Origin of the sequence: Dactylosporangium sp. NPDC006015 (assembly GCF_040614215.1) — a bacterium.
GTDB classification, from domain to species: Bacteria; Actinomycetota; Actinomycetes; order Mycobacteriales; family Micromonosporaceae; genus Dactylosporangium; species Dactylosporangium maewongense.
Genome location: NZ_JBEXUD010000048.1, coordinates 55,396 through 96,682, shown reverse-complemented (window position 1 = coordinate 96,682; position 41,287 = coordinate 55,396). Strand labels below are relative to the sequence as shown.

The 41,287-nt window shown below is 71.3% G+C and carries 41 protein-coding genes (1 of these 41 cut by a window edge); 30 read left to right on the top strand and 11 right to left on the bottom strand.

All coding sequences use genetic code 11. The features are described from left to right. The first annotated feature begins 90 nt into the window (after positions 1–90). The 7 genes from ABZ321_RS47935 to ABZ321_RS47905 all read left to right on the top strand — a co-directional run bounded on the left by ABZ321_RS47935 (position 91) and on the right by ABZ321_RS47905 (position 6,257). Positions 91–618, top strand: coding sequence for a hypothetical protein (locus ABZ321_RS47935; protein ID WP_354903070.1), 528 nt, complete (start codon positions 91–93; stop codon positions 616–618). 226 nt (positions 619–844) lie between these two features. Then, positions 845–1,342 carry a hypothetical protein gene (locus tag ABZ321_RS47930; protein ID WP_354903068.1) on the top strand — a complete coding sequence of 166 codons (498 nt, stop codon included), beginning with the start codon at positions 845–847 and terminating at the stop codon, positions 1,340–1,342. A gap of 121 nt (positions 1,343–1,463) precedes the next feature. Continuing rightward, complete coding sequence (locus tag ABZ321_RS47925; protein ID WP_354903066.1) at positions 1,464–2,507, top strand: membrane dipeptidase; 1,044 nt, start codon at positions 1,464–1,466, stop codon at positions 2,505–2,507. A gap of 31 nt (positions 2,508–2,538) precedes the next feature. Next, on the top strand, positions 2,539–4,152 hold the full coding sequence (locus tag ABZ321_RS47920) for an ABC transporter substrate-binding protein (protein ID WP_354903064.1): 1,614 nt from the start codon (positions 2,539–2,541) through the stop codon (positions 4,150–4,152). Between the two features lie 64 nt (positions 4,153–4,216). Further along, a complete protein-coding gene (locus ABZ321_RS47915; protein ID WP_354903062.1) occupies positions 4,217–5,083 on the top strand; it encodes a hypothetical protein in 867 nt (288 codons plus the stop codon). A 5-nt stretch (positions 5,084–5,088) separates the two neighbouring features. Then, a complete protein-coding gene (locus ABZ321_RS47910; protein ID WP_190253310.1) occupies positions 5,089–5,292 on the top strand; it encodes a tautomerase family protein in 204 nt (67 codons plus the stop codon). Beyond that, positions 5,289–6,257: a D-2-hydroxyacid dehydrogenase gene (locus ABZ321_RS47905; protein WP_354903060.1), complete on the top strand. Its 969-nt coding sequence runs from the start codon at positions 5,289–5,291 to the stop codon at positions 6,255–6,257. The genes ABZ321_RS47910 and ABZ321_RS47905 overlap by 4 nt, the downstream gene beginning before the upstream one ends. Before the next feature lie 117 nt (positions 6,258–6,374). On the opposite strand, the gene ABZ321_RS47900 is transcribed toward ABZ321_RS47905, so the two are convergent. Genes ABZ321_RS47900 through ABZ321_RS47885 form a run of 4 tightly spaced genes read right to left on the bottom strand, consistent with a single transcriptional unit; the run spans position 6,375 to position 10,972 of the window. Next, complete coding sequence (locus ABZ321_RS47900; protein ID WP_354903058.1) at positions 6,375–8,552, bottom strand: thiamine pyrophosphate-dependent enzyme; 2,178 nt, start codon at positions 8,550–8,552, stop codon at positions 6,375–6,377. Positions 8,553–8,568: 16 nt separating this feature from the next. Next, entirely contained in the window at positions 8,569–9,483 is a 915-nt protein-coding gene (locus ABZ321_RS47895) for an ABC transporter permease (protein ID WP_344512982.1), read from the bottom strand. Continuing rightward, the gene (nikB, locus tag ABZ321_RS47890; protein WP_344512984.1) at positions 9,473–10,420 is read right to left on the bottom strand and encodes a nickel ABC transporter permease; all 948 of its coding nucleotides are present in this window, start codon (positions 10,418–10,420) and stop codon (positions 9,473–9,475) included. The genes ABZ321_RS47895 and nikB overlap by 11 nt, the downstream gene beginning before the upstream one ends. 18 nt (positions 10,421–10,438) lie before the next feature. Beyond that, positions 10,439–10,972: an Lrp/AsnC family transcriptional regulator gene (locus tag ABZ321_RS47885; protein ID WP_344512985.1), complete on the bottom strand. Its 534-nt coding sequence runs from the start codon at positions 10,970–10,972 to the stop codon at positions 10,439–10,441. Between the two features lie 123 nt (positions 10,973–11,095). Here ABZ321_RS47885 and ABZ321_RS47880 point away from each other — a divergent pair, with 123 nt between their 5' ends. From ABZ321_RS47880 to ABZ321_RS47860, 5 genes are read left to right on the top strand one after another with little or no spacing between them, the layout of a single operon-like run. Continuing rightward, entirely contained in the window at positions 11,096–12,139 is a 1,044-nt protein-coding gene (locus ABZ321_RS47880; RefSeq protein ID WP_354903056.1) for an ABC transporter ATP-binding protein, read from the top strand. Then, positions 12,136–13,131: an oligopeptide/dipeptide ABC transporter ATP-binding protein gene (locus ABZ321_RS47875; RefSeq protein ID WP_344512988.1), complete on the top strand. Its 996-nt coding sequence runs from the start codon at positions 12,136–12,138 to the stop codon at positions 13,129–13,131. The genes ABZ321_RS47880 and ABZ321_RS47875 overlap by 4 nt, the downstream gene beginning before the upstream one ends. Before the next feature lie 2 nt (positions 13,132–13,133). Further along, positions 13,134–14,552: an aldehyde dehydrogenase family protein gene (locus ABZ321_RS47870; RefSeq protein WP_354903054.1), complete on the top strand. Its 1,419-nt coding sequence runs from the start codon at positions 13,134–13,136 to the stop codon at positions 14,550–14,552. Between the two features lie 6 nt (positions 14,553–14,558). After that, positions 14,559–15,497: a hydroxyacid dehydrogenase gene (locus tag ABZ321_RS47865; protein ID WP_354903052.1), complete on the top strand. Its 939-nt coding sequence runs from the start codon at positions 14,559–14,561 to the stop codon at positions 15,495–15,497. Then, positions 15,494–16,681, top strand: coding sequence for an acyl-CoA dehydrogenase family protein (locus ABZ321_RS47860; protein WP_354903050.1), 1,188 nt, complete (start codon positions 15,494–15,496; stop codon positions 16,679–16,681). The genes ABZ321_RS47865 and ABZ321_RS47860 overlap by 4 nt, the downstream gene beginning before the upstream one ends. Positions 16,682–16,720: 39 nt before the next feature. Here ABZ321_RS47860 and ABZ321_RS47855 read toward each other — a convergent pair whose 3' ends face one another. Then, positions 16,721–17,389, bottom strand: a complete 669-nt coding sequence (locus tag ABZ321_RS47855) for a uridine kinase (protein WP_354903049.1) — start codon at positions 17,387–17,389, stop codon at positions 16,721–16,723. 200 nt (positions 17,390–17,589) lie between these two features. Here ABZ321_RS47855 and ABZ321_RS47850 point away from each other — a divergent pair, with 200 nt between their 5' ends. The 4 genes from ABZ321_RS47850 to ABZ321_RS47835 are packed head-to-tail and all read left to right on the top strand — an operon-like array spanning position 17,590 to position 20,253. Then, entirely contained in the window at positions 17,590–18,171 is a 582-nt protein-coding gene (locus tag ABZ321_RS47850; RefSeq protein ID WP_354903047.1) for a helix-turn-helix domain-containing protein, read from the top strand. After that, positions 18,171–18,542 (top strand): hypothetical protein, encoded by a 372-nt coding sequence (locus ABZ321_RS47845; protein WP_344512999.1) that lies wholly within the window; start codon positions 18,171–18,173, stop codon positions 18,540–18,542. The genes ABZ321_RS47850 and ABZ321_RS47845 overlap by 1 nt, the downstream gene beginning before the upstream one ends. Next, on the top strand, positions 18,539–19,459 hold the full coding sequence (locus ABZ321_RS47840) for an ATP-binding cassette domain-containing protein (protein ID WP_354903046.1): 921 nt from the start codon (positions 18,539–18,541) through the stop codon (positions 19,457–19,459). The genes ABZ321_RS47845 and ABZ321_RS47840 overlap by 4 nt, the downstream gene beginning before the upstream one ends. Continuing rightward, positions 19,456–20,253 carry an ABC transporter permease gene (locus tag ABZ321_RS47835; protein ID WP_344513003.1) on the top strand — a complete coding sequence of 266 codons (798 nt, stop codon included), beginning with the start codon at positions 19,456–19,458 and terminating at the stop codon, positions 20,251–20,253. Before ABZ321_RS47840 ends, ABZ321_RS47835 begins: the two co-directional genes overlap by 4 nt. Before the next feature lie 125 nt (positions 20,254–20,378). Here ABZ321_RS47835 and ABZ321_RS47830 read toward each other — a convergent pair whose 3' ends face one another. Then, positions 20,379–20,771 (bottom strand): DUF5713 family protein, encoded by a 393-nt coding sequence (locus tag ABZ321_RS47830; RefSeq protein WP_344513005.1) that lies wholly within the window; start codon positions 20,769–20,771, stop codon positions 20,379–20,381. A 105-nt stretch (positions 20,772–20,876) separates the two neighbouring features. On the opposite strand from ABZ321_RS47830, the gene ABZ321_RS47825 reads away from it, so the two are divergent. Both ABZ321_RS47825 and ABZ321_RS47820 read left to right on the top strand, forming a co-directional pair. Then, positions 20,877–21,503, top strand: a complete 627-nt coding sequence (locus ABZ321_RS47825) for a class I SAM-dependent methyltransferase (RefSeq protein WP_354903043.1) — start codon at positions 20,877–20,879, stop codon at positions 21,501–21,503. Between the two features lie 7 nt (positions 21,504–21,510). Further along, on the top strand, positions 21,511–21,933 hold the full coding sequence (locus ABZ321_RS47820; RefSeq protein ID WP_354903042.1) for an NUDIX domain-containing protein: 423 nt from the start codon (positions 21,511–21,513) through the stop codon (positions 21,931–21,933). On the opposite strand, the gene ABZ321_RS47815 is transcribed toward ABZ321_RS47820, so the two are convergent. Together ABZ321_RS47815 and ABZ321_RS47810 are read right to left on the bottom strand one after the other, a co-directional pair. Further along, positions 21,887–22,387 carry a GNAT family N-acetyltransferase gene (locus tag ABZ321_RS47815; RefSeq protein WP_344513010.1) on the bottom strand — a complete coding sequence of 167 codons (501 nt, stop codon included), beginning with the start codon at positions 22,385–22,387 and terminating at the stop codon, positions 21,887–21,889. The two genes, ABZ321_RS47820 and ABZ321_RS47815, sit on opposite strands and share 47 nt — an antisense overlap. Positions 22,388–22,518: 131 nt before the next feature. Next, positions 22,519–22,821: a hypothetical protein gene (locus tag ABZ321_RS47810; RefSeq protein ID WP_354903040.1), complete on the bottom strand. Its 303-nt coding sequence runs from the start codon at positions 22,819–22,821 to the stop codon at positions 22,519–22,521. A gap of 230 nt (positions 22,822–23,051) precedes the next feature. On the opposite strand from ABZ321_RS47810, the gene ABZ321_RS47805 reads away from it, so the two are divergent. Further along, positions 23,052–25,103, top strand: a complete 2,052-nt coding sequence (locus ABZ321_RS47805) for a cellulase family glycosylhydrolase (protein ID WP_354903071.1) — start codon at positions 23,052–23,054, stop codon at positions 25,101–25,103. Positions 25,104–25,153: 50 nt separating this feature from the next. Here the strand turns inward: ABZ321_RS47805 and ABZ321_RS47800 are convergent, their stop codons facing one another. Together ABZ321_RS47800 and ABZ321_RS47795 are read right to left on the bottom strand one after the other, a co-directional pair. Continuing rightward, positions 25,154–26,329, bottom strand: a complete 1,176-nt coding sequence (locus tag ABZ321_RS47800) for a flavin reductase (RefSeq protein ID WP_354903038.1) — start codon at positions 26,327–26,329, stop codon at positions 25,154–25,156. 20 nt (positions 26,330–26,349) lie between these two features. Then, entirely contained in the window at positions 26,350–27,078 is a 729-nt protein-coding gene (locus ABZ321_RS47795; protein ID WP_344513018.1) for a TetR/AcrR family transcriptional regulator, read from the bottom strand. A gap of 335 nt (positions 27,079–27,413) precedes the next feature. On the opposite strand from ABZ321_RS47795, the gene ABZ321_RS47790 reads away from it, so the two are divergent. The 11 genes from ABZ321_RS47790 to ABZ321_RS47740 all read left to right on the top strand — a co-directional run bounded on the left by ABZ321_RS47790 (position 27,414) and on the right by ABZ321_RS47740 (position 41,029). Continuing rightward, positions 27,414–28,565, top strand: coding sequence for an LLM class flavin-dependent oxidoreductase (locus ABZ321_RS47790; RefSeq protein WP_344513020.1), 1,152 nt, complete (start codon positions 27,414–27,416; stop codon positions 28,563–28,565). Positions 28,566–28,629: 64 nt separating this feature from the next. Further along, positions 28,630–29,838: an ABC transporter substrate-binding protein gene (locus tag ABZ321_RS47785; RefSeq protein ID WP_354903036.1), complete on the top strand. Its 1,209-nt coding sequence runs from the start codon at positions 28,630–28,632 to the stop codon at positions 29,836–29,838. A gap of 30 nt (positions 29,839–29,868) precedes the next feature. Continuing rightward, complete coding sequence (locus ABZ321_RS47780; RefSeq protein ID WP_344513024.1) at positions 29,869–30,576, top strand: ATP-binding cassette domain-containing protein; 708 nt, start codon at positions 29,869–29,871, stop codon at positions 30,574–30,576. A 2-nt stretch (positions 30,577–30,578) separates the two neighbouring features. After that, positions 30,579–33,284, top strand: coding sequence for a branched-chain amino acid ABC transporter permease/ATP-binding protein (locus tag ABZ321_RS47775; protein ID WP_344513026.1), 2,706 nt, complete (start codon positions 30,579–30,581; stop codon positions 33,282–33,284). Between the two features lie 47 nt (positions 33,285–33,331). Beyond that, positions 33,332–34,549 (top strand): acyl-CoA dehydrogenase family protein, encoded by a 1,218-nt coding sequence (locus ABZ321_RS47770; RefSeq protein WP_344513028.1) that lies wholly within the window; start codon positions 33,332–33,334, stop codon positions 34,547–34,549. Positions 34,550–34,551: 2 nt separating this feature from the next. Continuing rightward, positions 34,552–35,718, top strand: coding sequence for an acyl-CoA dehydrogenase family protein (locus tag ABZ321_RS47765; RefSeq protein WP_344513143.1), 1,167 nt, complete (start codon positions 34,552–34,554; stop codon positions 35,716–35,718). Further along, entirely contained in the window at positions 35,715–35,990 is a 276-nt protein-coding gene (locus tag ABZ321_RS47760; RefSeq protein ID WP_354903034.1) for a hypothetical protein, read from the top strand. Before ABZ321_RS47765 ends, ABZ321_RS47760 begins: the two co-directional genes overlap by 4 nt. Before the next feature lie 12 nt (positions 35,991–36,002). Next, positions 36,003–37,538, top strand: a complete 1,536-nt coding sequence (locus ABZ321_RS47755; RefSeq protein WP_354903032.1) for an AMP-binding protein — start codon at positions 36,003–36,005, stop codon at positions 37,536–37,538. A gap of 34 nt (positions 37,539–37,572) precedes the next feature. Then, entirely contained in the window at positions 37,573–39,039 is a 1,467-nt protein-coding gene (locus ABZ321_RS47750) for a 4-hydroxyphenylacetate 3-hydroxylase N-terminal domain-containing protein (protein WP_354903030.1), read from the top strand. After that, on the top strand, positions 39,036–39,911 hold the full coding sequence (locus ABZ321_RS47745; RefSeq protein WP_354903028.1) for an enoyl-CoA hydratase-related protein: 876 nt from the start codon (positions 39,036–39,038) through the stop codon (positions 39,909–39,911). Before ABZ321_RS47750 ends, ABZ321_RS47745 begins: the two co-directional genes overlap by 4 nt. Then, positions 39,908–41,029: a hypothetical protein gene (locus ABZ321_RS47740; protein WP_354903027.1), complete on the top strand. Its 1,122-nt coding sequence runs from the start codon at positions 39,908–39,910 to the stop codon at positions 41,027–41,029. The genes ABZ321_RS47745 and ABZ321_RS47740 overlap by 4 nt, the downstream gene beginning before the upstream one ends. A gap of 3 nt (positions 41,030–41,032) precedes the next feature. On the opposite strand, the gene ABZ321_RS47735 is transcribed toward ABZ321_RS47740, so the two are convergent. Continuing rightward, positions 41,033–41,287, bottom strand: the 3' end of a protein-coding gene (locus ABZ321_RS47735) for a GntR family transcriptional regulator (protein WP_354903025.1). The gene runs 402 nt beyond the window's last position; the window shows 255 of its 657 coding nt (coding positions 403–657); its start codon lies off the right edge, out of view — the gene reads right to left on this strand; its stop codon occupies positions 41,033–41,035.

The window sequence follows — 41,287 nt, the reverse complement described above, 5'->3', positions numbered from 1 at the left end:
TTGGCGGCGGATCGGCTTTCCCTGCCCTGCTCCGCAGGAGTTCCGTTTCCTCCCCGGCCTGAAGGCCGGAGTATCCACGGAAGGAATCCGATGACCGACCGCACCGAAGCCACCGAGAAGCTGCTGCGGCGACTGCGTTCCGATGCCGGGGTACCCCCGGCGTCGCGGGACGTGGAGCCGCCCGAGCTGGCCGTGTGGCGGCGGATGCGCGACGACCCGTTCCTCGCGGAGGTCTTCACCGTCACCGAGGACCCGCCCGTCATCCACAGCTACCTCGCCGGCGGCCACCCAGGCGTGGCCAGGTTCCTGTCCGACATCATCTGGCTGGGCGAGTCCGACGTCCGCCTACCGATCGGCTATTGGAGCGCAGGCGCGGACACCTTCGCCGGCGCGCCGGTCATCTACGTCGACGACGAGGCGAGCGTCGAACTGATCGGCACCAGCCTGGTCGACTTCCTCGGCACCTGGGTCGGCGAGCTCGGCGCCGAGGAGTTGCTCGACTTCTGCCGCCGTGCCGGCCTGCGGCCGCCGATGCCGGAGGCCGAATGCGAAGCGGCTCTCAAGGACTACCCGGACCCGCAGCAGGTGTTCGACTTCTTCCTGCACACGTCTTCCTGAACGCCCTCCGCCGTTGCGGGGGTGACTGCGACGGTCGTGTGCTGCCCGAGTTGCGGCCCGGACTGCTTTGCCGTCGAGGCGCGCATCCGCCGTGAGGGTGACACGGTCCGCTGGGAGTGGGGCCGGCGAGGCGCGCGTTGGGAGGGCGAGCGGCGCACGACGCTGTCCGATGCCGGGGCTTATGACGCCGAGGTGGCCCGCATCGGCGCCGATCACAGCTGGGAGAGTGCGGCGCACCGGGCCGGGGCGGCTCATTCTCGCAGGCCTCACCCTGCCGCCAGGGGTCGAGGGCGTCAAGGTCTACACGACCGACGCCGGCGAGCTCGAGATCCAGCTCGAGGAGCCGGGCGAGTACCAGATCTGGGTGCACGCCCCCTGGGACACGGAGCGCCCCGGCGAGAGCGCCGCCGCGGCGCGGGCGATGCTCGCCGGACCCGCCGCCGACTGGCCCGCGCCGCCAAGATCACTGACACCTGACGCTCGATCTCGGGCCGGCCGTGCTCGGCCTGGGCGCGTGACGCGCCGGCGCGGGCTCCGTGTCGCCGCGGCGTTCACCGAACGCGCCACCGCCGTCCGCAGACCCGTCACACACGCTGAACTGCTGGTCACCTGGCCTGTGCACCTCTTCGCCGGGCAGGTGCGCTTCGGCTGGCGCCGGGCTTCCACGAGGCACGGTGGTCCCGATTTGGGCGTTATCAGCACCGGCATCCGAGACGCAACATAGTGATGACCGCCAAAGTGACGAAATTCGTCGCCTGGACGCTCGTTTATGACGAGTTCGTAAGATCTATGGACAGGAAACTGGCGTTGCTCGTAGAGTCGGGCATCTTCCGCTGATCCTGGAGATGACGTTGAACATTGCCGCCCAGGAAAGTCCCGCTCTTTCCGCGACCGAACTGCACGCCGCGGCCACCGTCGTGGAAGGCAGCACGGTCATCGAGCTGTCCGAAGCCCACCTCGACCGCATCCGCCGTGGCGGTGTCACCGCCGTCAACCACACCGTGACCAGGCCCTACGCGGACACCGTCACCGCGCTGCGGGAGGTCAACCAGTGCCGCCGCTGGATCGACGCGCACGCCGACCGGGCGCTGCTCGCCACGAGCGTCGCCGACATCGAGCGGGCCAAGGCCGAGGGCAAGGAGGCGGTGATCCTCGGGCCGCAGGACACCGAGATGATCGGGGTCGACCTCGACCTGCTCGGCACGTTCTACGACCTTGGCGTGCGCATCCTCCAGCTGACCTACCAGCGGCAGAACCTGCTCGGCGCCGGCTGCGGGGAGAGCGTCGACCCCGGCCTGACGCACAAGGGCCGCATCTTCGTCGAGGCGATGAACGAGATCGGCATCGTCGTCGACGTTTCGCACTGCGGGCAGCGCACCGGGCTCGACGCCATGGAGGTGTCCAGCACTCCCGTCGTCGTCACCCACTCGTTCTGCGACGCGATCTCGCCCCACATCCGGGCGAAGGACGACGCCTTCCTGCGCACCCTCGGCCAGCAGGGCGGCGTCATCGGCATCACCACCCTCTCGGGGTTCCTGTACTACCCGGACGAGCCGACCCGGCGTCCGGACCTGACCCGCTTCGTGGAGCACCTCAGCCACGTCGTGGAGGTCGTGGGCATCGACCACGTCGCGATCGCCACCGACTACGACGAGACGCTCACCGAGGCGATGCGTGCCGAGCAGCTCAAGCACAAGGAGTTCAAGAGCCTGCTCGGCGACTGGAAGTGGGAGGAGCGGCGGACGATCGGCATGGACGACGCCGCCGACTTCCCGAACTTCACCGAGGCGCTCCTGGCCGGAGGTTTCTCTCCGGCCGACGTGACGAAGGTCCTCGGCGGCAACTGGCTGCGGGTGTTTGGGGAGGCATGGAGCCCGGCCGGCCGGTAGGCGCGAGTTGAGAGATCAGCCAAGGAGACCCATGAGAACGCATTTCATGACCAGAGTGCTGGCGGTGGGCGTCATTGCGGCGCTCGTGGCCGGTTGCTCCGGCGGCGAGCCCCCGAACAGTGACAACGGCGCCAGCACCAATGACGGCCTGACCAAGAACATCCGCCTGGAGGACGAGTCGCAGCCCTCCGGCACGCCGAAGGCCGGCGGCCGGCTGCGGATCATGATCCGGCTGGACGCGAACGAGCTCGACCCCCACAAGATGTCCGAGACCTCGGCCTTCGTCATCAACGAGCAGATCTACGAGTCGCTCGTGGAGTCCTACCGCGGCGAGATCAAGCCCTCCATCGCCGAGTCGTGGGAGCAGAGCGCCGACGGGCTGACCCTGACGTTCAAGCTGCGCGACAATGCGTACTTCCACAGCGGGCGCAAGGTCACGTCGGCCGACGTGAAGTACTCGATCGAGCGGATCAAGAACCCGGCGACCCGCGCCCCGCGCGCCCGCAGCTATGAGGGCATCAGCGCGGTCGAGACGCCCGACGAGCGCACGGCCGTGCTCAAGCTCAGCAAGCCCAACGCGGCCATCCTGACCCTGCTGTCCACCGCCGCCTCGTCCATCGTGGACAAGACGGTGGTCGACGAGAAGGGCGGGCTCAACACCGCCGTCGACGGCGGCAGCGGCCCGTTCAAGATCGCGACGCGGACGGCCGGCCAGACCATCAAGCTCGACAAGCACACGCAGTACTGGCAGTCCGGCCTGCCGTACCTCGACGGCATGGACTTCACGTTCAACCCGGACGACAACGCCCGCGCCGCCGCGGTGCGCAGCGGCACCGTCGACTTCCTCTGGCGGCCCGCGCCGGAGTTCATCGACGCGCTGAAGAAGGACGAGAAGCTCAAGTGGTACGGCGGGTCCGGCTCGCTGTCGCTGCACCTGCGGCTCAACACGTCCAAGGCGCCGTACGACAACGTGAAGGTCCGCCAGGCGATCTACTACGCGCTCGACCGGCAGGAGATCCTCAACGTCGCCAACTCCGGCTTCGGCACCGCGCTCAACGCGGGCTACCTGCCGCCGGACCGCTACGGCGCGCTCACCACACCGGTGTACGGCAAGGCTGACATCGACAAGGCCAAGCAGCTGCTCACCGAGGCGGGCTTCCCGAACGGCTTCGAGGCCAAGCTCATGGTCATCGCCACCTCGGCGTTCCAGGTGCGCTCGGCCGAGGTCGAGCAGCAGCAGCTGGCGAAGATCGGCATCAAGGTGACCATCGAGTCGGTCGAGTCGACGATCGCCGACACGAAGACCAAGTCGGGCGAGTTCGACATGTACCAGTCCGGCTTCGGCCTCACCTACGACCCGGACGAGCGGTTCAGCGCCAGCTTCCTCAAGGGCGGCGGCCTGAACTACGGCAACTGGAGCGACCCCGAGTACGAGGCGCTCATCGTCCAGGCCCGCTCCGAGCTCGACAAGGACAAGCGCTCGGCGCTGTACCAGCAGGCCGAGAAGATCCTGGCCGAGCGCGGCCCGGTCGCGATGACGTTCCTCAACGCCGACTTCGACGTCGTGCAGAAGGACGTCATGGGCTACCGCGGCGACCCGACCCCGACGTACCGCTTCTACCGCAGCCTCTGGCTCAACCGATGACCCACCGGAGGGGCGCCCGAGGGTGGGCGCCCCTCCGGAGCACCCCGCGACGAAAGGCACCGCCATGGAAGACGTCCCGCTGAGCCATCGCTACATCATCGCCGCCCGGCTCAAGGGCTACCTCAACAAGCACGCCGAGTCCGTCGCCCTGCTCACCGAGGCCCTCGAACTGGAGCCGGGCGACCCGCGCCTGCTGCGCTTCCGCGGACACCGGCGGATCTCCGTCCGCGACTACGCCGGCGCGATCGAGGACCTGCGGGCCGCCGCGGACCGTCTCGACGACGTCGAGGACGAGTACGAGATGTACCAGCCCGAGGTCGAGAAGGACGTCGTCAGCCTGATCCTCGGCCGGCCCGACGCGGTGCGGCCGCAGCACCTCACCGACACGATGGCGGCCGCCGACCCGGACGCGCTGGCGCGGTACAACACCACGCTGCACACGTCGGTCTGGTACCACCTGGGCGTGGCCCAGTACCTCGACGGCGACCTCGAGGGCTGCCTGGAAAGCTTCTACAACGCCGAGCGCTGCGCCCGCCATCAGGAGGGGATCGTCGCGTCGCAGGACTGGCAGTACATGGCGCTGCGCCGGCTCGGCCGGGCCGACGACGCCGACGCCGTCCTGGACCGGTTCCGCGGCATCGCCGTCGTCGACGAGGACCACCTCGTCGGCTATGAGGGCCGGATGCGCCTCTACACCGGCGAGCTGACCCCCGAGCAGCTGTGGGCGATGTGCGACGGCGACAGCCTCAAGACCGTGACCCAGGGCTACGGCCTGGGCAACTGGCACTACTACAACGGCGACGTCGCCCGGGCCCGCGAGGTCTTCGACGGCGTCCTGAAGACCGGCGTCACGCACGCCTTCGCCTATCTGGCGGTCACGTCCGAATACTCCCGCAACCCCGACTTCGCAACGGCGACGAAGGAGCACTGAGCATCATGGCGATCATCCGGGCCGAGATCGGCCACCGCGACCAGGAGACCAAAGAGGCGATCATCGCCGAGCTGACCGACGTCCTGGTCAAGTACGGCTCGCCGCGGGAGAACACCCACGTCCTGCTGTACGAGGTCTCCTACGACAACTGGGCCAAGGGCGGCGTGACGTACAACAACCGGAAGAAGAAGGCCCAGGAGGGCTCGTGACCGGCCCGCACGCACTGCTCACCCCGAACCTCGCCGAGCTCGTCCCCGGCCTGTCGGCCGACTACCCGCACTGCAGGTTCACGGCGATCCCCGACGACGGCACGGTCCGCGACGAGTGGCTCGACGCCGAGATCATCCTGCGCAGCGCGATGAACGAGGACACGTTCGAGGAGCTGCTGAGCAAATGCGAGCGGCTGCGCTGGGTCCAGATCACCGCGGCCGGCTTCGACTGGGTCGGCGGCACGGTCTGGCAGCGCCGCCTCGACGAGGGCCTCGTCTACACCCGCTCACCGAACTCCTACAACGTGCCGATCGCCGAGTACGTCATCGGCGCCATGCTCATGCACGGCCGGGCGTTCCCGGCACTGCGCGAGGCCCAGCTGCGGCACGAATGGATCCGCCTCGTCGGCAAGGACGTCATCGGCAGCACGACGCTGGTGTTCGGAACGGGCGGGATCGGCTCCGAGGTGGCGTGGCGCGCGACCGCCCTGGGCTCCACCGTGATCGGCGTCAACCGCACGGGCTCCCCCGTCGACGGCTTCGCACGGGTGGTGGCCTTCGGCGACCATTTCGCGCTCCTGCCCGAGGCGGATTCGGTGGTACTGGCGATGCCGCTCACCACGGAGAACCGGTACTTCTTCGGGGCGGAGCACTTCGCGGCCATGCGGGAGAGCGCGGTGCTGGTCAACGTCGGCCGCGGCGCGCTGGTCGTCGAGGACGCGCTCGTCGAGGCGATGCACGCCGGCCGGATCGGCGGCGCCGTGCTCGACGTCTTCGAGGAGGAACCGCTGCCGGCGGTGCACCGGCTGTGGGACCTGCCGAACACGACGATCACCCCGCACACGTCGTTCCGGGGCTCGGGCAACCTGCGGCGCCTCGGCGCCGACTTCCGCGCCAACCTGGACCGCTACCTGTCCGGCGAGCCCCTCGCCGGCACGCACCGCCAGCCGGACCTCGGCTACTGACAGATCGCACGACCGACGACGGCGGCCCGGCTTCGCTCCACCGAAGCCGGGCCGCCGTTCTCTGTCTGGTTCTCGTGTGCCGGCCGCGGAAGCCACCGCGGGCAGGGCCGCGCCGGGTCAGCTGAGCAGGGCGCGGGCGGCGGCCAGGATGTCCGCCTCGCCGAGCAGGACCTGGTCGGCGGCCGGCCCCAGGGGGACGTAGCTGTCGACGCTGTTGACCCGGGCCATCCGGCCGGCGAAGCCGGCGTCGACCAGGGCCGCGACGACCGCCTCGGAGACGCCGCCGCTCGCGCGGGTCTCGTCGACGACGAGGACCCGGTCCACACCGGCGAGCGCGGCGGACAGGGCCGCCGCCGGCATCGGCGCGAGCCACTGCAGGTCCACCACGCGGGTCTCGGCGCCCTCGCCGGCCAGGACGTCGGCCACCCGCAGGCTCATCGGCACGCCGTTGCCGAAGGTGACCACCGCCAGGTCGCCGCCGTCGCGGACGGTCCGCACCGCGCCGAACGGCGCCTCGGCCCAGTCCGATGGGGCCGCATACGGGGCGAGCCAGCCGCCGTCGCCCTCGGTGTGCAGGTCGCGGGTGTGGTACAGGGCGATCGGCTCCAGCAGCACGCACACCCGCCCCTCCGCCTCGGCAAGGGCGAGGCACTGGCGCAGCAGGGCGGGCGCGGTGGCGGGGTGCGACGCGACGGCGAGCGCGAGGCCGGGAATGTCGCGCAGCACGGCGACCGAGTTGTCGTTGTGGAAGTGGCCGCCGAAACCCTTCTGGTACGCCAGGCCGGCGATGCGCACGACCATGCCGTTCTGGTATTGACCGGCGGAGAAGAACCGTAGCGACGCGGCCTCGCCCCGCAGTTGGTCCTCGGCGTTGTGCAGGTAGGCGAGGTACTGGATCTCGGGGATGGGCAGGGCGCCGGCCAGCGCGCCGCCGAGCGCCAGCCCGAGGATCGACTGCTCGTCGAGCAGCGTGTCGAAGACCCGGCCGGCGCCGAACGCCTTGCGCAGCCCACGGGTGGCGCCGTAGACGCCGCCCTTGCGGGCCACGTCCTCGCCGAAGACCTGGGCGCCCGGGTGGGTCAGCAGGGCGTCGTGCAGGGCGGCGTTGATCGACTGGGCGAGGGTGAGCGGACCGCGCTCCTCCGGCAGCTTCCCGCCGAAGGCCGGTGCACGGTCGGCGCCGGCGCGGGCGGCGGCCGCGGTGACGGCCGCGGGGCGGCGGGCGGTCAGCGGCGCCGTGACGGCGTCCGGCGACGCGAGCCGCTCGACCGCGCCGACCAGATGCCGAGCCTCGTCCATGACGAGCTTGCGGGCGTGCTCGTAGCGGGCCAGGCTCTCGGCCGGGCTCAGGATGCCACGGCGGGCCAGCGTCGCGGCGGTGGCGAGGATCGGGTCGCGGGCGTAGTCGGCGAGGATCTCCACCCGGCTGCGGTAGGCCAGCTCGGCATCGGAGCCGGCGTGGCCCATGAACCGCACGGTGCCCAGGTGCAACACCACCGGCCGGCGCTCGGCGCGGACCCGCCGCGCGGCGTCGGCCGCGACGGCCAGCAGGTGGGCGGGGTCGGTGCCGTCGGCGTGGACGTAGTCGATGCCGGGCAGCGACGACAGGGCGCGCCGGACCCAGCCGTGCGGCGATCGGGTGCTGATGCCGATGCCGTTGTCCTCGCAGACGAGCAGCAGCGGCAGCGGCAGGCCCTGGTGGGCGCTGTAGCCGGCGGCGTTGAGCGCGCCGGCGGCGGTGGAGTGGTTCAGCGATGCGTCGCCGAAGCTGCAGACGACGACGGCGTCGTCGGGGTACACCGAGCCGGCACCCCGGCCGAGGTTGAAGGCAAGACCCATCGCGCGCGGCAGGTGCGAGGCGATCGTCGAGGTCTGCGGGATGATGTTCAGCGCGCGGTGGCCGAACACCTTGTGCCGGCCGCCGGAGATCGGGTCGTGCCGGGACGCCGCCGCCGAGTGCAGCACGTCGCTGATCGGGGTGGCGCCGGGCACCTGGCCGGCGCGGGCCGCGTAGAACCCGCCGGAGCGGTAGTGCAGCAGCGCCGGGTCGCTCGGGCGCAGGGCGAGGGCCACGGCGGCGTTGCTCTCGTGGCCGCTGGAGCCGATCGTGTAGAAGCCCTCCTTCTGGGCCTGCAGCCAGCGCAGCGCGAGGTCCAGGTGACGGGCCTGGACCTGGGCCTCCCAGTACTCCAGCAGGACCGAGCGGTCGGCTTCGGTGTCGTCGGCGGTGCCGGTGGGCGCTCCGGACGACCATTCGGTGAGCCGGCGGACGACGTGCTCGTCGATGGATTCCACGACGGAGGGCTCCAGTTCAGCGGTTGGTGCGGCCGCGCAGCCGCGGGTCGAGGACGTCGCGGAGGGTGTCGCCGAGCAGGTTGAACCCGAGCACCGCGATCATGATGCAGACGCCCGGCACGACCGACGGCCAGATCGACAGCTCCATGAAGGCCTTGCCGTTGGCCAGCATCGAGCCCCAGGACGGCGCCGGCGGCTGGACACCGAGGCCGAGATAGCCCAGCGACGCCTCGATGAGGATGGCGTAGGCGATGCTCGTGGTGAACTGCACGGCGATCGGCGCGATCGAGTTGGGCAGCACGTACTTGAAGATGAGGCGGGCGTTGCTGAGCCCGGCGGCCTGCCCGGACTCGACGAACGGCTCGCGCCGCACCGACATCGCCGTGCCCCGCACGATCCGGGCGAAGCTGGGGATGAACACCAGCACCAGGGCGAGGATCAGGTTCTCGGTGCCGGGCCCGCGGGCGGCCACGACGGCGAGGGCGAGCAGCAGGGTCGGGAAGGCGAACATGATGTCGGTGACCGGGGTGATGATCGCGTCGAGGATCCCCCGGTAGAAGCCGGCGAGCAGGCCGAGCAGGACGCCGATGACGGCGGCGCAGCCGACCACCACGAGGCCCACGGCGAGCGAGGTGCGCGCGCCGTAGAGGGCCCGGCTGAGCAGGTCGCGGCCGGCCTCGTCGGCGCCGAGCAGGAAGGTCCCGCCGGGCGTGGCGAGCCGCTGGTTGGACATCGCGGTCGGGTCGTAGGGCGCGATGACCGGGGCGAGGGCCGCGGCCGCGGCCATGAGCAGGACGAGGGTGAGCCCCACGGCGCCGATCTTGTCGCGGGTGAGCTGCCGCAGCAGCGCGCCGCCGCGCCCGCCGACCGTGCGCAGCCGGCCGAGCCGCCGCGCCTGTACCTCCGTGACGGTGTCGACTTCAGTGACCACTGCGCAGCCTCGGATCCAGGTAGGTGTAGACGAGGTCGACCAGGTAGTTGACCAGGACGTAGAAGAACGCGAGGAAGAGCAGGGTGCCCTGGACGACCGGGTAGTCGCGCTGGCTGATCCCGCGGATGACCATCGTGCCCAGGCCGGGCCAGGCGAAGACCTGCTCGACGATGACGGTGCCGCCGAGCAGCGCGCCGAGCTCGATGCCGAGCACGGTCACGACCGGGATGAGCGAGTTACGCAGGGCGTGGCGGACCAAGATGACGCGCTCGGCCAGTCCCTTGGCGCGGGCGGTGCGCACGTAGTCCTGGTTGAGCACCTCCAGCATGCTGGAGCGGGTCATCCGCATGTTGATGGCGGCGAGGCTGGCGCCCAGGGTGACGGCGGGGAGCACCAGGTACTTCAAGTTGTCGAGCAGCCCGCCGCCCTCGCTGGCGCCCTGTGAGGGCAGCCAGCCGAGGGAGACGGAGAAGACGTAGACGAGCAGGATGCCCAGCCAGAAGTTGGGCACCGACAGGCCGATGAGCGACGCCACGCGGGCGAAGGCGTCGAGCGGGCCGTTGCGGCGGGTGGCGCTGAGGATCCCCATCGGGATCGACAGCAGGATGGCGACGAGCAACGCGGAGACGGCCAGCAGCAGGGTCGACGGGAGTCGCTGCAGGATCTCGTCGAGCACCGGCTGGCCGGTGCGCATGGAGGTGCCGAGGTCACCGCGCAGCAGGTCGCCGAACCAGGTGAAGAACTGTTCGTGCACGGGCATGTCGAGCCCGAAGTAGCGGCGCATCTCCGCCTCGACCTCGGGGTCACCGAAGTCCTGCCCCATGATGGAGCTGATCACGTCACCCGGGATCATGCGGATGACCAGGAACGAGATGACTGAGATCCCGAGCAGGACGGGGATGACCGTCAGCGAGCGGATCAGCGTGATGCGCAGCATGGTGTGCTCTCCTGCCGGTCAGTGCTCGTAACCGGATAACCCGGGTTCGGCGCCCTCGTCCCAGCCGGGCTCCAGCTCGTCGTCGGCGCCGGCGAGGTCACGCGCCCATTCGTGGGCCCGCTTGGCGACCCGCAGCACCATCACCGACCGGCTCTCCATGACGCCCTCCAGGTGGCCCAGGCGCTCGGTCCAGAACCGGCGCATGGTGTTGGTGGAGGCGAAGTAGCCGACGGCGATGATGTCGAACTGGCCGGTCACGTGGTAGACGTAGGCCATCTCGGGCATGCCGGCGAGCTTGTCGATGAGCTGCTCGGTGGCGCCTGGGGCGCTCTGGATCTCGAAGAGCGTGTGCACCGGGCGGCCCATGAAGGGTGCGCTGGGGATCGCGGAGAACTGCAGCTTGCCTTCGGCGAGCAGGCGGTCGATCCGGCGCCGCACCGAACCCTCGGAGAGCCCGACCTTGGCCGCCAGTGCGACGTTGGTCTGTCTCGGGTCCTGCACGAGCTCCCGGATGATCGCGCGATCCTTCACGATCGAGCTCTTGGATGTCATCGGGCTCCAACTCTCAATCGACGTAATTCGTCGCTCGCCGGAGCCTAGACGACGAAGATCGCCTGTGCAACACTCCCGAGTGACGAATGGCGACGTTCGCGCACCGAGTTTTGGGGAGTTTCGATGGCCTTGTTGGAGGTGCGCGACCTGCGCACGGAATTCCGCGCGGCGCGGGGCTCGGTGACCGCCGTCGACGGCGTCTCGTTCACCGTCGACGCGGGTGAGATGGTCGCGCTCGTGGGCGAGTCCGGCTGCGGCAAGTCGGCGACCGCGCAGTCCGTCATGGGCCTGATCGTGCCGCCGGCCGGGCAGGTCACCGGCGGTCAGGTGCTCTTCGAGGGCCGGGACCTGCTCACCCTGAGCCGCCGCGAGCTGCGGGCCGTGCGCGGCAAGGGCATCGCGATGATCTTCCAGGATCCGATGACCTCGCTGAACCCGGTGCTCACCATCGGCAAGCAGATCACCGAGACCCTGCAGGCCCACCTCGGGCTGAGCCGCCGGGCCGCCCGGACCCGGGCCGTCGAGCTGCTGGAGATGGTGCGCATCCCGGCCGCGCAGAGCCGCCTCGGCGCCTACCCGCACCAGCTCTCCGGCGGCATGCGGCAGCGCGTCATGATCGCGATGGCGCTGTCCTGCAACCCGCGGCTCATCCTCGCCGACGAGATCACCACCGCGCTCGACGTCACCATCCAGGCGCAGATCCTCGACCTGCTGCGCGACCTGGCCCGCGAGACCGCCACCGCCGTCCTGTTCATCACCCACGACCTCGGCGTCGTGGCCGGCATGGCCGAGCGGGTCAACGTCATGTACGCGGGGCAGATCGTCGAGCGGGCCGAGACCGTCGACCTGTTCCACCGCCCGCAGATGCCGTACACCTGGGGCCTGCTCGGCTCGGTCCCGCGCCTCGACCTGGTCCGCGGCGGGCGACTGCGGCCGATCGCGGGCCGCCCGCCCGAGCTGACCGCGATGCCGCCCGGCTGCCGGTTCGCGCCCCGCTGCGCGCACGCCCGGGACAGCTGCGCCGACGCCGTGCCCGACCTCGTCCTCACCCATCAGGTCCCTGACCGGGGCCAGCTCAACCGCTGCTGGGGCATGCGCCCCGCGGACGCGGGCGGCTGGCTGTCGGACGAGGACCGCTTCGCCGAGCAGTCCGTGGAGGCGCGATGACCAACCTCTTGGAAGTCCGGGACCTGGCGGTCGACTTCAAGGTGCCGCGCCGCGGCTCGCTGCTGCCGGCCCGGCTGCGCGCGGTGGCCGGCGTCGACCTCGACATCCGCCGCGGCGAGATCCTCGGCGTGGTCGGCGAGTCCGGCTGCGGCAAGTCCACCACCGGGCGGGCCATCCTGCAGCTGCTGCGGCCCAGCCGGGGCAGCGTCAGGTTCGACGGCACCGAGCTGACCACGCTGCCCGGCCGCCGGATGCGGGCGATGCGCCGCCGGATGCAGATGATCTTCCAGGACCCGTACGCGTCGCTGAACCCGCGCATGAGCATCGGCGAGCTCATCGAGGAGCCGCTGCTCGTGCACTCCGACCTGTCCGCGGCCGGCCGGCGGGCGAAGGCGCAGGAGATCATGCGGCTGGTCGGGCTCAGCGACCGCTGGCACGACCGCTACCCGCACGAGTTCTCCGGCGGCCAGCGCCAGCGGGTCGGCATCGCGCGGGCCCTCGTCAGCGGCCCCGACTTCGTCGTCGCCGACGAGCCGGTCTCCGCCCTCGACGTGTCCGTCCAGGCGCAGATCGTCAACCTCCTCGAACAGCTGCAGGAGGAACTGGGCCTGACGATGATGTTCATCGCGCACGACCTCGCCGTGGTCCGGCACCTGTGCGACCGGATCGCGGTGATGTACCTCGGCACCGTCGTCGAGGTCGGCGGGTGCGAGGAGCTGTACCAGTCGCCGCGGCACCCCTACACGAAGGCGCTGCTGTCCGCGGTACCGATCCCGGACCCCCTCGTGGAGACCAAGCGGCAGCGCGTCCTGCTCACCGGGGACGTGCCGAGCCCGCTCGACCCGCCCAGCGGCTGCCGGTTCCGCACGCGGTGCTGGAAGGCGCAGGACGTGTGCGCGACGACCGTGCCCGTGCTGACCGACCCGGCGGACGGGCACCGGGTCGCCTGCCACTTCCCCGAGCCCGCGACCGTCGCGGCCGCGGGGGTGTGACCGTGCTACACCGCAGTCTCGTCGGCGGCGAATGGGTCGACGGCGACCGCCGCCCGAACGTGAACCCGGCCCGGCCGGACGAGGTCGTCAGCGAGTACGCCGAGGCCGGCCCGGACACCGCCCGCGCCGCCGCCGAGGCCGCCCGCGCCGCCCAGCCCCGCTGGGCCCGCACGCCCGTCGCCGAGCGAATGGCGGTCCTCGACAGGATCGGCACCACGATCCTCGGCCGCGCCGAGGAACTCGCCGTGCTGCTCGCCCGCGAGGAGGGCAAGCTGCTCGCCGAGGCGCGCGGCGAGGTCGTCCGGGCCGGGCAGACCTTCCGCTACTACGCCCATCAGCTGCTGCAGCCGCAGGGCGAGGTGTACGCGTCCACCAGGGACAACGTCCACGCCGAGGTGCGCCGCCGGCCGCTCGGCGTGGTCGCGGTCATCACGCCGTGGAACTACCCGATCGCGATCCCGGCCTGGAAGGTGGCGCCGGCGCTCGCCTACGGCAACGCGGTCGTGCTCAAGCCGGCCGAGCTGGTGCCCGCCTCGGCCGGCGAACTGGCCGGGATCATCGCCGGGTCGGGCCTGCCGCCGGGCGTGTTCAACCTGGTCCTCGGTGCCGGTCGGACCGCCGGCGAGGCGCTGCTCACCGCGCCCGGCGTCGACGGCGTGTCGTTCACCGGCGGCACCGGCACCGGCGCGCACGTCGCACGGCAGTGCCTCACCCACGGCAACAAGCGATTCCAGCTGGAGATGGGCGGCAAGAACCCGCTCGTCGTGCTCGACGACGCCGACCTCGAGGTGGCCGTGCGCTGCGCCCTGGACGGCAGCTTCTTCAGCACCGGACAGCGCTGCACCGCGTCGAGCCGCCTCATCGTGCAGGACGGCATCCACGACCGGTTCGTGGCCGCGCTCGCCGACGCCGCCCGGGCACTGACGGTCGGCGACCCGCTCGACCCGCGCAGCCAGGTCGGCCCGGTCGTCAGCCCACAGCAGCTCGCCCAGAACCTCGGCTACGTCCAGGTCGGCACCGCCGAGGGCGCGACCGTGGCCGCCGGCGGCACCAGCGACGGGCAGTTCATGCGCCCGACGCTGCTCACCGGCGCGCACAACGGCATGCGGGTGGCCCAGGAGGAGATCTTCGGCCCGGTCTCCTGCGTCATCCGGGTCGGCGACCTCGACGAGGCGATCGCGGTCGCCGCCGACACCCGCTACGGGCTCTCGGCCGGCATCGTCACCACGTCCCTCGCCGCCGCCGAGCGCTTCAAACGCGACGCGCGGGCCGGCATCGTCACGGTCAACCTACCCACCGCCGGCACCGAGCTGCACCTGCCGTTCGGCGGCACCGGAGACTCCAACCACGGCCCGCGGGAGCAGGGCGGCTACGCCCGCGACTTCTACTCGGTGCCGGTGACCTGCTACACGGGCTGGTGAGACCGCATGCCTGAGATCCTGCTGACCGAGCCGATCGCGGACGCTGGGATGGAGCTGCTGCGGGCCGCCGCCGAGGTGCGCGTCGCCGGCGTCACCGACCCGGCCGCCCTCGCCGCCGGCCCGCTCGCCACCGCCGACGCCCTCGTCGTGCGCTCCTCCCCCGTCACCGCCGCCATGCTCGAGGCCGCGCCGCGGCTGCGGGTCGTCGGCCGCCACGGCGCCGGCCTCGACGGCATCGACCTCGCCGCGGCGCAGCGGCTGGGCATCCCGGTCGTCAGCACGCCGGGCGCCAACGCCGAGTCGGTCGCCGAGTTCGTCGTCCTCGCCGCGCTGGCCCTCGCCCGGCAGCTGCCGGGGGCCGTCGCGACCCTCGCGAGCGGCGGCTTCCCGGCCGGCCGTTCGCTGCCCTCCTCGGTCGTCGCCGCCGGCCTGACCGGCACCATGCTCGCCGGCCGGACGCTGGGCCTGGTCGGGCTGGGCGCGATCGGCCGCGGCGTGGCCGTCCGCGCGCTGGGCCTGGGGATGACGGTCATCGCGTTCGACGTCGCGGCGGTGGTACCGCCACAAGGCGTCCGCCTGGTGCCGCTGGACGAGCTGCTGCACTCAGCCGACGTGGTGAGCCTGCACGTCCCGCAGACCCCGCAGACCACCGGGCTGATCGGCGCCGCCGCGCTGGCGTCGATGCGGCCGGACGCGCTGCTGGTCAACACCGCCCGCGCCGGGGTCGTCGACCACGCCGCCGTCCTCGCCGCGCTCGACGGCGGGCGGCTGCGCGGCTACGCCGTCGACGTGTTCGCCCCGGAGCCGCCCTCGCCCGACGATCCGCTCCTGCACCACCCGCGGGTCCTGGCGACACCGCACATGGCGGCGATGACCTCGGACGCACTCGACGCGATGGCCGTCGCCGTCGCCCAGGGTGTCCTCGATGTACTTGCGAAAGGATGATCGCTGTGACCCCGCCCGCGACCCTGCCCGTGCTGGACTACTTCGGCGTCGACGGCCGAATCGACGACGAGAGCCGCGCCCTGCGCGAGGCCGTGCGCACCTACGTCGACCGGCGGGTCCGGCCGCACGTCGCCGGCTGGTACGAGAAGGGCAGCCTGCCGGTCCGCGACCTCGCCCGGGAACTCGGCTCGCTCGGCGTGCTCGGCATGCACCTGCAGGGCTACGGCTGCGCGGGCACCTCCGCCCTCGCGTACGGGCTGGCCTGCTTCGAGCTGGAGGCGGGCGACTCGGGCCTGCGCTCGCTGGTGTCGGTGCAGGGCTCGCTGGCGATGTACGCCATCCACCGCTACGGCTCGCAGGCCCAGCGTGAGCAGTGGCTGCCGGCCATGGCGAGCGGCACGGCGATCGGCTGTTTCGGGCTGACCGAGCCGGACTTCGGCTCCGACCCGTCGGGCATGCGCACCCGCGCCCGCCGCGACGGCTCGGACTGGATCCTCGACGGCACCAAGATGTGGATCACCAACGGCTCGGTCGCCGACGTCGCCGTCGTCTGGGCCCGCACCGACGAAGGCATCCGCGGCTTCCTGGTGCCCGCCGGCACGCCCGGCTTCGCCGCCCCGGAGATCACCCGCAAGCTCTCCCTGCGCGCGTCCGTCACCGCCGAGCTGGTCCTCGACGGGGTACGGCTGCCCGCCGACGCGATGCTGCCCGGCGCGACCAGCCTGTCGGCCCCGCTGTCCTGCCTCAACGAGGCCCGCTTCGGCATCGTCTTCGGCGCCCTCGGCGCCGCGCACGACTGCCTGTCGACGACCATCGCGTACGCCGGAAGCCGCGAGATCTTCGACCGGCCCCTCGCGGCCTACCAGGCAACCCAGCTGAAGCTCGCCGACATGACCCTGGAACTCGGCAAGGGCTTCCTGCTCGCGCTGCAGCTGGCGGCGCTGAAGGACGCCGGTACCCTGGACCACCGCCAGATCAGCCTGGGCAAGCTCAACAGCACTCGCGAGGCGATCGCCATCGCCCGTGAGTGCCGCACCATCCTCGGCGCCGCGGGCATCACACTGGACTATCCGGTGCTGCGCCACGCGTCGAACCTGGAGTCGGTCCTGACCTACGAGGGCACGTCGGAGGTCCACCAGCTGATCATCGGTCAAACCGTGACCGGCCACGCCGCCTTCCGCTGACGCCGGACCCGCCGCCGGACCCCATCGGTCGACTGCCGCTCACGGCCTTTCCCGGACGATGCGTGGCGTGATCAGATCCTGGTTGTCGATGAGAATGTCGGCGCGCTCATGTGGAGTGCAGGCGGCGTAGTAGATGCGCTGGGCGTCCGAGTAGCGGCGGTTGCCTGGGTGGTCGGGGTCGGGGTCGGCACCGTCGCGGAGCGCCATGCGCTTCGCCGTCACTGCGAAATCCACGTCCAGGAACACCGACATCTCCCACGCCGCAACGAGTTCCTCCCGATGGAGGAAGAGCCCGTCGACGATGAGCACGGTGCCGACGGCAGCGGTCCGCAGCGGCGTCACGTGTTCGGTGTCGGTGACGACGTCATGCGCGGCCGTCCGGTAGCGGCGGTCTCCGCCGGCACCGAACCGGTCCAGCACCTCGCTGCGGAACCGCGTGTAGTCGAAGGCGTGCCGCCAGAAGCCTTCGGGTGAGTCGCGACCCAGCTGGTACCGCACAGCGCGCGGGTGATGAAAGTCGTCGAGGGAGACCCGGGCAACCGGACGACCGAGCGCACGGATCACAGCGGCCAGCTCGTCGGCGAACGTCGTCTTGCCGGACGCGTCCGGCCCGTCGATCCCGACGCGGACGCAGGCGCCACCTTCCGGCACGGGCACCAGGTCGGCCACCCGCCGGACGACCCGGCGCCGCTCAACCGAGCTGATCACCCGACGAGCATCGCAGACAGGCCCGTCCTCCGGCGACCAGCACCGCCATCCGGTACGTGGCTATCTCCGCAGCCTGGACCCGGTGTGACAGCGATTCCGACACGACAGGGTCGTCGGCGGATCGCTCACCCGCTTCCGTTATCATTATCGAGAGTGATAACGTTGCCCTCGTGGGAATGTCCGGAGACGGTTGGGCCGAGTTGGCGCTGCACCCTGTGCGCATCCGCGTACTCAGGGCCGTCGCCGGGGCCCGGCTGACGACGCAGGACATCGCGGCGCGGCTGCCGGACATCCCGCACGCCACGCTCTACCGGCACCTGGCCACGCTGGTCAAAGCCGGCCTGATCGAGGTGGTGGACCAACGCAAGATTCGCGGTGCGGTGGAGCGGGTCTACGCATTGCCCGCCCACGGCGCGGCGCTGGACCCCGCGGCCTTGGCCACGGCGACGCCTGAGGATCACGCCCGGTACTTCACCGCGTTCGTGTCGAGCCTGCTGTCCGAATTCTCCCGCTACCTCGCCCGCGAAGGGATCGACTTCATCGCCGACGGGGTGGGTTACCAGCAGCTCGTACTGCACCTGACCGACGCTGAGTTGGCAACGTTCGCCGCCGACCTCAACCAGATCATCGGGCCGCTGCTCGGCAACGAGCCCGGCAAGGGCCGGGTGCCTCGCCTGCTGGCCACCATCCTGCTGCCGGCCGGGGAGTCGGCGGCGTCCGAGGCCACACCACAGACGCCGGAGCGCAACGAGGGATCCGGCACGACGGAGGAGAGTGTCTGATGGCTACAGTCACGGTTACCGGCGACCTCATCGACATCCGATTCACCAGATGGGAGCGGCTCTGGATCGGGCGCGAGCGGTTGACGATCCCGGCCGCCGGCGTGCGGCGCGCTGCATTCGTGGCCGAACCACTGGGTCTGGCGCACGGCGCCCGGCGCGGGATCGTGGTGTCCGGATTTCTCAAGATCGGCGTCTGGGGCATCTTCGGCGGTCCCCGCCAGCTCGTGGTGGCGCGCCGGGGTGAGGCGGGATTGCACCTCGTCCTGGATCGGCCGTCCACCGGTGGACAGCTTGATGAGGTGGTGCTCTCCCACCCGGCCGGAGCCAGGATCGCGGACGCGATCGCACGCGTGATGGCGGCCCGCGCATGAGCGGCGACCGTCAGACGATCGAGGTCTCGCACCTGACCAAGCGGTACGGCACGGTCACCGCGGTCCGCGACCTTACGTTCACCGTCGCGCCGGGCGTCGTCACCGGCTTCCTGGGCCCGAACGGTGCCGGCAAGACCACTACCATGCGCCTGCTGACCGGCCTTGCCTCACCGACGTCCGGCACCGCGACGATCGGTGGCCAGCCGTACCGGCAGCTGCGGCGGCCGTCGTCCACGGTCGGCGCGGTATTCGACGCGAGCGCCTTCCACCCCGGCCACACCGCCCGTGACCACCTGCGTGTCTACGCCGCGATGGGCGGCTACCCGGACAACCGGGTGAGCGACCTGCTCGAACTGCTCGGCCTCACCGATGCCGCCGACCGCCGTACCCGAGGGTTCTCCACGGGCATGCGACAGCGGCTCAACCTCGCCACAGCGTTGCTCGGTGACCCGCGGGTACTCCTGCTGGACGAGCCGAGCAACGGCCTCGATCCCGAAGGAATGCTGTGGCTGCGCGGGTTTCTGCGACGGCTGGCAGACGAAGGACGCACCGTGCTGATCTCCAGCCACGTCCTCAACGAGGTACAGCAGCTCGTCGACGACGTCGTGGTGATCCGCAACGGCGAGCTCGTCGCGGCCGGGCCCTGGTCGCGGCTCGCCGGACCACCGGCAGTGCTGGTGCAGTCTCCGGACGCCGACCGGCTGACTGCCGTCCTACGGGCCGGCGGGCCGACCGGCCATCCACCGCAGGTCGAAGCCACCGACAGCGGCCGTCTCCGCGTCCACGGACTGGACGCACCCGGCATCGCCGAGCTCGCCGCCGCGCACCAGCTGCGGGTCCATGAACTGGTCACGGAGAACGCCAGCCTCGAACAACTGTTTCTGCACCTGACCATCGACAAGGCGGCCGTAACGTGAAACATCTGATCAGCGCCGAAGCCCGTCGGCTGCTCGCCACCCGTATGTGGAGCGGGCTGCTGCTCACCGCCGCCGTGCTCGGCGGCGGCATGATGGCCGCGATGGCATTCGTCGGGCCGGAGAACTTCGACCCACCCATGCCCGGACTGCACACCGAAAGCGGCATCCGCTCGATCCTCGGCATCCTTGGCTACACCGCGTTCGTGCCGGCCGCCGCCGGTGCACTCGCCGTCACCTCCGAGTACCGGCACCGCACCGCCGCCCTCACGTTCTTGTTCGCACCTCGCCGCTGGCAGGTCCTCGCCGCCAAACTCGCCATCCACGGCGTGGCCGGGCTGGCCTACGGGCTGATCCTCGCCGGCACCGCCGCCGCGGCCCTGTTTACCGTCGCCGCCACCCGCGGCATCTCGCTCGGCCTGCCGACCGGCACCGTGCTCGCGCTACTCGCCCGCATCGGCCTCGCCATGGTCGTCTACCTCCTGATCGGTGTCGGCATGGGCGCCCTGATCCGTAACCAGGTCGCGGCCCTGTGCGTCGTGATCGGCTACCTGTACGTGGGCGAACCGCTGCTCATGATGATCCCCGGCGTGAACCTGCTCTACCCGGTGCTGCCCGGCGGCGCCACCGCCTCCCTCACCGACTTCACCTACCTCGCCGATGCCATGTCGCAAGAGGTCGGCAGTACCGCCGTCCGCCTGCTACCGCCAGCCGCCGGCGCGCTGCTACTCACCTTCTATGCACTCGCCGCATCCCTGATCGCCGTCGTCCTGCCCATGCGCCGCGACATTACTTGATCAACGTCGCACCGGGCGCGGACCGGAAGAAGCGCGCACCTGCAACCGGCGCCGTGGTCGTCACCACGTACCAGGACGACGATGCGTTCGGGCTGGCGATCGGCGCCTCCAGCGGCTGGTGCTGGTCACCAGTCGCGCCACTCACCGGCTACCTCGTCGACGCCGCGTCGTTCCAGTAGCGCATCGACATCGATGCCGGCGTCGGCGAGGACCTCCTCGATGTAGGCGCACAACTCCTCGCGGGTCATGGTCTCGATGTGCCGACCGAACTCCACGTCGATGTCGTTGAGGGCGACCACGACCCGTTCGACCGCGGCCCACACCGCCTCGTCCGTCGGTGGATCCAGCCTCGCGATCTCCTGCTCGTACGCCTCCAGGGCCGCGTCGACGGCCGCGACGAACGCCGGCGGGAAGAACGCCAGCGCGTACGCATCGTCCGGCGACAACGTCCCTGCGGCGATCGCTGCCTCCTGCTCCGCTGTTTCCTGCCGCCAACGGTGGGTCAGACGTTCGATCATGGCGACAGCATAGGTAGCCCGCAGGGGTCCTGACGTCCCCAGGCTGAAGCGCGAGGCTGACCGACGGGACCCAGACGCCGGAATCGCTTATGGCACAGTCCGTACGTGGCTGACAACGGAAGCGCGATCTGGGACGCGCACGCCGCGACCTTCGATGAGGAGCCCGACCATGGACTTCGGGATCCGTTCGTCCGCCGCGGATGGGCCGAGCTCCTGGCATCCGTCCTTCCCCCGGCTCCCGCATCGATCGTCGATCTCGGCTGCGGAACGGGCAGCCTGACGACCCTGCTGGCCGAGGCCGGGCACCGCGTCTGCGGCCTGGATGCGTCCGCCGAGATGCTCGCCGTGGCGCGACGCAAGGCGGCGGACCATGGCGTTGCGGTGCCGCTGATCCGTGGCGACGTGTCGCGGCCACCGCTCGCGCCCGGATCGTTCGACGTCGTGCTGGTCCGGCACGTCCTGTGGGCAGTACAGGAGCGCGACACGACACTCGCCCGATGGATCAGGCTCCTCCGGCCGTCGGGAAGGCTCGTGCTCATCGAAGGCCGGTGGACCACAGGTGCCGGACTGTCAGCGGCGGAGGCGAGCGCGCTCCTTCGACGTCATGGCCGGAGCGCCGAGCTGCGGCTGCTCGACGATGACGTCCTCTGGGGCAAGACCATCACCGACGAGCGCTATCTGCTGCTCAGCCGGCAAGCACGCGATCACGACGGCGGACGCGGCTTGGCATGATCTCAGCATGGCCACCTATGAAGTCGCGTTGGTGCTTCTCGTCGACGCCTCCGGGGCGGTACTCATGCAGCATCGCGACGATCGGACCTCGGTCTCTCCGAATCAGTGGAGCTTGCCGGGCGGCCATGTCGAGCAGGGCGAGACGCCAGAACAGGCGGCGCGCCGGGAGTTGCTCGAGGAGACGGGCCTGACGGCGGGAGAGCTGCGTCTGTTGTGGAGCGGCCCGCGTCCGTACGAGGCAGGCTTCCCGCACACGGTCACCGTCCACGTCTTCCACGGCACGACCGACGCCACGCAGCGGGACGTGATGGTCGGCGAGGGACGCGCGATGGTGTTCGTCCCGCGGGAACAGCTTCTCGACCGCGACCTGGCCGCAACGACCGCTACTGTCCTGCCACTCCATCTGGGCAGTGCTGGCGAGGTTCCCTGATGAGCCGGAAGCGCAGGAACATCTGACCGGCGAGCTCGACCTCTCCATCGGGCCGGAATCCGAACCGTCGTACGGCGGCGGCGGTGCCCCGGCTGGGTGGCAGCAGGACGGTCACGTCGTGCAGGCCGAGCGGGCCGAACGCCTCGGCCAGGATGCGCTCGGCGATCGCCCGCCCGTGGCCCCAGTACGCCGGGCGCAGCACGAGGGCCAGGTCGGCCTCGCCGTCCTCGGGCTGCAGGCCGCCCCACCCGGCGAACGCACCGTCGACCAGCAACGCCCACGGACCGTAGCCGTGGTCGCGCCACATGGCCTCCTTGGCTGCCACCCAGGCGGTGCAGTCCTCCGGGCCGAACCTGCCGACGGCGAGCGGCATGTGCCGGCGGACCCGGGGGTCGTTCATGAGGTCGATCAGGTCGGCGGGGTCCACCTCGGTCAGCCGGGCCAGGGTCACCATGCCCACGACGCTACCGGCGCCGGGGCTCGGGATCAGGCGCGGTTGTTGAGGGTGTTCCAGTCGCCGTCGTAGTCGACGGGCGCCAGGTAGTCGGCGCGGTACGACGACGCGGTGTACCGGCCGGACGCGGATCAGGGTGACAGGGGCAGGTCCACGGTCGCGAGCTGCCCGGCGATCGGCGATTGCGCCACCCGTACGGTGAACGCGAGGCGCAGGTCACGGGCGACGTCGTGCGCCGCGCTCAGCGCGCCGACCGCCATCGGATCCATCTCGGTGACGCCGCCGAGGTCGACGAGGACCGCGGCCGCCTGACGGTGCAGCATGGTGGTGACGAGCGCCTGCCGCAGCGAGACGGAGGTGTCGGCCTCCACCCGCCCGCGGACCTGGATGGTGTGGACTGCGTCGTGGCCTTCGATGACGGAGACGGTTCCCACGTCTGCTCCGATGACGGCGCCGATGCGTGAAACGTTCACGCCCGGAGCGCGGCCATGCCGTTCGCGGGGTTTCGACGCATTGACAGCTATTCGTACGCCTCCCTACTGTCCGGCCCGCCGTCCGGACTGGGCGGGTTTCGAAACCACTTGGAGGCGTCATGGCCGGTTCGCTCGGCGCAAGACACACACTCCGGGCTCGGCTGGCGTTGGCGATCGGCGCGGTCGTCGCGATGCTGGCGGGCCTCGTCGCGGTCGTGACGACCAGCGCCTACGCGGCGGCGGGGTGCCAGGTGACCTACCGGGTCGCCAGCCAGTGGCCCGGCGGGTTCACCGGCGACGTGGCGGTGAAGAACCTCGGCGAGCCGATCAACGGGTGGACGCTGCGGTGGGCGTTCGACGCCGGGCAGACCGTCACCCAGGCGTGGAACGCGACCGTGACCGCGTCCGGCGCTCAGGTCACCGCCCGTGACGCCGGGTACAACGGCGCCATCGCGACGAACGGCACCGCGTCGTTCGGCTTCAACGGGTCGTGGACCGGCAGCAACCCGGTGCCGTCGTCGTTCACGCTCAACGGCACGGCCTGCACCGGCAGCGTCACGTCGGCCTCACCGAGCAGCAGCGCCAGCACCAGCCCTTCACCGAGCCCGAGCACGAGCCCGAGCTCGAGCCCGAGCACGCCGCCGCAGCCGGGCGACGCCATGGCCGCGGTCGCCGCCATGCAGCCGGGCTGGAACCTCGGCAACAGCCTGGACGCGACCGGCGCCGACGAGACCTCATGGGGCAACCCGCGGGTCACCGCCGCCCTGCTCGACAACATCCGCGCCCAGGGCTTCAACAGCGTCCGCATCCCGGTCACCTGGGGCCAGCACATGGGCGGCGCGCCGAGCTACACGGTCGACGCGGCCTGGCTCGCCCGGGTCAAGGAGGTCGTCGACTGGGCGCTCGCCGACGGCTTCTACGTCATGATCAACGTGCACCACGACTCGTGGCAGTGGATCAACACGATGCCGGGCGACCGGACGAACATCCAGAACAAGTACAACGCCCTGTGGACACAGCTCGCGGCGGCGTTCCGCGGCTCGTCGCCGAAGCTGGTCTTCGAGAGCGTCAACGAGCCGCAGTTCACCGGCTCCTCCGGCGACGCCCAGAACGCCGAACTGCTGGCCGCGCTGAACAAGGAGTTCCACCGCATCGTCCGCGCCTCGGGCGGCACCAACGCGACCCGCCTGCTCGTCCTGCCGACCCTGCACACGTCGGCCGACCAGGCCCGCATCGACGAGCTCACGACCACGTTCAACCAGCTGAACGACCGGAACCTCATCGCGACCGTGCACTTCTACGGCTACTGGCCGTTCAGCGTCAACATCGCCGGCGGCACCAGGTTCGACTCGGCCGTCGAGCAGGACCTGGTCGGGCAGTTCGACCGGGTGGCCAACGCGTTCGTCGCCCGCGGCATCCCGGTGATCATCGGCGAGTACGGGCTGCTCGGCTTCGACCGGCACACCGGCACCATCGAGCAGGGCGAGAAGCTCAAGTTCTTCGAGTACCTCGGCCACTACGCCCGCACGAAGAAGCTCACCACCATGCTGTGGGACAACGGCCAGCACTTCGGCCGGACCTCGTTCGCCTGGAGCGACCCGGAGCTGTTCGGGCAGATCAGGTCGAGCTGGACCACCCGCTCCGGCACCGCCTCCGCGGACTTCGTCTACGTGCCGAAGACCGGCGCGGTCGCGGCGCAGACCCTGACGCTCAACCTCAACGGCACCACGTTCCAGAGCCTGCGCCAGGGCGGCACCGACCTGGTCCGCGGCACCGACTACACCGTCTCCGGCAACCAGCTCACCCTGACCGCGGCCGCGCTGACCAGACTCGTCGGTTCGCGTTCGTACGGCGTGAACACGACCCTCCAGGCGCGCTTCTCCACCGGCGTACCGTGGCGGATCAACATCATCACGTTCGACCCGCCGGTGCTCGCCGGCGCGACCGGCACCACGGCGGCGTTCTCGCTGCCGGCCCAGTTCCGCGGCGACCAGCTCGCCACGATGGAGGCGAAGTACGCCGACGGCAGCAACGCCGGGCCGCAGAACTGGACCTCGTTCAAGGAGTTCGACGTGACGTTCGCCCCGGACGCCACCGCGAACACGATCACGCTCCGCCCGGCCTTCTTCGCCGAGGTCAACGACAACGCCAGGGTCACCCTGACGTTCCACTTCTGGAGCGGCACCAAGGTCACGTACTACGTGACGAAGTCCGGCAGCACCGTCACCGGCACCACCGCCTGACCCTGTCGCCGGCGGACCGGCCCGCCGTGAACCCCACGGCGGGCCGGACATCACGACCCGAGCGAACTCGTTGCCCTTCCGGCACACGCGGTGACGGCGGCGATCGCGGCGCGGACGACATCCGGCCGGGCCTTGAAGCCGAAGACGGTGAGCGCCAGCACCGGGTTTCCCTCGTTGTCGAAGACCGGCGCGGAGATCACGCGCGCCTGCGCCAGGACCTCGTCGGACAGCTCCGGGGGCTCGTAGTCGAGGGAGGCCACCAGGGCGTCGAGCTCCTCGTTGCCCACGGCGCCGGGTTCGGCGGCGAGCCGCTCCAGGGCCGCGGCGAAGCGCCGGTGCCCCTCGCTGCCGAGGCCGATGGAGAATCCGCGCTCCCGGATGCGGGCCAGGGCCCGGATCTCGGCCTCCTGCGAGTCCGGAGCGAACCGGGCCACCCACGCCTCCTGCTCCCGCTCGGGCGCCCACGCCTCGAAGATCGAGGGGCCGTGCGGCCGGAAGGGCAGCCGCTGGCCGACCAGCGTGGTGGGCTGCGCCGAGGGTGTCGCGGACGGCGGGTCGAGCTGGCCGACCACGACGACGCTGTCGCTGACGGGTGCGGTCACCAGACACCGCAGGCCGTGGTCGGGCAGCTCCTGCGCGATTGAACGGATGAGCTCGAAGTGGCGCAGCGGGCGGGTGAGACGCATCTCCGGGTCGTAGGCGGTCAGGGTGAGCGGCGCGAAACTGCCGTAGCCGCTGCGGAAGAACAGCAGGGGCAGCTCGGTGCTCGCGGTGTCGAGGTGCCGCACCTCGGCAAGCGCGATCTTGTGGTCACCGGCGTCGTGCACCGCGACCGGGACGCAGTCGATCCAGGCCACCGCGCCGTCGATGATCGGGGCGCCGGACGGGGCCGGCCGCCAGGGGACGCCGTCGAACCGCTCGGCGAGCGGAGCGGTCGCGATCCGGCGGCACACGTCGGTCTGGTGGGCGGCGAGGATGTTGACGCACCAGTTGCCGGCCCGCTGCAGGTGCGGCCAGGTCTCCGAGGTGACGCTCGGATAGAACCCGACCAGCGGAGGGTTCAGCGACACCGAGGAGAAGGAGCCGACGACCATGCCGATCGGCGGGCCGTCCTCCGGCTGGGCGGTGATCACGCAGACGCCGGTGGGGTACTGCCCGAGGACGTGGCGGAACCAGGCGGGGTCGTCGGCCGAGCCGGCCGTCCGGTGGGCGGTGCTGAGCGACATCGTCGTCCTCTCCGTCGGTCTCACGCGTCCGCGGGCCGCAGTTCGCGGTCCTCGCGCAGGCCGATCGCGTCCGCCCACAGGGTCGTCAGGTGGTCGATCACGCCCTCGGGATCCAGGGGCGGGTCGGGCGGGTCGGCGACGAAGGCGTCGTAGCAGTACGCGCTCACCATGAGGCTCAGGGCGCGCGCCGTCTCCTCCGGGTCGAGGCCCGATCGGACGTGCCCGCTCTTCATCCCGCGGGCCAGGGACCGGGCGAAGGAGCGGCGGAAGTCACCGACCCACTCCCGGCGCAGCTCGGCCAGCCGGGCATCGCTGTGGCTGGCGGTCTCCCAGAGGCTGAAGAAGTCGCGGTTCTCCCACTGCGTCGTCACGATCGCGCTGATCGCCCGGCGCAGGCCGAGGCGGCCGGTGGCCGCGTCCCAGAAGTCGGCGCCGCGGTTCAGCATACGCAGGGCGCTCTCGCCGGCGAGCGTCGCCACGATGTCGTCGCGGTCGGCGAAGTACTGGTAGACGGTCCCCAGGCTCACCCCGGACTGCTGGGCGATGTCGTTGAGGGAGAGGTTCGCGTAGCCGTCGCGGGCGAAGAGCTGCTCGGCGACCTCGAGCAGCTTCTTGCGGGTGCGCATGGCGCGCGGGCCGACCGGCGTCTCCCGCCCGTCCTGGCGCCGGACCGCTCCCCGCAGGTTGGCGGCGACTCGCTCCAGGCGCCTGGTGCGCGCCGCGTCGGGCTCGTCGGACAGTTCCGGCATGCCGCCCCCTCTTCCTCGCCGGCGCTCTCTGGTGAACGCCGGAAAACCATAGCGCCATCTCTGTGGCGTACGCCACCCTGAATCTGAATAGATTCAGGAACACTTCCAAGCCCCGAGGTACCGCCCAACGAGGCAAGATCCGGGCATTTCCACTGAACTGCACGCCGCCGAACCGAGCCGAACCGGTTTCCGGCAGTCTCTTGCGCTCGGCGAGTTTCTGAGTAGATTCAGCAATCACTTGCTTGAGACCGGCGTCACACGCGCCCGGCTCCACCTTCTCCGCTCTCGATCGACACCCGCTTATGAGGGGGATCCCCATGGCTCGTCCGGCGCCCATGACTTTCGGTGTGTTCATCGCCCCGTTCCACGCGAACAACGACAGTCCGACGCTCAGCCTGCGCCACGACCTGGCGCTCATCGAGCTCGCCGACCGGCTCGGATACGACGAGGCATGGGTCGGCGAGCACCACTCCACCGGCGTCGAGCGCATCGCCGACCCGTTCATGGCTCTGTCGGCGGCGGCCGTCCGCACCTCGCGGATCCGGCTCGGCACGGGCGTGGTCAGCCTCCCGTACCACCACCCACTGCTGGTCGCCGACCGCGTCGTCCTGCTGGACCACCTGAGCTACGGCCGCGCGATGCTCGGCGTCGGCCCGGGTGCGCTCATCTCCGACGCCGACATGATGGGCATCGCGCCGGTGACCCAGCGCTCCCGGATGAACGAGGCGCTGGACGTGATCATCCGGCTCCTCGACGGCGAGACCGTCACCGCGTCCACCGAATGGTTCGAGCTGCGCGAGGCCCAGCTTGCCTGGCTGCCGCTCAGTCCGGACGGCGTCCCGATCGCCGTCGCCAGCACGACCTCGCCCTCGGGCGTGACCACCGCCGGCAAGCACGGCGTCGGCGTCCTGTCGCTGAGCGCCGGCTTCATCGGCGGGAAGAAGGACATGAAGGCCCAGTGGGAGATCGCCGAGCAGGCGGCCGCCGACGCCGGCACGACCATCAGCCGGGACGAGTGGCGGATGGTCGTGCGGGTCCACCTCGCCGAGGACCGCGAGCAGGCGATCCGCGACGTCGAGAAGGGACGGGCCGAGGAGCGGGAGAACTACTTCAAGCCGGTGCTGGGCCTGGAGAACGACTACACCCTCGCCGACGAGATCGCCGACGACAGCTCCATCATCGGCACGCCCGCGGACGCCATCGCGGCGATCGAGCGGATGCTCGATCAGACCGGCGGCTTCGGCGGATTCATGATCATGACGCACGACTGGGCCAGCCGGGAGAAGTCGCTGACCAGCCTCGAACTCTTCGCCCGCTTCGTCATGCCGCACTTCCAGGGCACGCTCACGGCCGCGCAGCGGTCCGCCCGTGTCGTCACCGAGAAGCGACCGTCCTACAAGCCACTGGCCCAGGCCGCGATCTCCAAGGCCTACTCCGACTCCGGCCGCGAACTGCCGGCCGGCGTGAACATCCAGAGCCTGCGCTGACCTGATCCCGAGCTGGACACCCCCTCCAAGCCGGAGACAGCTCGGATATTCCGAAAGGACCGACATGCCCTTCCTCACACCCCGTCATGTCCTCGTCCCGTTAGCCACCCTCGCGCTCGTGGCCGGCCTCGCCGCCTGCCGCGGCGCGGACACCCCGAGCACCACCGCCAGCAGCAGCGGCCCGATCAAGATCATGCAGATCGGAACCTTCGAGAGCCCGAACCTCTCGCTCAAGGACGCCAAGGCCGGTCTCGACGCGCACGTGCAGTCCATCAACGCCGCCGGCGGCATCGACGGCCGGAAGATCGAGGTGACGTACTGCAACGACGCGTACAACGCCAACACCGGTGCGGCCTGCGCCCGTCAGGCCGTGAGTGACGGCGTCGTCGCCGTGGTCGGCGCGGCCAGCTCGCAGGCCCCCGCGGAACTGCCCGTGCTCGAGGCCGCCGGTATCCCGTGGCTGGCCGGCGCCGGATCGGGCGGCCCCACCGAGGGCACGAGCAAGGTGTCGTACCCGATCACCGGCGGCACCCAGTCGATGCAGGTCGGCCTGGGCCGGCTGCTGGCCAACAAGGGCGGCAAGAACATCGCGGTCATCGTCGCCGACGCGGCCGCCGCCTACGCCGCCGCCGACGACATCGCCAACGGGGCGAAGGCGGGCGGCGCCCAGTCGTACCGGATCCTGGCCCCGCTCGGCGCGCCCGACTTCAGCGCCGTCGCCTCCTCGGCGCTGGCCAAGACCCCCGACGCCATCGCCGTCGCCTCCACCGCGACCGATGCGCCGCGGATCATCCGGGCCGTGCGCCAGGCCGGGTTCAAGGGCAACATCGCGACCCTGGCGAACATCTTCAAGCCCGCCGACCAGAAGGCGCTCGGTGACCTCGCCGACAAGGTGTTCATCACGTCGTCCGCGGTGCCCGTGACCAACACCTCGATCCCGCAGGTGCAGCAGTTCCTGGCCGACATGGCCAAGTACCACCCGGAGGCCGTGACCGACAACGGCTCCCTGGGCACCTGGACCTCGATCACGTTCCTCGTCGAGATCGTGAAGCGGCTGGGCGGCAACGTCTCCGCCGCCGCGATCACCGGCCTGCTGGACAAGCTCGACAAGCCCATCGTGCTGGGCACCGTGCCTGACTACGCCGGCATCCCCAACCCGCCGGTCGTCCAGACCTACCCGCGGGTGCCCACCTTCAAGGTGTACGTGTCCGAGGCCGTGGGCGGAACGCTCAAGCAGGACGGCGACGCGATCGACCCGCTGGGCGCGAAGTAGATGAACGCATCGGCGGCAGTGGCGGCTGTGGTGTCCGGGGACGCACCCGTCCTCGAGCTGCGCGGACTGAGCGCGGGGTACGACGACCTGGCTGTGGTGCGCGACGTCGACCTCAAGGTGATGCGCGGCGAGATCGTCGCGCTCCTCGGGGCCAACGGGACGGGCAAGTCGACGACGATCCTCACCGCGGCCGGCGAACTGCCGCCGATCGGGGGTGAGGTGCTGTGGCGCGGGACGGCCACGACCGCCCCGCTCCACGTGCGCGCCCGCATGGGCATGAGCTTCGTGCCCGAGGAGCGCTCGGTGCTGATGAGCATGTCCGTGCGCGACAACCTGCTGCTCGGGTCGGGGCGCATCGAACGGGCCACGGAGCTCTTCCCCGAGCTCCAGCCGCTCCTCGCGACCCGGGCCGGGCTGCTGTCCGGCGGCGAGCAGCAGATGCTGTCGCTGGCCAGGGCCCTCGCCGCGAACCCGGTCGCGCTGCTGCTCGACGAGCTGTCCCTCGGCCTCGCACCGCTCGTGGTCGACCGCCTGTTCGCCGCGCTGCGGCAGGCGGCCGACCGGGACGGGGTGGCCGTGCTGCTGGTCGAGCAGCAGGCCCGCCGGGCCATGGCGGTCGCCGACCGCTGGTATCTCCTGCGGCGCGGTGCCGTCGCGGCGACCGGGAACGCCGCCGACGGCATCGCCGCCGTGGAGTCCCTTTACCTCGGTGACGCCACCGCGACGGGAACGGAGTGATCGTGGAAATCGTCCAGTTCCTCCTGCTCGGCCTGGGCATCGGCGCGATCTACAGCCTCCTCGGCCAGGGGCTGGTGCTGATCTACCGGGGCTCCGGGATCGTGAACTTCGCGCAGGGCTCGTTCGTGATGGTCGGCGGCTACGCGTACTACGAGATCCGGGTGGCGGCCGGGTGGCCGGCGATCCCGTCCGTCGTCGCCGCGACCGCGGTCGGCGTCCTGCTCGGCGTCGCCGTGCAGTTGCTGATCCTTCGGCCGATGCGCACCTCGTCACCGATCGAACGGGTGATCGCGACCCTGGGCGTGCTGCTCACCCTCCAGGCCGCCGCCGTGCTGCGGTACGGGGTGGGCCCCATCAGCGTGCCCTCCTTCCTGCCCACCACCGCCGTCGAGCCGCTCCCCGGCGCGACGCTCGGCGTCGACCGGCTCATCATCCTGCTGATCGGGGCGGCACTGACGGCGGCGTTGTACGCCGTCTTCCGCTGGACGTCGTTCGGCCGGGTGGCCAGCGCCATGGCCGAGAACCAGCGGGCCGTCGCGAGCCTGGGCCACTCACCGGACCGGATCGCGACCGCCAACTGGGCGCTCGCGGCCGGCATCGCGGCGCTGGCCGGCGCCCTGATCGGCCCGATCACCTACCTGCAGCCCACGCAGCTCACCCTGCTGATCGTGCCGGCCCTCGCGGCCGCGCTGCTGGCCAGGTTCGTCTCGTTCCCGATCGCCTTCGCCGGCGCGCTGGCGATCGGTGTCGTGCAGTCCCTGACGACCCGCTATGTCACGGTGACGGGCTGGGGCGACAGCGTGCCCTTCATCGTGATCGTGGCCTATCTGGTGCTGCGGGGAAGCTCGCTGCCCCTGCGCAGTCACGTGCTGGAGCGCCTGCCCAGCGTCGGCGACGGCCGCATCCGGGTCGTGCCGGCGGTCCTCGTCGTCGGCGTGTTCGCCTTCCTCATCGCCTTCGTCGTCTCGCCGGTGTGGGCGCAGGCGCTGACGGTCACGATGGCGTTCGCGATCCTCACCCTGTCGGTCACCGTCGTCACCGGGTACGCCGGGCAGCTGTCGCTGGCCCAGTACGTGCTCGCCGGGTCGGGGGCCTTCGCCGCGGCGACGTTCGTCTCCCGCGCGGGCTGGAGCTTCCTGCCGGCGCTGATCGGCGCGATGGTGGCCGCGGCGCTCGTCGGCGTGCTGGTCGCGCTGCCGGCGCTGCGGACCCGGGGCATCAACCTCGCCATCGCGACGCTCGGCATGGGCATCGTGCTGTTCAGCCTGGTGCTCAGCGACTTCAAGTTCGCCGGCGGCGACACCGGCATCCCGATCGGCGAGCCGTCGATCCTCGGCTGGGACTTCGGGGCGATCAAGCTTCCCTACAACTACGGGCTCGTGGCGCTCGCGGCGCTGACTCTCAGCGCCCTGGCCGTGGCCAACCTGCGCCGCGGCCGGGTCGGCCGGCGCCTGCTCGCCGTCCGGTCCAACGAACGGGCCGCGGCCGCCCTCGGCGTCAACGTGTTCGTCGGCAAGCTCTACGCCTTCGCGCTCGCGTCGGCGCTCGCCGCGCTCGCCGGTGTCCTGCTGGCCTTCCAGGGCGCCACCGTCCTCCCGGCCCAGTTCGACGTGCTCACCTCGATCACCGTCATCGGCGTCTCGGTCGTCGGCGGCATCGGCACCATCGGCGGTGCGCTGCTCGCGTCCACGCTGCTGCCCGGCGGCGTCGGCACGCAGATCCTGCACGGCGTCGACAACCTGGAGCGCTACCTGCCGCTGGTCAGCGGGCTGTTCCTGCTCTACGTGCTGCGCAGCGGCCGCAACGGCCTGTACGAGATGAACGCCCACCTCGTGCGCCGCATCGGCCGGCTCCTGCGGGTGCCTTCCTTCCCGTCCCGCCCCCGGGCCGAGCGGGAGCAGCCCGTCACGCCGGCGCACGACCGCCGTCCGTCGCGGTCGCTGCACGTGTCCGACCTGCGGGTGCAGTTCGGCGGCGTCGTGGCCGTCGACGACGTGTCGCTGGACCTCGTCCCGGGCGAGGTCCACGGCCTGATCGGCCCGAACGGGGCCGGCAAGACGACGGTCATCGACGCGCTCACCGGGTTCGTGCGACCCACCCGCGGCACGATCAGGCTCGACGACAGTTCGATCGCGCCGTGGAGCGCGCGGCGCCGGGCCCGGGCCGGGGTCGCCCGGTCCTTCCAGTCCCTGGAGCTCTTCGCCGACCTGTCCGTCCGGGAGAACCTCGCGGTCGCGTGTGATGACGACAGTGCCCGCCGCTACGTCAGCGACCTCGTCGTGCCGGGGCGCATCCAGCTGACGCCGCCCGCCCTCGCGGCCATCCGGGAGTTCCGGCTCGAGGACGACCTCGACCGCAAGCCCGGCGAGCTCGCGTTCGGCAAGCGGCGGCTCGTCGCGATCGCCCGCGCGGTGGCGGCCGACCCGCGCGTGCTGCTCCTGGACGAGCCGGCGGCCGGGCTCAGCGACGAGGAGGCCCGGGAGCTCGGCACGCTCATCCGGACCCTCGCCCGGGACTGGGACATGAGCATCCTGCTCGTCGAGCACAACGTCGACCTGGTGCTCAGCACGTGTGACCGGGTCACCGTGCTCGAGGCCGGCGCCGTGCTCGCCCGGGGAACGCCCCAGGACGTCGCCCGGGATCCCCGGGTCATCTCCGCCTACCTCGGTCGCGAAGCGGACGAGTCCGACGACGGGGCCCGCGTGTGAACGCCGGCCCGGTCAACGCACCAGAGCGCAGCCCGCAGGAGGAGCCGATGACCACGCCAGCGACGCACGAGTCCGTTGCGGCCGAAGCGCACGCGTTCTTCGCGGCCCGGGCGCCGCGGCGCGAGCGGCGCGGCATGCTGCACGGCGTCGGGGACGACGACGTGGTCGGCGTCGGGCTCACCCAGCCGGACGACGAGGCGGCCGAGGTCGCCCGGGCCCAGCAGTGGCAGCGGGAACTGTTCGACGCGAAACTCGCCTGGCTCGACGGTCCCGTCCGGTTCGGCGGGCGCGGGCTCTCCCACGACTACGTCGAGCTGGTCGCCGGCATCGCCGCGGAATACCAGGTGCCGTCCACGTCGACCTACATGGTGAGCCACGGCATCGTGGCGCCGACCATCCTGGCGCACGGCACCGAGGAGCAGCAGCGGGCCTTCCTGCCGGGGATCTGGCGCGGCGACCTGATCTGCTGCCAGCTCTTCTCCGAGCCGGAGGCCGGCTCCGACCTCGCCAGCCTGCGCACCACCGCGGTCCGCGACGGTGACGACTGGATCGTCACCGGCCAGAAGGTCTGGTCGTCCTTCGCGCACGTAGCGCAGCTCGGGGAGCTCCTCGTGCGCACCGGACCGCCGGAGAGCCGGCACCGTGGCCTGAGCGTGTTCCTCATCGACATGAACTCGCCCGGTATCGATGTCCGCCCGCTGCGCCAGGTGACCGGTTCCGAGCACTTCAACGAGGTGTTCCTCGACGGTGTACGGGTGCCGGACTCCCGGCGGCTCGGACCGGTGAACGGCGGCTGGAACATCGCGATGACCACGGTCGGCAGCGAGCGCTCCGTGCTCGGCCGGGCCCACAACGGCATCATGATCGAGCCGGTGATCCGCCTGTTCGCCCTGGCCCGCTCCACCGGCGCCATCGAGGATCCGGCCATCCAGGACCTGCTGGCCGAGTGCTGGGCCCGCGAGCAGGTGCTGCACGAGACCGCCACGCGGCTGCGCGACGCCGGCGGGCCCGCCCCGGGCTCCGTGGTCAAGCTCATGACGACCTCCGACATGGAGTACTACTCCGACGTGGCCGCCCGCCTCCTGGGGTACCGGATGGTCGCCGACACCGGCGCCTGGGGCACCTATTCATGGTCGCAGCTGCTGCTCAGCGCGCCGTCCCACCGGATCGCCGGTGGCAGCGACGAGATCCAACGCAACATCCTCGCCGAGCGCGTGCTCGGTCTTCCGCGCGAGGAGCGCCCGGTCCCCGAGAAGAGTGCTTGAGCATGGACGACATCGAGCAGTTGCGGCAGGTGGTCCGCGCCCACCTCGAGCGGGACCCCGGAGCCGCCCTGCGCGGCGGGGCGCTCGACCCGGCCGAGGCCCGGCGCCTCGACCGCGATCGCTGGCGCCGGCAGGCGAGTGAGCTGGGCCTGCCCGGGGTCCGGATTCCCGAGGAGTACGGCGGCGCGGGCATGGGCCTGGCGGAGGAGGTCGCCGTGCACACCGAGCTCGGCCGGGCCCTCGACGACGGGCCCTTCCTGACCACCTCGCTGGTGGCCGCGGCCCTGGTGGCCCTCGCCGACGACGAGGAGAACCACGGCCGGCTCCGCCGGATCGCCGCCGGGGATCTCGTCGCGGTGCCGGTGCTGCCGATCGAGGAGAAGTTCCCGCTGGAGTATCCGCACGCGAAGGCCGGCACCGGCGGCGACTTCGAGATCCAGGGCGAGCTGCCCTGCGTGGTCGACGCCACCGCCGCCGACGCCCTGCTCGTGCTCGCCGAGCACCATGGTCACCACGCGTTCTTCTGGGTCGACGCGAGCGACCCCGGCGTCGAGGTCGTCCCGCTGGCCACGCTCGACCTGACCCGGAGGATGGGCGCGGTGCGGCTGACGGGCGCCCGGGCCGAACTGCTCGCCGAGGACGACCGGGCCCGCGCCGGGGTGGCCGCCATCCGCCAGGGCGCGATCCTCGGCATGTCGGCCGAGTGCGTCGGCGCCGCCGAGCGCGCGCTGGAGATGGCGGTCGACTACGTGAAGGTGCGCACCCAGTTCGGCCGGCCGATCGGGTCGTTCCAGGCGGTCAAGCACAAGTGCGCCGACCTGCTGGTCTCGCTGGAGCGGGCGCGCTCCGCCCTGTCGGTCGCCGTGCGCTCGGTGCGGCACAACGACGCGATCGGCCGGCGGCCGGAGTCGCTGGCCGGGCTGGCCGTCGCGCGGATGTACTGCGGGCGGATCGGCGCCGAGATCACCCGCGAGGCGATCCACCTGCACGGCGGCATCGGGTTCACGTGGGAGCACCCGGCCCACCTGTACTACCGGCGCGCCGTGTCGAACCGGCAGCTGCTCGACTCCACGGGTCAGCAGCCCCGGCTGCTCACGGCGTCCGTGCTGGCAGCCCACGGCGAGGACACCCAGCTGGCCTCGTTCTACGCCGGGAAGGTCGGCCGATGATCCTGCGGGTCGAGGGGGGCGGCGTCACGCTGGTGGACCTCGACGACCTCACGTCGCTGAGCGCGCACATCCTCGGGGACGCCACGATCGGCGACCGGGGCCGCCTCGAGGACGGCCACGTCTGGGTGAGCACGCAGACGCTGCTGGAACTGGCCGGTGCGCGGGCGGGCGATCAGCGGTGGCGCGGCGGGTTCGACGGCATGATCGATTACGCCCGCCGGCACGGGTGGGTGGACGGGGACGAGGTCCGCATGCACGTCGTCGGCGAATGAGGAGGTACCCCCGTGCAGCTTTCCGGTTTGGCGCCCGGTGACTGGGTCACCGTGCAGGCTCGCTTCACCCCGCAGGCCGCATTCCTGGTGGCCGCGGACGGGCGGACCCGCACGTACGCCGAGGGCGAGCAGCGGATCACCCGGCTCGCCCGGGCGCTGCGGCAGCTCGGGATCGGCCGCGGTGACCGGGTGGCGCTGCTCGCCGTGGACTCCCCCGAGTATGTCGAGGTGCTGCTGGCCTGCATGAAGCTGGGCGCGACCTACGTGGCGCTCAACTTCCGGCTGTCGCCGGCGGAGATCCGCACGGTGCTGGCCGCCAGCGGCGCCCAGGTCATCTTCCACAGCGCCCGGTACCAGGAGATCGTCGACGGCTGCCGGCTCCGGGACGCCATCCAGTTCGAGTCGGGGTATGAGGAGTTCCTGGCTGGCGGGCCCGACGGTGGCGAGCTCCCGGCGGTCACCACGGACGACGACATCCTGAGCATCTCCTTCACCAGCGGGACGACCGGCACCCCGAAGGGCGTGCTGCAGTCGCAGCGCATGATCAAGGCGATCACGCAGTCGGGGGTCCTCGAACTCGGCCTCCGGCCGGGCGACCTGATCTACTCCGGTGCCCCGCTCTTCCACGCCGCCGGCTTCGGGCACGTACTCTACGGCGTCGCCCGCGGCGGAGCCTCCGTGATCATGCCGCAGTGGGACGCCGATCTGGCGCTGTCGTGGCTCGGATCCGGGCGCGTGCGGCACGCGACGCTCGTCCCCAGCATGATCATCCAGCTGCTCGAACACCCGGAGCTCGCGGAGGCGGACTTCTCCGGACTGCGTTCGATCATGTACGGCGGCGCGCCGATGCCGACCTCGGTCGTGCGGCGCATGGCCGACGTCTTCGGCTGCGACCTGCACAACGGGTTCGGCGCCGGGACCGAGGCGGGCGGCCAGCTGGTCCTGCGGCCCGAGGACCACCGGCGGGCCCTCGCCGGCGACGAGTGGCTGCTCGGCACGATCGGCCGGCCGGCGTTCGGCTGCGACGTCCGGCTCCTCGATCCCGACGGCGCCGAGGTGCCGGACGGTGCGGTCGGGGTCATCGCCAGCCGGGGCGACACGGTGATGAGCGGCTACCTGGACCGGCCCGACCTCACCGCCCGCGCCGTCCGCGACGGGTGGTTCGTCGCCGGCGACCTGGCCTGGAAGGACCCGGAGGGCTTCCTGCACCTGGCCGGCCGGGCCGACGAGATGATCATCCGGGGCGGCGAGAACATCTACCCCGTCGAGATCGAGGACGTGCTCGGCGGGCACGCGGCCGTGGCCGAGATCGCGGTCGTCGGCGAGCCGGACCCGCACTGGGGGCAGGTGGTGACCGCGGTCGTGGCGCTGCGCGACGGCCACGGCACGCCATCGGCGGCCGAGGTGAAGGAGCACTGCCGCGGCCGGCTGGCCAGCTACAAGGTGCCGCAGCGCATCGTCGTCGTCGCGAACTTCCCGCGCAACCCCGCCGGCAAGATCGACAAACTCCGGCTGCGTGAGCTCCTGGCGGAAGGCCGGACCTCATGACTTCACCAGATCACTACCTTGAGGAGCCGTCCTGATGCTCACCGGAGACCAGTACCTGGAATCCCTCCGCGACGGCCGCCGCATCTTCGTCAACGGCCACTCGGTGCCCGACGTGACCGCCGAACCGTTGCTGCAAGGGCCCGCCCAGGCCGCGGCGCTCGGCTACGACAAGCACTACCAGCCCGGCGACGACGTCCACGGCCCGTACTTCTTCATCCCCACCTCCGTCGAGGAGCTGCGCGATACCCAGCAGCGGCAGCTGCACTGGGACTTCCCGACCATCTCCACGGCCAACGGCCTGCTCATGGTGCTCACCGCGGCCAGCCGGATGCGCGCGCAGCAGCCCCAGTACGCCGAGCGGGCCCTGGCCTACTTCGAGGAGAGCAAGCGCCGCGACATCCGGATCGTGCAGGCGATCACCGACTCGAAGGGCAACCGCGCGCTGTCCCCGGGCAAGCAGGACGACCCCGACCTCTACGTCCGCATCGTCGACCGGGGACCGGACGGGGTCGTCATCCGCGGCGCGAAGCTGCACATCTCCTCGGCGGCGGTCGCGCACGACCTCATGGTCATGCCCACCAAGCGGATGAAGCCCGGCGAGGAGGACTGGAGCGTGGCCGCCGCGGTGCCGGTCAACTCCCCCGGGGTGCGGGTCATCAACGCCTCGTTCGCGCCCCGGCCCGACCTGGACCCGGACTTCTACCCCTACAGCTCCCGGCACGTGATGACCGAGGGACTCATCGTCTTCGACGACGTCTTCGTCCCCAACGAACGCCTCTTCCTGGCGGGAGAACTGGAGCACTCCGCGACCTTCGTGCACTCCCTGGGCCTGTGGGAGCGCCTCGGCAGCGTCGGCAGCTACGTGCGCCTCGCGGACACCCTCGTCGGGCTCGCGCACCTCGTCGCCGAGGCCAACGGCCTGCTGAAGATCGGGCACATCAAGGACAAGATCGCCGAGATGATCATCTACGCAACGCTCATCCGGGCCGGTTTCGAGGCCGCGATGACCCACGCCACCTTCACCCCGGAGGGCTGGGCCTCGCCCGACGAGCTGTTCACCAACGCCGCGAAGTACCACGCGGCCGCGCAGTTCAGCACGATGGTGCGCAACCTGCACGACATCGCTGGCGGCTCGGTGCTGACCGCGCCGTCCCTGCGCGACCTGAGCAACCCGGAGACCGAGGCCGACCTGCGCAAGTACATGCGCACGATGGACGGCGTCGACGCCGGCTACCGCATGCGCCTGTTCCACACGATCCGCGACTTCACCGCCGACGCCTACGGCGGCTGGAAGCACGTGACCGTGATCCAGGCCGGCGGGGGCCTCTACGCCCAGAAGGTGGTCGTCACGAACCACTTCGACATGGAGACGGCGAAGGCGCTCGCCCGCGAGACCGCCGGCATCACCGAATCCGGCGAGGTGCTCAGCGGGCTCCATCGCTTCGGCCCGCACGGGTACGAGTCGGACGCGGCCGCGTACCCCGCGGAAACAAGCGCGTGAGGTACGAGGAGTCCACGTTCGCCTGGACCGACACGTCCGCCGCCCAGCGGCCCGAACGGCTCACGCGGCTGCGGCTGGCGACCGACGACGGCGTCGCCACGGTGACCCTGCACCGGCCCGAGCGGCTCAACGCGATCGACCGCACGATGAACCACGAGCTCAGCGCCGTGCTCCGGTGGTGCGACACCGCCGACGAGGTCGGTGCGGTCGTGCTGACCGGCGCCGGGCGGGCCTTCTCGGCCGGCTCGGAGATGACCGGGGACGGCTTCGGCGGGGCCGTGCCGGAGGGCCCGGGCGCCGAGTGGATCGCGCCGCACCAGGTGCGCAAGCCGGTGGTCGCCGCCATCCAGGGCGCGGCGGTGGGCGCCGGGCTCACCCTGGCGATGCAGTGCGATGTGCGGTTCGTCGCCGACGACGCCGTGCTCGCGCTTCCCTTCGTGCGGCTGGGCGTGACCGCGGAGTGGATGGGCCACTGGAACCTCGTCCGCCACGTGGGCCTGGGGCGGGCGCAGGAGCTGCTGCTCACCGGCCGCCGCTTCACCGGCCCCGAGGCGGTCGAGTGGGGGCTGGCCATCGCGGCGCTGCCGGCCGATCACGTCCTGTCGCGCGCGCAGGCCCTCGCCCGCGACATCGTCGAGCACGCCGCACCGGTCGCGGTCGCAGCGACCAAGCGTCTGCTCTGGGAGGCGGTGGATGCCGACCCGTTCGAGCACGGCCGCAAGGAGCGGCTGGTGATGGAGGCGCTCCTCGACCGCCCCGACGCCCGCGAGGGGGTCGAGGCGTTCCTGCAGAAACGCCGCCCGGCCTGGACCGGGCGCCCGTCAACCGATCTTCCACCATGGCCCAACGAACACGGGGAGGACTCCGCGTGACCAGCATCGACCAAGAGTTCATCGGGGTTCCGTCGCCGGCGCTGGGCCGGGCGGGCGCCGGTGGCCACCCGTGCCAGGGCATCTACTACACCCCGTCCGGCCGGGCGCCGCGCACGGCCTTCATCGCCGCGCACTACAACGTCGACTTCTCCGAGCACTACATGGCGACCCGCATGGCGGAGCGCGGTTACGGCTTCCTCGGCTGGAACACCCGGTTCCGCGGGGCCGAGCACCTCTTCACCCTCGACCACGCCCTGGCCGAGATCGGGGTCGGCGTGCAGCTGCTGCGCGACCGCGGCGTCGAGAAGGTCGTCCTGCTCGGCAACTCCGGCGGCGGCTCCCTGATGGCGGCGTACCACTCCCAGTCGCGCGAGCCGAACATCCGCCCGCCGTACGGCCGGTCCAAGGTGTTCGAGCCGGCCCTGCACCTGCCGCCCGGCGACCTGATGGTGTTCCTGGCGGCGCACCCCGGCCGGCCGGAGTGGATCACGCGGACCATGGACCCGTCGGTGATCGACGAGAACGACCCGAACGCGGTCGACGCCGACCTCGACATGTACGACCCGCGCCACGGCGGTTCCTTCTCCCCGGAGTTCCTCGACCGCTACCGGGCCGCTCAGATCGAACGCAACCACCGGCTGACCGCGTGGTGCAAGGAGCAGCTCGATGCCGCGCGGGACAGGCCGGCCCGCGACCGGATCTTCACGATGGGCCGCACGTGGGCCGACCCCCGGTACGTCGACCCGGGTATCGACCCGTCGAACCGTCCGACGCCGCTGTGCTACTTCGGCGATCCCAAGCGGGCCAACTACGGCGTCCTCGGCGTCGGCGTGGTGAGCACGATGCGCACCTGGCTCAACATGTTCAGCCTGGAGGAGTCCGACTGCGTCGCCGCACCGCACCTGGCCCGCCTCGACCTGCCCACCCTCGTGGTGCAGCCGGACGCCGACAGCGGCGTCTTCCCCGCCGACGCACAGGGGCTCTACGACGGGGCGGCGACGGCGGACAAGGAGTTCGTGACGCTGCCCGGCGACCACTACTTCATGGAGCCGGCGCCGGCCCGCGACACGGTGGCCGACACCCTCGCGGACTGGCTCAAGGGGCGGGCGCAACCCTGACCGTCAGTCGCCGTCCTCCTCGTCGCGCAGTGACAGCACGATCGTCGAACGCGCGGCGAGGATGTGCGCGCGCATGACCGCCTCCGCCCACCCGCCGTCGCGGACCCGGAGCGCCTGGACGAGCTCGGCGTGCTGCCGCACGCTGGTGCGCATGCGCTCCGCGTCGTAGCGCTGGAAGGTGCGGAAGATCAGCGGCGTGTCCATGATGCCGCGGACCATGCTGTCCAGCTGCGTGTGCCGGGAGGCCCGCAGGATCGC

Excerpts from the sequence above, each read along its gene's own strand:
- ABZ321_RS47935 (WP_354903070.1), top strand. The coding sequence starts at position 91 with ATGACCGACCGCACCGAAGCCACCGAGAAGCTGCTGCGGCGACTGCGT.
- ABZ321_RS47925 (WP_354903066.1), top strand. The coding sequence starts at position 1,464 with ATGACGTTGAACATTGCCGCCCAGGAAAGTCCCGCTCTTTCCGCGACC.
- ABZ321_RS47920 (WP_354903064.1), top strand. The coding sequence starts at position 2,539 with ATGAGAACGCATTTCATGACCAGAGTGCTGGCGGTGGGCGTCATTGCG.
- ABZ321_RS47915 (WP_354903062.1), top strand. The coding sequence starts at position 4,217 with ATGGAAGACGTCCCGCTGAGCCATCGCTACATCATCGCCGCCCGGCTC.
- ABZ321_RS47910 (WP_190253310.1), top strand. The coding sequence starts at position 5,089 with ATGGCGATCATCCGGGCCGAGATCGGCCACCGCGACCAGGAGACCAAA.
- nikB (WP_344512984.1), bottom strand. The coding sequence starts at position 10,420 with ATGCTGCGCATCACGCTGATCCGCTCGCTGACGGTCATCCCCGTCCTG.
- ABZ321_RS47885 (WP_344512985.1), bottom strand. The coding sequence starts at position 10,972 with ATGACATCCAAGAGCTCGATCGTGAAGGATCGCGCGATCATCCGGGAG.
- ABZ321_RS47880 (WP_354903056.1), top strand. The coding sequence starts at position 11,096 with ATGGCCTTGTTGGAGGTGCGCGACCTGCGCACGGAATTCCGCGCGGCG.
- ABZ321_RS47875 (WP_344512988.1), top strand. The coding sequence starts at position 12,136 with ATGACCAACCTCTTGGAAGTCCGGGACCTGGCGGTCGACTTCAAGGTG.
- ABZ321_RS47865 (WP_354903052.1), top strand. The coding sequence starts at position 14,559 with ATGCCTGAGATCCTGCTGACCGAGCCGATCGCGGACGCTGGGATGGAG.
- ABZ321_RS47860 (WP_354903050.1), top strand. The coding sequence starts at position 15,494 with ATGATCGCTGTGACCCCGCCCGCGACCCTGCCCGTGCTGGACTACTTC.
- ABZ321_RS47845 (WP_344512999.1), top strand. The coding sequence starts at position 18,171 with ATGGCTACAGTCACGGTTACCGGCGACCTCATCGACATCCGATTCACC.
- ABZ321_RS47840 (WP_354903046.1), top strand. The coding sequence starts at position 18,539 with ATGAGCGGCGACCGTCAGACGATCGAGGTCTCGCACCTGACCAAGCGG.
- ABZ321_RS47830 (WP_344513005.1), bottom strand. The coding sequence starts at position 20,771 with ATGATCGAACGTCTGACCCACCGTTGGCGGCAGGAAACAGCGGAGCAG.
- ABZ321_RS47820 (WP_354903042.1), top strand. The coding sequence starts at position 21,511 with ATGGCCACCTATGAAGTCGCGTTGGTGCTTCTCGTCGACGCCTCCGGG.
- ABZ321_RS47815 (WP_344513010.1), bottom strand. The coding sequence starts at position 22,387 with ATGGTGACCCTGGCCCGGCTGACCGAGGTGGACCCCGCCGACCTGATC.
- ABZ321_RS47805 (WP_354903071.1), top strand. The coding sequence starts at position 23,052 with ATGCTGGCGGGCCTCGTCGCGGTCGTGACGACCAGCGCCTACGCGGCG.
- ABZ321_RS47800 (WP_354903038.1), bottom strand. The coding sequence starts at position 26,329 with ATGTCGCTCAGCACCGCCCACCGGACGGCCGGCTCGGCCGACGACCCC.
- ABZ321_RS47795 (WP_344513018.1), bottom strand. The coding sequence starts at position 27,078 with ATGCCGGAACTGTCCGACGAGCCCGACGCGGCGCGCACCAGGCGCCTG.
- ABZ321_RS47790 (WP_344513020.1), top strand. The coding sequence starts at position 27,414 with ATGACTTTCGGTGTGTTCATCGCCCCGTTCCACGCGAACAACGACAGT.
- ABZ321_RS47785 (WP_354903036.1), top strand. The coding sequence starts at position 28,630 with ATGCCCTTCCTCACACCCCGTCATGTCCTCGTCCCGTTAGCCACCCTC.
- ABZ321_RS47770 (WP_344513028.1), top strand. The coding sequence starts at position 33,332 with ATGACCACGCCAGCGACGCACGAGTCCGTTGCGGCCGAAGCGCACGCG.
- ABZ321_RS47765 (WP_344513143.1), top strand. The coding sequence starts at position 34,552 with ATGGACGACATCGAGCAGTTGCGGCAGGTGGTCCGCGCCCACCTCGAG.
- ABZ321_RS47760 (WP_354903034.1), top strand. The coding sequence starts at position 35,715 with ATGATCCTGCGGGTCGAGGGGGGCGGCGTCACGCTGGTGGACCTCGAC.
- ABZ321_RS47750 (WP_354903030.1), top strand. The coding sequence starts at position 37,573 with ATGCTCACCGGAGACCAGTACCTGGAATCCCTCCGCGACGGCCGCCGC.